53 protein-coding genes (2 of these 53 cut by a window edge) are annotated in these 57671 nt (G+C 47.1%); 35 read left to right on the top strand and 18 right to left on the bottom strand.

Features of this window, described 5'->3' with window-relative positions:
* Positions 1 to 109, bottom strand: the 5' portion of a protein-coding gene (locus FEN17_RS00895; protein WP_205748081.1) for an RNA polymerase sigma factor. Its footprint begins 383 nt before the window's first position; only the first 109 of its 492 coding nucleotides appear in the window; the start codon lies at positions 107 to 109; its stop codon lies off the left edge, out of view.
* Between the two features lie 237 nt (positions 110 to 346).
* Between FEN17_RS00895 and FEN17_RS00900 the strand changes: the two genes are divergently transcribed.
* Together FEN17_RS00900 and FEN17_RS00905 are read left to right on the top strand one after the other, a co-directional pair.
* The gene (locus FEN17_RS00900) at positions 347 to 976 is read left to right on the top strand and encodes a WG repeat-containing protein (protein ID WP_138363438.1); all 630 of its coding nucleotides are present in this window, start codon (positions 347 to 349) and stop codon (positions 974 to 976) included.
* A 30-nt stretch (positions 977 to 1006) separates the two neighbouring features.
* Complete coding sequence (locus FEN17_RS00905) at positions 1007 to 1351, top strand: hypothetical protein (protein ID WP_138363439.1); 345 nt, start codon at positions 1007 to 1009, stop codon at positions 1349 to 1351.
* 33 nt (positions 1352 to 1384) lie between these two features.
* Here the strand turns inward: FEN17_RS00905 and FEN17_RS00910 are convergent, their stop codons facing one another.
* From FEN17_RS00910 to FEN17_RS00925, 4 genes are all read right to left on the bottom strand, one after another.
* On the bottom strand, positions 1385 to 2158 hold the full coding sequence (locus FEN17_RS00910; RefSeq protein WP_138363440.1) for an NYN domain-containing protein: 774 nt from the start codon (positions 2156 to 2158) through the stop codon (positions 1385 to 1387).
* Positions 2159 to 2281: 123 nt separating this feature from the next.
* Positions 2282 to 3613, bottom strand: coding sequence for a vanadium-dependent haloperoxidase (locus FEN17_RS00915; RefSeq protein WP_138363441.1), 1332 nt, complete (start codon positions 3611 to 3613; stop codon positions 2282 to 2284).
* 359 nt (positions 3614 to 3972) lie between these two features.
* Entirely contained in the window at positions 3973 to 4956 is a 984-nt protein-coding gene (locus FEN17_RS00920; RefSeq protein WP_138363442.1) for a ParA family protein, read from the bottom strand.
* A complete protein-coding gene (locus tag FEN17_RS00925; protein WP_138363443.1) occupies positions 4953 to 6137 on the bottom strand; it encodes an ATP-binding protein in 1185 nt (394 codons plus the stop codon). Before FEN17_RS00925 ends, FEN17_RS00920 begins: the two co-directional genes overlap by 4 nt.
* A 381-nt stretch (positions 6138 to 6518) precedes the next feature.
* Between FEN17_RS00925 and FEN17_RS00930 the strand changes: the two genes are divergently transcribed.
* Entirely contained in the window at positions 6519 to 6764 is a 246-nt protein-coding gene (locus tag FEN17_RS00930) for a hypothetical protein (protein ID WP_138363444.1), read from the top strand.
* A gap of 174 nt (positions 6765 to 6938) precedes the next feature.
* Here FEN17_RS00930 and FEN17_RS00935 read toward each other — a convergent pair whose 3' ends face one another.
* Positions 6939 to 7520 (bottom strand): DUF4142 domain-containing protein, encoded by a 582-nt coding sequence (locus tag FEN17_RS00935; RefSeq protein ID WP_138363445.1) that lies wholly within the window; start codon positions 7518 to 7520, stop codon positions 6939 to 6941.
* A 135-nt stretch (positions 7521 to 7655) separates the two neighbouring features.
* On the opposite strand from FEN17_RS00935, the gene FEN17_RS00940 reads away from it, so the two are divergent.
* Positions 7656 to 8288: a hypothetical protein gene (locus tag FEN17_RS00940; protein ID WP_205748082.1), complete on the top strand. Its 633-nt coding sequence runs from the start codon at positions 7656 to 7658 to the stop codon at positions 8286 to 8288.
* 81 nt (positions 8289 to 8369) lie between these two features.
* On the opposite strand, the gene FEN17_RS00945 is transcribed toward FEN17_RS00940, so the two are convergent.
* Positions 8370 to 8966 (bottom strand): alpha-ketoglutarate-dependent dioxygenase AlkB family protein, encoded by a 597-nt coding sequence (locus tag FEN17_RS00945; protein WP_138363447.1) that lies wholly within the window; start codon positions 8964 to 8966, stop codon positions 8370 to 8372.
* A 235-nt stretch (positions 8967 to 9201) separates the two neighbouring features.
* On the opposite strand from FEN17_RS00945, the gene FEN17_RS00950 reads away from it, so the two are divergent.
* Together FEN17_RS00950 and FEN17_RS00955 are read left to right on the top strand one after the other, a co-directional pair.
* Entirely contained in the window at positions 9202 to 10701 is a 1500-nt protein-coding gene (locus tag FEN17_RS00950; RefSeq protein WP_138363448.1) for a Y-family DNA polymerase, read from the top strand.
* 12 nt (positions 10702 to 10713) lie between these two features.
* Positions 10714 to 13971, top strand: coding sequence for an error-prone DNA polymerase (locus FEN17_RS00955; protein ID WP_138363449.1), 3258 nt, complete (start codon positions 10714 to 10716; stop codon positions 13969 to 13971).
* Between the two features lies 1 nt (position 13972).
* Here the strand turns inward: FEN17_RS00955 and FEN17_RS00960 are convergent, their stop codons facing one another.
* Positions 13973 to 14773 carry an MOSC domain-containing protein gene (locus FEN17_RS00960; RefSeq protein ID WP_138363450.1) on the bottom strand — a complete coding sequence of 267 codons (801 nt, stop codon included), beginning with the start codon at positions 14771 to 14773 and terminating at the stop codon, positions 13973 to 13975.
* Between the two features lie 119 nt (positions 14774 to 14892).
* Here FEN17_RS00960 and FEN17_RS00965 point away from each other — a divergent pair, with 119 nt between their 5' ends.
* Genes FEN17_RS00965 through FEN17_RS00990 form a run of 6 tightly spaced genes read left to right on the top strand, consistent with a single transcriptional unit; the run spans position 14893 to position 22602 of the window.
* Positions 14893 to 16167: a YihY/virulence factor BrkB family protein gene (locus tag FEN17_RS00965; protein WP_138363451.1), complete on the top strand. Its 1275-nt coding sequence runs from the start codon at positions 14893 to 14895 to the stop codon at positions 16165 to 16167.
* A gap of 48 nt (positions 16168 to 16215) precedes the next feature.
* Positions 16216 to 17940 (top strand): FAD/NAD(P)-binding protein, encoded by a 1725-nt coding sequence (locus FEN17_RS00970; protein ID WP_138363452.1) that lies wholly within the window; start codon positions 16216 to 16218, stop codon positions 17938 to 17940.
* Positions 17941 to 17966: 26 nt separating this feature from the next.
* On the top strand, positions 17967 to 18740 hold the full coding sequence (xth, locus tag FEN17_RS00975) for an exodeoxyribonuclease III (RefSeq protein ID WP_138363453.1): 774 nt from the start codon (positions 17967 to 17969) through the stop codon (positions 18738 to 18740).
* 49 nt (positions 18741 to 18789) lie between these two features.
* A complete protein-coding gene (locus FEN17_RS00980; protein ID WP_138363454.1) occupies positions 18790 to 19425 on the top strand; it encodes a (2Fe-2S)-binding protein in 636 nt (211 codons plus the stop codon).
* Entirely contained in the window at positions 19422 to 20432 is a 1011-nt protein-coding gene (locus FEN17_RS00985) for an FAD binding domain-containing protein (RefSeq protein WP_138363455.1), read from the top strand. Before FEN17_RS00980 ends, FEN17_RS00985 begins: the two co-directional genes overlap by 4 nt.
* Positions 20425 to 22602 carry a xanthine dehydrogenase family protein molybdopterin-binding subunit gene (locus FEN17_RS00990; RefSeq protein ID WP_138363456.1) on the top strand — a complete coding sequence of 726 codons (2178 nt, stop codon included), beginning with the start codon at positions 20425 to 20427 and terminating at the stop codon, positions 22600 to 22602. Before FEN17_RS00985 ends, FEN17_RS00990 begins: the two co-directional genes overlap by 8 nt.
* Positions 22603 to 22604: 2 nt before the next feature.
* Here FEN17_RS00990 and FEN17_RS00995 read toward each other — a convergent pair whose 3' ends face one another.
* From FEN17_RS00995 to FEN17_RS01005, 3 genes are all read right to left on the bottom strand, one after another.
* The gene (locus FEN17_RS00995) at positions 22605 to 23303 is read right to left on the bottom strand and encodes a hypothetical protein (protein ID WP_138363457.1); all 699 of its coding nucleotides are present in this window, start codon (positions 23301 to 23303) and stop codon (positions 22605 to 22607) included.
* A 60-nt stretch (positions 23304 to 23363) separates the two neighbouring features.
* Complete coding sequence (locus FEN17_RS01000; protein WP_138363458.1) at positions 23364 to 25541, bottom strand: ATP-binding protein; 2178 nt, start codon at positions 25539 to 25541, stop codon at positions 23364 to 23366.
* 106 nt (positions 25542 to 25647) lie between these two features.
* Positions 25648 to 26343: a LytR/AlgR family response regulator transcription factor gene (locus FEN17_RS01005; protein ID WP_138363459.1), complete on the bottom strand. Its 696-nt coding sequence runs from the start codon at positions 26341 to 26343 to the stop codon at positions 25648 to 25650.
* Positions 26344 to 26506: 163 nt separating this feature from the next.
* Here FEN17_RS01005 and FEN17_RS01010 point away from each other — a divergent pair, with 163 nt between their 5' ends.
* The 3 genes from FEN17_RS01010 (at position 26507) to FEN17_RS01020 (ending at position 28702) form a co-directional block, all read left to right on the top strand.
* Positions 26507 to 27058, top strand: coding sequence for a hypothetical protein (locus FEN17_RS01010; protein WP_138363460.1), 552 nt, complete (start codon positions 26507 to 26509; stop codon positions 27056 to 27058).
* Positions 27059 to 27153: 95 nt separating this feature from the next.
* Entirely contained in the window at positions 27154 to 27987 is an 834-nt protein-coding gene (locus FEN17_RS01015) for a sugar phosphate isomerase/epimerase family protein (RefSeq protein ID WP_138363461.1), read from the top strand.
* A 70-nt stretch (positions 27988 to 28057) separates the two neighbouring features.
* Positions 28058 to 28702: a TetR/AcrR family transcriptional regulator gene (locus FEN17_RS01020; RefSeq protein WP_229208634.1), complete on the top strand. Its 645-nt coding sequence runs from the start codon at positions 28058 to 28060 to the stop codon at positions 28700 to 28702.
* Positions 28703 to 28704: 2 nt separating this feature from the next.
* Here FEN17_RS01020 and FEN17_RS01025 read toward each other — a convergent pair whose 3' ends face one another.
* The gene (locus FEN17_RS01025; RefSeq protein ID WP_138363462.1) at positions 28705 to 29769 is read right to left on the bottom strand and encodes an endonuclease/exonuclease/phosphatase family protein; all 1065 of its coding nucleotides are present in this window, start codon (positions 29767 to 29769) and stop codon (positions 28705 to 28707) included.
* 111 nt (positions 29770 to 29880) lie between these two features.
* Between FEN17_RS01025 and FEN17_RS01030 the strand changes: the two genes are divergently transcribed.
* Both FEN17_RS01030 and FEN17_RS01035 read left to right on the top strand, forming a co-directional pair.
* Complete coding sequence (locus FEN17_RS01030) at positions 29881 to 30351, top strand: lipocalin-like domain-containing protein (protein WP_138363463.1); 471 nt, start codon at positions 29881 to 29883, stop codon at positions 30349 to 30351.
* 83 nt (positions 30352 to 30434) lie between these two features.
* A complete protein-coding gene (locus tag FEN17_RS01035; RefSeq protein ID WP_138363464.1) occupies positions 30435 to 31934 on the top strand; it encodes a choice-of-anchor I family protein in 1500 nt (499 codons plus the stop codon).
* A 107-nt stretch (positions 31935 to 32041) separates the two neighbouring features.
* Here the strand turns inward: FEN17_RS01035 and FEN17_RS01040 are convergent, their stop codons facing one another.
* The gene (locus FEN17_RS01040; protein ID WP_138363465.1) at positions 32042 to 32398 is read right to left on the bottom strand and encodes a helix-turn-helix domain-containing protein; all 357 of its coding nucleotides are present in this window, start codon (positions 32396 to 32398) and stop codon (positions 32042 to 32044) included.
* 12 nt (positions 32399 to 32410) lie between these two features.
* Complete coding sequence (locus FEN17_RS01045; RefSeq protein ID WP_138363466.1) at positions 32411 to 32719, bottom strand: type II toxin-antitoxin system HigB family toxin; 309 nt, start codon at positions 32717 to 32719, stop codon at positions 32411 to 32413.
* A gap of 177 nt (positions 32720 to 32896) precedes the next feature.
* On the opposite strand from FEN17_RS01045, the gene FEN17_RS01050 reads away from it, so the two are divergent.
* Entirely contained in the window at positions 32897 to 33652 is a 756-nt protein-coding gene (locus tag FEN17_RS01050; protein ID WP_138363467.1) for an MBL fold metallo-hydrolase, read from the top strand.
* A 22-nt stretch (positions 33653 to 33674) separates the two neighbouring features.
* Here the strand turns inward: FEN17_RS01050 and FEN17_RS01055 are convergent, their stop codons facing one another.
* Together FEN17_RS01055 and FEN17_RS01060 are read right to left on the bottom strand one after the other, a co-directional pair.
* Entirely contained in the window at positions 33675 to 34064 is a 390-nt protein-coding gene (locus FEN17_RS01055) for a type II toxin-antitoxin system VapC family toxin (protein ID WP_138363468.1), read from the bottom strand.
* Positions 34055 to 34282, bottom strand: a complete 228-nt coding sequence (locus tag FEN17_RS01060; RefSeq protein ID WP_138363469.1) for a hypothetical protein — start codon at positions 34280 to 34282, stop codon at positions 34055 to 34057. The genes FEN17_RS01055 and FEN17_RS01060 overlap by 10 nt, the downstream gene beginning before the upstream one ends.
* 137 nt (positions 34283 to 34419) lie before the next feature.
* Between FEN17_RS01060 and FEN17_RS01065 the strand changes: the two genes are divergently transcribed.
* From FEN17_RS01065 to FEN17_RS01090, 6 genes are all read left to right on the top strand, one after another.
* Positions 34420 to 37131, top strand: a complete 2712-nt coding sequence (locus FEN17_RS01065) for a PQQ-dependent sugar dehydrogenase (protein ID WP_229208635.1) — start codon at positions 34420 to 34422, stop codon at positions 37129 to 37131.
* 15 nt (positions 37132 to 37146) lie between these two features.
* Positions 37147 to 38673 (top strand): alkaline phosphatase family protein, encoded by a 1527-nt coding sequence (locus tag FEN17_RS01070; RefSeq protein WP_138363470.1) that lies wholly within the window; start codon positions 37147 to 37149, stop codon positions 38671 to 38673.
* 196 nt (positions 38674 to 38869) lie between these two features.
* Entirely contained in the window at positions 38870 to 39223 is a 354-nt protein-coding gene (locus FEN17_RS01075) for a type II toxin-antitoxin system RelE/ParE family toxin (RefSeq protein WP_138363471.1), read from the top strand.
* Complete coding sequence (locus FEN17_RS01080) at positions 39204 to 39509, top strand: helix-turn-helix domain-containing protein (RefSeq protein WP_138363472.1); 306 nt, start codon at positions 39204 to 39206, stop codon at positions 39507 to 39509. Before FEN17_RS01075 ends, FEN17_RS01080 begins: the two co-directional genes overlap by 20 nt.
* A gap of 77 nt (positions 39510 to 39586) precedes the next feature.
* Positions 39587 to 39997: a Dabb family protein gene (locus FEN17_RS01085; RefSeq protein WP_138363473.1), complete on the top strand. Its 411-nt coding sequence runs from the start codon at positions 39587 to 39589 to the stop codon at positions 39995 to 39997.
* A 103-nt stretch (positions 39998 to 40100) separates the two neighbouring features.
* Positions 40101 to 41855 (top strand): glycoside hydrolase family 9 protein, encoded by a 1755-nt coding sequence (locus FEN17_RS01090; RefSeq protein ID WP_138363474.1) that lies wholly within the window; start codon positions 40101 to 40103, stop codon positions 41853 to 41855.
* On the opposite strand, the gene FEN17_RS01095 is transcribed toward FEN17_RS01090, so the two are convergent.
* Positions 41856 to 42074 (bottom strand): hypothetical protein, encoded by a 219-nt coding sequence (locus FEN17_RS01095; protein WP_138363475.1) that lies wholly within the window; start codon positions 42072 to 42074, stop codon positions 41856 to 41858.
* A gap of 128 nt (positions 42075 to 42202) precedes the next feature.
* Between FEN17_RS01095 and FEN17_RS01100 the strand changes: the two genes are divergently transcribed.
* The gene (locus FEN17_RS01100; protein ID WP_138363476.1) at positions 42203 to 43561 is read left to right on the top strand and encodes an acyl-CoA dehydrogenase family protein; all 1359 of its coding nucleotides are present in this window, start codon (positions 42203 to 42205) and stop codon (positions 43559 to 43561) included.
* Between the two features lie 4 nt (positions 43562 to 43565).
* Here the strand turns inward: FEN17_RS01100 and FEN17_RS01105 are convergent, their stop codons facing one another.
* Entirely contained in the window at positions 43566 to 44936 is a 1371-nt protein-coding gene (locus FEN17_RS01105) for a thioredoxin domain-containing protein (protein WP_138363477.1), read from the bottom strand.
* Positions 44937 to 45381: 445 nt separating this feature from the next.
* On the opposite strand from FEN17_RS01105, the gene FEN17_RS01110 reads away from it, so the two are divergent.
* The 10 genes from FEN17_RS01110 to FEN17_RS01155 form a co-directional block, all read left to right on the top strand.
* Positions 45382 to 45735, top strand: coding sequence for a response regulator (locus FEN17_RS01110; protein WP_138363478.1), 354 nt, complete (start codon positions 45382 to 45384; stop codon positions 45733 to 45735).
* A gap of 223 nt (positions 45736 to 45958) precedes the next feature.
* Positions 45959 to 47602, top strand: a complete 1644-nt coding sequence (locus FEN17_RS01115; protein WP_138363479.1) for a TldD/PmbA family protein — start codon at positions 45959 to 45961, stop codon at positions 47600 to 47602.
* Between the two features lie 21 nt (positions 47603 to 47623).
* Positions 47624 to 48940, top strand: a complete 1317-nt coding sequence (locus FEN17_RS01120) for a TldD/PmbA family protein (RefSeq protein ID WP_138363480.1) — start codon at positions 47624 to 47626, stop codon at positions 48938 to 48940.
* A 41-nt stretch (positions 48941 to 48981) separates the two neighbouring features.
* Positions 48982 to 50619, top strand: coding sequence for a TldD/PmbA family protein (locus FEN17_RS01125; protein WP_138363481.1), 1638 nt, complete (start codon positions 48982 to 48984; stop codon positions 50617 to 50619).
* 12 nt (positions 50620 to 50631) lie between these two features.
* Positions 50632 to 51969, top strand: a complete 1338-nt coding sequence (locus FEN17_RS01130) for a TldD/PmbA family protein (protein ID WP_138363482.1) — start codon at positions 50632 to 50634, stop codon at positions 51967 to 51969.
* A 22-nt stretch (positions 51970 to 51991) separates the two neighbouring features.
* A complete protein-coding gene (locus FEN17_RS01135; protein WP_138363483.1) occupies positions 51992 to 52609 on the top strand; it encodes a DUF4159 domain-containing protein in 618 nt (205 codons plus the stop codon).
* Between the two features lie 196 nt (positions 52610 to 52805).
* On the top strand, positions 52806 to 53789 hold the full coding sequence (locus FEN17_RS01140; RefSeq protein WP_138363484.1) for an AAA family ATPase: 984 nt from the start codon (positions 52806 to 52808) through the stop codon (positions 53787 to 53789).
* Between the two features lie 17 nt (positions 53790 to 53806).
* Positions 53807 to 54706, top strand: a complete 900-nt coding sequence (locus tag FEN17_RS01145) for a DUF58 domain-containing protein (protein ID WP_138363485.1) — start codon at positions 53807 to 53809, stop codon at positions 54704 to 54706.
* Positions 54706 to 55821, top strand: a complete 1116-nt coding sequence (locus tag FEN17_RS28030; RefSeq protein WP_138363486.1) for a BatA domain-containing protein — start codon at positions 54706 to 54708, stop codon at positions 55819 to 55821. The genes FEN17_RS01145 and FEN17_RS28030 overlap by 1 nt, the downstream gene beginning before the upstream one ends.
* Positions 55814 to 57671 carry the 5' portion of a hypothetical protein gene (locus FEN17_RS01155; RefSeq protein ID WP_138363487.1) on the top strand. It continues 320 nt past the right edge of the window, so the window shows 1858 of its 2178 coding nt (coding positions 1-1858); the start codon lies at positions 55814 to 55816; the stop codon falls past the right edge of the window. The genes FEN17_RS28030 and FEN17_RS01155 overlap by 8 nt, the downstream gene beginning before the upstream one ends.

The raw sequence follows: 57671 nt of genomic DNA on the forward strand, positions 1-57671 counted from the left end.
TCTCCTGAAAAAGGTCGCGCCGGTCTTCCGGGTCGGCGCAGTATATTTTACAGATCTTAAAAAGTGCGGCCCTATTTTGATTCAGAACTGCCACAAACTGTTTTTCCATCGACTTTGAAATGTTTTCAATATTAGTCGCAGGAAGAGGTGGAAACTTACATTTTTCACTAAAAGATGTTTTGCGCAATAAAATTTATCTTGCCGTATGACATGGTTGTGCCAGACACGCTTGATATTCTATTAACCTGGCGCCCGTCCAGGCTTTCCGCACGCGGCTCAGGAAGTATAAGAAAGTTTCATATATTCAAAGCTTACTTATGCGTTGTTCTCACCTAAGTTATCGATTATGCTGAAAATTTTTCTGATTGTGCTGTTAGTCCTGATTCACTTTACCGGCTATGCACAAAGTAGTAGTGATTATCTTTTGCCGTTTTCCGACAAAACCTCCGGGGAAGAGCTCTATGGCTTTAAATCCAGAAAGGGCAAAGTGATCATCAAACCGAAATATGAAATTGTTGGAACAGCTAAAATGTATCACATCGCTTTAGTGACTTACAAGTTCAAATGGATTGCTATTAATAGAAAAGATAGCGTTCTTTTGAGCCCCTATATTTATGATAATGGTCCGGATGAATTGAGGGAAGGCCTTTTTAGATTTGAAGAGCATGGCCTGATTGGTTTTGCAAATAACAAAGGGCAGAAGATTATTCCCGCACGTTTCGAGTGTGTTTCTTTTTTTGTAAATGGCCTGGCAGCTTTTAATGTTGGCGGACACGCGGAATACCGAGATCCGGAACACCCAACCTGGGAAGGGGGTTTGTGGGGATTTATTGACAAAACAGGAGTAGAAGTGATCCCACCGCAATTTGCAGGAGTATTGTATTTTGAGCAAAAGTATGCTGAGGCATGGACAAAAGACAAAAAGCACGTTCTGATAGACAAAAAGGGAAAAATTAGAAAAATTCTGAGCCAATAGAATAGTGAAACCGAAACACAATAACACGCTATGTATAAATGCTTAAACAATGTCAATCCGAATGTTGAAGAAGTCCGTCTCTGGGCTTATGATGAAGATGTGCTATTCACGGAGCAAGATGAAGACCTGATATTGTACGACTATCGATATGTGCCGATCTTGATGGAGCTAGCCTCAGACCCCACTTGTCCAAAGGATCACTATTGTCTGACCATTCTTGTGGCCTACGGCCAAAGTCAGTTAGCCGGCAGGGTAACCGGAGCGATTAATGAAATAGAAAAATGCATCCGGCAATTTAACGGGCCAGTCAGTAGTACGGTGAAGCAATGGCAGCAGGATTTTATGGAAATGAGTGGGTTGATCTCACGCCCATAAAGTTATCAGTAAATTTGAGCCTTTTGAAAAATACTATTTCAGCTTAATCAGCGGATGGTTCAGCCCATTTATATGATTATTAACAATCTTATATTTCGACAGACTTTTCAACAGCTGCGTCAAAGTCTTGAATCCGTAGGTGCGGGAGTCAAAACTGGGGTCGATTTTGCGGAGAGAAGAGCCCACTTTTGAAATCAATGCTTCCTCTTCTTCATTCGTAGAAATCTCAAAGGCTTTGTCGATAATGTTCATATCTATTTTGGGGAATTGCGTCTCTGCCTCCGGCTTTTTAGCTGCCTTCTGAATTTTTCCTTGTGGGACAATATCGACCTTTTTAGCCTCGGCTTCTTCAATAACCACGTCCAGTTCCGCGATCAGGTTCTCGCTGAATGTGAAGATCTCGCAGGAATTTACAAAAGCGATCGGTGTGGTTTTTCTGCCGATACCCATCACAAAAAGCCCTTCTTCTCTGATCCTTTTCGCCAGACCCGTATAGTCGCTGTCGCTGGAAACGATGCAAAATCCGTCCACGCTTTTGCTGTGCAGAATGTCCATGGCGTCGATAATAAGCGAGCTGTCCGTTGAGTTTTTGCCGGTGGTGTACGAAAATTTCTGGATCGGGCTGATCGAGTAATTGTTGACTGTTTCCTTCCAGCTATTCATATTTGAACTCGTCCAGTCGCCATAAATCCTTCTGATCGTGGCCTTTCCGTATTTGGAAACCTCTTCAAGCATTTCCTTCATGAACTTCGCCTGTGCATTGTCGCCGTCGATCAATACTGCAATGTTGAATTTGGTTTCGCTCATTTGGCTTATCAATGATTTGTTCTGCCCGTCAAGTTAATGTCTTTTGACAGATTTTAGCTTACACATTATTTGCATTCCCAGGACCTGGCCATGTACGATTGAGATATAAAATCGGCGTGGAAGTTATTTCCGGCCCCGCTTGAATTTCAGCTTTCCGTCAATATTCAGCGCGATTTTCTTGCCCTGTCGCTGGCCCGCATCGCAGGTGGGGCGGTAGTGGATGCCGCCGTACACGCGTGAGTCGCCGGCTTCTTTTGCGGCTTCTTCGAAGGAGGTGTAGCTACGCGGGCCGAGGCCGAGCCAGTTGTAGGAATCGTCCGTGAATTTGAAATGGTCGCCAAAGAGGAAAGTGAGTGTCTGGGCAGCCGAAGCCGAGACCAGGGCGTGGCCCGACGGATATTCGGGATGGGGTGGCGTGGCGATCAGCGGGGCCCATTCCGGCTTTTTCATCACCGAGCGGATGAATGTTACCGGTCGCAGCCCGTTGTATTTATACTTGCCTTTGAAAATACTGATCGTCGCCTCATAGCAACTGATGCCCAGATAAGCATTGGCAACTGCCGCGATACCGAGATTGGATTTTTGTTTGATCAAAATATCATTCAAAATCGAAAACCAATGTGCGCCGCCGAAACTCTTACCGTCCGGATCGTCGGCCCAGAAAAGCGCAATCGCCTTTTGCTCAGGCGTAATGTGCTCGGCAATGTCATACACTTCCCTGACCTGCGCATAATAAGCCGAAGACGGATCGGTGGAATAGGGGATAGGTTTTTCAAGATCGGCATTCTTATCGCTCCCCAGGATCATCTGTCGGTTTTGGCCCCAAAACGGTAAAATCGCCTCCATCAATGCCGGTGGCGTCGGCACCCACAAACCGTTTCCGATGGGTAGTTGATAAGGTTTTTTACTCTCGCTTCCGTCGGTTTTGGACCATTCAAAAATCGCAGCGGCGATGCTTTTTCCAAATTCCCCCGAGCGGGCCAGCTCCTCTTCCTTGTTGCCTTTTTTAAATGAATCCACCGTCACGGCCTCCATAGAGTCGATACACGCTTTGTTCGCGGCCGAAGTCATGGGATACAGGCTGCGGGTGATGGCCGCCAGCGCCGCATTCGCACTTTCAGGCCAGAAATAATCTGCATTTGCTTTGATGGCCGGCAACTTGCCAAGCCCGTTCAACTGCGGTGCGATCGATTGATACCCTGAGAATCCGGGTGCAATCGATTCGTACAATGCAATGCTGGTATAAGCGCAGCGGCGCAATGTTACCGGCGGCGGCGCGGGGGTGGTACGGGCAATTTTTAGTAAAACAGTTGTCCAGGAAGTGACTACGTCGGCAGGATAAGCAGCAGCGTCTTTCGACTTAACCGACCGGAGCGACGCGAATGTCAAAGAATGCAGGCAAAGCAGGCCGATAACAAGCCAGAAGGCGCGGCCAAACAAGAATAAATGCTTCATGTTGAACGGATTATGTTGTGCGATTTTGATAATGAAAATAATATTTTCATCGCACCAGGCCTAGCCGTAAACACAGAAAGGGGATTTAGTTAGTAAGCGTCTTATAATATCATTTGCGGAGTTCTGGGGCTGTGTACCCATGATGAGTGTGGTGAAAGACTTAAAGAATGTTGAGTTCCGCTCGAAGATCGACTCGGTTTAGCACACGACACACTCAGCCACCGGCAGCATTGTTTTAAAGTCCAAATTTTGAAATCAAGATGAAAAAGTTACTTTTTAGCTCGAAAACCCTAGTTTCCGTAGGTAGTAGCATTACACAATTCAACTTCTAATTTTACCAATCCCATACCATCTACCACTCAGTCAATTGAAATTTTATTTATTATTTTTTGAGTAAAAGTGTAAAAATCGTTGTAGCTATTTTTTACAGCCCCCAAATGTGCGCCGATAGCCCCATCAGAAGGTTTTAAAAGAAAAATAGGTTTTCTGGCTTCCATAGCCATGGGTATTAAGCTATGATAGTGTTTTAAAAGAGCCAGGCAATATTCATCATCATTAACAGTAAGATTAGTTTCATCTGTATTCTTCAAAACAAACTCCCTGAAGACGTTAGGAATTCTGTTAGCCCAGTTTAAATATGACTTTACTGGCCTGCTCTCCTTAATGCCGTGCTGCATAACAACATAACCTAATGGACTTATCAAACCACTTGGCAATATCAATGACGGCTCGGGATTCCTGCTCGTTCTGTCTTTCCACTCTTCTTGCCAAGTTCCTAATCTATTTCCAAGATTTTTAAGGCCTTGGAGAGAAAATAAATCTGCTGCCATCGGCACAATAACATAGTCTGCCGCAATCAGTGTAGCCCTATTTATCGCGCCAAAATTAGGTCCGATATCGATTATATTAAAGTCTGCTTGCCATCTTTCACTAGCTTCCTTTATCACTCTAAAGAATGAAGATACTACCCGAAAAGCAGCTTCGTCCCGATTCAAACATTGACCCCACCCACTACTTAATTTATCTTCAAAAAGGGATAACTCTAAATCACCGGCAAGTAGTCCGATATTACCTTTGATTTGCTCGATGTGAGCAGGAGTAATATCACCGATACCCCTGTTCAATGGTTTAATACTTTCTAAAATTGTTGGCCTCGATGACTCTGTGTCATATATTTCTTGCAACCTTTCATCACTAAGGAACATGGATGTTAAATTAGTCTGTGGATCAAGATCAACCGCAAGGCATCTAAATCCTAGCTCAGACAGCATATAAGTAAAATGATATACTAGTGTTGTCTTCCCCACGCCACCTTTGTTATTGAAAAAGGCTATTGTTTTCATGATTTTCTTTTGTAGATAATTACGCCAAAGCTAGTCGATTGATTTAGAATGAAGACCGGCTCCGGAGATCCATTTCTTTTCAGAGATGCTTTCGCTCTTTTTACGCCAACATTAAAAGCATTTATAAAACCCAAGTTTTTTGCTGCCTCCGCTAATGTAGGATTTCTATAATCATTTGTATTTGGGAAATTTTCTGGTCTCGCATCGCCAAATAGCCCACCTGGATTTGTTATTTCTATTCGGTCTGCAAATTCATAGAATTTGATTGGGGCATTCGACTGATAGTCTCTATGAATGATAGCATTATATAGCAGTTCCTGAATAGCAGAAGCTGGATATGCAGATTCATATTGTTCTCCAAGTTTGTTTTGTACTTTTTTTTCGATTTGTGATTTAATAAAGTCATCCAAGACCTTTAATTGTGTTGTTAGATCGCCTTCAAATCTATGCTCATACTCAAAATCACTTACTTCATCATCTCCTGCAAATCTAACATATTGGATATATGCCCCGCTAAGGTAATATCTCGGATTTTTTCCGAACAGTAGAATTCCAGCAAATGTTGGAACATTGTCTCGCAGATCAAAGAATTTCAATGAAGCCAGCTGCTCTTTAATTTCTCTTCCGTTTTCTTCTAATGTCTTGGCATCGATTGCGGTAGGCAAATAAGTTAGTTTGAAGATTTCCAAGCTGACTTCATTTACATCCGACCCATAAGCTGGTTGGGTATCAAATGATCTGTCAAAAGTCGAGCGTTTCTCACTTAATATGCGTTCTTCTGCTTCGTTTGCAACTCCCTTTCTTTGACCAACACGAATGCAGACTTTTCCTTTGTAACGGGTTGGAGGCACTAGCGAGGGCTGTACTTCTACTACCGCTACATCTCCTTCGTCAAATGTGAACTTTGCAACAACCATTGCGGGTGGAGGGACAATCCGGCCATCAGTTCGGTAATTTAGGAGTGTTTGCATCAGTTGTTCGTCCACTATCGTTCCATTCAGGGTGCCGTCATCTTTTGCCCCAATGATAAGGTAACCAGGCAGCTTGTGGTTTGGCATGTCATTACAAAAGGAACAGATGGCTTCGCCAAACTTATCTGCATCGGTTTTTGATATTGTTTTTTCGATTCGATCAGCTTCGAGGGCAGGTAGAATTTTTTTTACTTCTTCCTCAGATATCATAGGAACTCATTTTTTTATTATGTGACAAGATGAAAAATGAGCAATCAATAAGCAAATTTATATTGGCTCGGAAAATTTCAGGTTTGACATCGCGCACTGGTTAATCGACTGGACTGCATAATTATAGTGCCATTTTTCAATTCATGAATCAGCTATTTTATATCTAAGTACACTCCAGATCTCCCCCTCCCGCAATTTGCATTTCTCCAAATTTCTTCTGAACCTTCGAGCTCCTAATCAAATGTAACATATGAAGAATCTTGCAAGAAATGCCCTGTTATGGTGGGGGTCGGCGAAAGCTCCCCGAGCGGTGTTACATCTGCTAGGACACCTAAAACAGGGCGCCCCAGTTTAATTTTTTATCCTAAAAAATGTAACACAATGCAAACACAACTAAATTCCGACGAATCGGAAGATTCGAAGAAGCTCTTGGCTTATGGCCGGGAAGTCGCAGAGCTGCTCAGCCAGAGCCACGCCTCCACCTGGATCAATGACCTTTGGGACATTTACAGCGGCTACATGATGGCCCAGAAGGATCTAGGCCACAACCTCCGCGCCGGTGACATTTTCGCATCATTCAAGGAGCTGCTATTTTTCTTTCAGCGCATTGAGAAGATGAAAAAGTGAGATTTTTGCTAGTAAGTAACAAAGCCAGACATCAATCAAGATCGTCTGGCTTTGTTGTTTTAACGGAACTGAATCAGTTTCGGCGGGCTGCACTGGAATAATATCGACAGTCACACCTTAGTGATGAGAATATGCCAGTGTAGCGCAGCTAGCGACATTAAGACTTAACATCCTTTATTTTATCTCTTTCTGAACCGCTTCGATGTTGCCCAAAAGTTCTTTTATTTTTGGAAGACCTTTCTCTCCTGCCATTTTCAGGTCCGGATCTTCAGGTTTTGCGTTTTCAAGTTTTTTGGCATTGGTTTCATGACGGTCGGCCAATGCCTCCAGCCACGCTTTTTCATAATCCTTGCCGGATTTTTTGGCAAGGTCCTCCCGTTTTTCCTTATCGTCCTTGGATTCTCCTTCTGGCAGCGTCCAGCCTTTTTTCGTAGCAAGTGCTTTCAATTGGTCCGTGAGCTTGGTGTGTTCTTTTACCAGCTTGATAGCCAATGCCTTTACCGCGGGCGAAGTGGCTTTTTCCTCGCCTTGTTTCATTACCGCAATCCCGGCATACATACTTTCAACAAGGTCGTATACCAGTTTGGGGTCGTCACCCTGTGCCTTGGCGCTGTCCTCGGCCATTTCTTGCGTTGCCTCCATGGAACTGTCGGCGCTGAGGCTATCCTGTTCTCCGGCTGATTTGTCAGAACTCGAACAGTAGCTAAGTCCAAAAACAGCAAAAATTGCAAGCCCGATGTGGTTGATCTTTTTCATTATTAGGTTTTTAGTGATGATGAAAATGTAGATTACAATTATTGTTCCAGGTAGGCAGTGACCTTTATTTAAACGCTTTCGTTTCCGGAGATAATTATTCTCATATTACGGTAAATGCTAACTCACCTTACGATCATGAGAAATAAATTGTTACTATTAATTTTAGGAATGCTATCATTCCAAAAATCCTTCTCCCAAAGTCCGCAGCCCCAACCCGGCAGAATGCTTGCCGTGAACATTGGAACAAGCAAAGCTGGCACCGGGGATATGCGGGGTTTGGTTTTAGGAGTTGAGTATGAAAAAAGGTTTCGCCCGAAACTTTCCTGGTCGTCCGAACTCGGCATGACGATCCATGATGGCGAGGATTTGCTGATTGTGACGACGGACGATGGCGGACAGCAGGATTTGTCTTACCGTTACACCACAGCCGGGGCGCAGCTTTCGGGGAAATTGGGCTGGCATTTTGCAAAATCTGAGCACATCGACGTAGGTCTTAAACTAGGTGGGCTCGTCCGTTATCAATCTTCCTCCGTCGCCAGCGAGCGGGCAGTTTTATTTCCACTGGCAACGGGGTATCCTCTTCCACTCACCATAAACCGCAACTTCGATCCCCAACGAACTGTGTCCGTCGGAGGCGTTTTCCAACTTTTCGCACGTTATACCTTCAACAAAACCTGGTCACTTGGTGCCTTGACCGGTTTGCAGGTCGACACCAACGGAGACGCGTTTTTCCCGTCACTGTCGCTGAATATCGGAAGGCGGTTTTGAAACATATAAAGCCAACTCCCATATTTTGATTGTTTTCCTGTCGTGAATAAAATATTTGCCAGCACTTCCAGGTGCACAGCCTTATGGAATCTTCCGAAACGTTAAATTAACCCTCGCCTTCATCGGTTTGGCCGATTTTGCAATCCGGTGCTCCCAAAACTTCTGCAAGTCACCTTTCATCAAAAGCAGCGAACCATTGCCCAGTTCCAGTGAATATTGCTGCTTGTGGTTTTGCTTGTTCCTGAAATCAAAATTTCTCGCCTGCCCGAAACTGACGGAAGCAATCTCGGTTTTCAGGCCGGGAATGGTGTCCTTATCACTATGCCAGGCCACGGAATCATTGCCATCACGGTAATAATTTAGCAGTACACCATTGAATGTTGTTCCGGTGTTGGCTTCCACCTTTTCCTTTATTTCCAATAATTCCGGCGTCCACCTAATCGGAGGTCGCTGGTCACCATCCCGAATCGGCCGGTCGCCAAACCAGGCCGATAATCTCGGCGTCAGCACTTCTTTCTCGTACATCATTACCTTGCTTTGTTGAAAAGGGACGGTTTTCAAAAATGTTTTCAGATAGCGCTCGCTATCCTCTGCACTGAAAAATCCCGGTTCATAGGTCATCAAATGTTCAGGCAACAACAAGTGCGCCCGAACATCAAATAGCATTAGTTGCTGCATTGTTGGTTTTCCTTTTTAGTTGTTGAGTAGTAGTGATGGTATTGGCAAATCACTTGTTAGGTTTAGTGGCTTTTTAAGTGTGTAAACAAAAAATTTTATCTGTCACAAAATTCAAAAAAGTCTTGCAGTTAAACAAGTGTTTTGATATTATTGTGATCAAAATATAGATACTTAAAATATCATTATTTACTTAATACATTGAAAATGAATTGTTTAATGTAAGAATAAGTTAAAAATGCCCATACGCTACGCCCATCTATGGTTTCCTCGTTTAACAACCGATTACCTGGTTGCTGAGCGGCCTGAATTAGCTGATACAGGCTTTGTATTGGCGGTTCCCAGCCATGGGCGGATGGTTGTGAGCGCTGCTAGTCCGGAGGCGGTACGCAATGGGGTTGGGATGGGTATGGTGATAGCAGATGCCCGGGCGATTTATCCTACTTTGGAAGTTATGGATGACCAGCCTGAAAAATGGGCAGCATTGCTGAAATCGCTGGCGGAATGGTGTATACGTTATACGCCGGTAGTGGCTGTGATCGCAGGCGATGGGCTTATTCTGGATATTTCCGGCTGTGCTTATTTGTGGGGAGGAGAGGCCAGCTACCTGCAAGACATGGTATGCCGGCTCAATAAAAAAGGGTATCAGGTTCGTGCTGCTATTGCGGATACCATCGGCGCCGCCTGGGCAATGGCACATTATGGCGGGGAATTTTGCCTGATCGGGCCGGGAAGACATGAAAAAGCACTTTTGTCACTCCCACCTGCCGCACTCAGGCTGGAACCGGAGTTTGTGGAAAGGATGAACAAGCTGGGCCTGTATCAGATCCGGAATTTCATCAAAATGCCGCGTTCTGTGCTGCGGAGGCGGTTTGGACAATCGCTTTTGGATAGGGTTGATCAGGCTTTGGGGAAAGCGATTGAGATCATTCAGCCAGTGATACCGCAGGTGCCCTATCAGGAAAGGTTGCCGTGTATGGAGCCGATTGTTACTGCCGTGGGCATTCAGATTGCGTTGCGGAAACTGCTTGAAATGCTTTGTTGCCGGTTAGTAAAAGAGAGTAAAGGTATTCGGACTGCGGTTTTCAAAGGGCTGCGCGTGGATGGTAAAATAGAGCAGATCGACATTGTTACCAACAAAGGTTCCTGCCACATTGAGCATTTATTCAGGCTTTTTGAATTGAAAATTGCTACGATCGAACCAGATCTGGGTATTGAACTTTTCATGCTGGAAGCGCCTGTGGTGGAAGATGTGGACGTATTTCAGGAAACGCTCTGGAATATGGACGGTCATGTGGATGACGTCGGCTTAATGGAATTGCTCGACAGGCTAGCTGGTAGGGCAGGGCTTAATATTGTACATCGCTATGTGCCCGATGAACATTATTGGCCGGAGAGATCTGTGAAAATGGCTGAATCGGTAAGAGACAAACCGGAAATACACTGGCGGACCGACAAGCCCAGGCCGATGCGGCTGCTGAATGAGCCCCAGCCGATTTATGCGATGTCGCCGGTGCCCGATTATCCTCCTATGAGTTTTGGGTACAATGGTCACCAGCACAACATTAAAAGAGCCGACGGGCCGGAGCGGATTGAGCGGGAATGGTGGCTGGAAGACGGGCTTCACCGGGATTACTATTATGTAGAGGACGAAAACGGCGCCAGATATTGGGTTTTCAGGCTGGGACATTACGATGAGCATCAATCGAGATGGTACATCCACGGTTTTTTTGTTTAACCTGCGAGAAATATGCAATACACCGAGCTTCAGGTAACCACCAATTTCAGTTTTCTCCGCGGCGGCTCGCATCCGGAAGAACTGGTGGAGCAGGCTTTGGAGTACGGGTATAAAAAAATAGCAGTTACCGACCGGAATACGCTGGCAGGCATTGTACGCGCACATGCGGCAGCGAAAAATAAAGACATTCAGATTATCCCGGCGTGCAGGCTGGATCTGCTCGATGGGCCAAGTTTACTGGCTTATCCAACTACGCAACAGGCTTATAAACAGCTCTCTGCATTGTTGACGGAGGGGAATCTCAGGACGGAAAAAGGTAAATGTGATTTGTATAAAAGCGATGTGTACCGGCAGGCGAAAGGCATGAAGCTGATCGTCATTCCACCCGCGGCATTGAATACACAATTTGATTTTGACAAAGATTTTAAGAATTCATTAATCGAATACAAATGGGCATTTGGGGCAGACCTTTACATGGCGGCCGCACATTCTTACCAGGGTGATGATACCAAAAGGTTGTACCGGATTTCGCAGCTGGCGGAACAGCACAACATTCCGATGGTGGCTACCAATGATGTGTACTACCACCATCCCAAGCGCAGGGAGTTGCAGGATGTTTTGACCTGTATCCGTGAAAAATGCACCATTTATAATGCAGGTTTCCGGCTGCATCAGAATGGGGAAAGATATTTGAAAAAGAATGAGGAAATGCTCAGGCTTTTCCGGCATTATCCCGATGCAGTGCACAGGACCAAGGAAATTGCAGATGCCTGCCAGTTTTCGTTGAATGAATTGAAATACATTTATCCAAAGGAAATTACCACCGAAGGACGTACGCCTTTTCAGGAATTGCGCATGCTGGCCTGGAAAGGCGCCTGGGAAATGTTTGGTGAATGTATCCCGCAAAAAGTCATCAATGCGATTGAGTATGAGCTCAAATTTGTGCGGAAAATGAATTATGCGCCGTATTTTCTTACTGTTTATGATATTGTCCGCTTTGCCAGAAAGCAAAAAATTCTTTGTCAGGGCAGAGGGTCCGCCGCTAATTCCACGATATGTTATTGCCTGGGCATTACCTCAGTTGATCCTACGCAAATTGACCTGCTCTTCGAGCGTTTTATTTCTTCCGCCCGAAATGAGCCGCCGGACATTGATGTCGATTTTGAGCATGAGCGCAGGGAGGAGGTTATTCAATATATTTATCAAAAATATGGCCGCGACCGGGCAGGTATAGTTGCAACCGTTACCCAGGTACACCAGCGTGGCGCGATCCGGGACGTGGCGAAAGTAATGGGCATGTCGCTCGATGCGATAAACAGGCTAGCCAATTCAATCTGGGAGTTTACTGATGAGTGGTTTGAGGGTAAGCGAATCGCAGAGCAGGGTTTTAATCCCAATGATCCGCATTTGATTAAAATCCTCGATCTGACAGGTCAGTACGTAGGTTTCCCTCGACAATTAGGGCAGCATACCGGCGGTTTTGTGATCACGCAAGGAAAACTTTCGGACCTGTGCCCGATACTGAATGCCCGCATGGAGGACCGTACCAACATTGAGTGGAACAAAGATGATATCGACACATTAGGATTTTTAAAAATCGATGTGCTCGCCCTGGGAATGCTCACTTGTATCCGGAAGGCATTTGATCTGGCAAAAAAACATTACAATAAAGATTACACCCTTGCCAATATTCCGCAGGACAGGACAGATGTGTATGATATGATCTGCGAAGCGGATACCATTGGTGTCTTCCAGATTGAAAGCCGGGCGCAGCAGTCGATGTTGCCCAGATTGAAGCCAAGGGTGTTTTATGATCTGGTTATAGAAGTGGCCATTGTGCGCCCGGGGCCGATTCAGGGGGATATGGTGCATCCCTATCTACGCCGTAGAAATGGGGAAGAGGAAATCAATTATCCTTCGCCGGCCCTAGAAGAAATCCTTGGTAGAACATTGGGCGTGCCGCTATTTCAGGAGCAGGCCATGAAAATTGCCATCGTGGCTGCGGGTTTTACTCCCACCGAAGCGGATGAGCTGCGCCGGAGTATGGCCACATTTAAAGTGAAAGGTATGGTGGAGCGATTTCAGAAAAAACTGACCTCGGGCATGACTGCGAACGGTTACACAGAGGAATTTGCGCAGCGCATTTTCAAGCAGCTCGAAGGTTTCGGGAGCTATGGCTTCCCCGAAAGTCACGCCGCCAGTTTTGCCCTGCTTGTGTATGTATCCTGCTATCTCAAATGTATCTATCCCGATGTTTTTGCCACAGCATTGCTGAACAGTATGCCAATGGGTTTTTATCATCCCGCGCAAATCATTATAGATGCCCGAAATCACGGCGTGGAGGTGCTACCGATAGATATCAACTATTCTACCTGGGATAACCTGCTTGAAGAAAATAATATAAAGATCAGGGAGAAGGAAAGTGATAAGGATTACTGCCCGATACGGCTGGGTTTCAGGCAGGTGAAAGGCTTGCGGGAAGATGAAATGCAACTGTTGGTGGCGGGCCGGAAGAAACATTATACCAACATTCACACGCTGCTAGATCTGGGTATTTCGCTTTCTGCATTAGAAAAACTGGCGGATGCCGATGCGTTCAGGTCGATTGGAATGGACCGGCGGCAAGCTTTGTGGGAGGTATCTGCATTGAGCGACAGGCCGATGGGTTTGTTCGAAGGGCATCCTTCCCAGAGTGCCAGTGAGCCGGTGGTGCAGCTGCCGCTGATGACCGCCTCCGAGCATGTGGTGCAGGATTATGCTTCCACATCACTGTCTTTGAAGGCGCATCCCGTCAGTTTTGTCAGGGAAAAACTCACTGCTGCGAATGTGTACTCGGCGAAATACCTGGACCAAATCGGCAATATGATGCCCGTAAAAGTGGCCGGGCTGGTGTTGGTGCGGCAGCGTCCGGGTACTGCGGGCGGTATATGTTTTATCACCATTGAAGATGAAACCGGATGCGCCAACCTGGTGGTTTTTAAAAAAATATTTGCGCAATACCGAAAAGAAATACTGTATTCCAGGCTGTTAATGGTAGAAGGGAAGTTGCAGCGGGAAGGTGATGTGACGCACGTGATCGTCCGGAAATGTTTTGATATGTCTGTTTTACTGCGCAAACTGACCGCTACCGAGGAGGAAGATCCCGACATGCGGACCCTTGCACGGGCAGATGAAAAAGACGAATATGCCTCCCAGGCTGTTGCCAGAGGAGGGCAGCGCAAGAGAGAGGTGCAGACCGAAATTTTTCCATCCGGAAGAAATTTCAGGTAAGTTACATTGGGTGAGAAATGACCGGATCTCCCTCACGCACAGCTCCGTAAGTTGTGCCTATAAGGTTACGCCCAAAGAAGATTTTCTTTCCTTCGCGTCGGTAGGAGGCCAGCGTTTTCAGGGGTTCCGAATCTTTCCGGCTGGTTTCAGGGTCAATGTTGATCATGATGCAGCGCTCGCAAAGTGTCATAGCCTCGAAACACGTATTACCAATCCTAATCGAATTCCAGGTGTCTTCATCGAAAGGTTCGGCGCCCGCGATGACAAAATTTGGACGAAAGCGTTTCATTTCAACTTGTTCCGAAAGTTTACTATTTAAGTCTAAGAGTGAAGATTGGGAAGTGAGCAAATAGGGAAAATCGTCCGCAAAACTGACGGATTCGTCGTTTACGGCCTTTTCTTCCGGCATTTTTCGCTCACTGGCCGCAGTCATTTCTACAAGTCTAACATGCTTTTTAAGATGCTTCGTCAACCAAACATCCACCTTTTCACAAACCGTATAAGCGGTCAAAGTATCCTTCCAGACTTGCACTTTCACCGGCTCACGAAAATCCGGATGAAAAGGTACTTCAATCCTATCTTCCGGATGACTGGAATGTTTGAGGGTCAGGTTGTTCGCTTCAATTCCAACCTGGATCAGCGCCATGTTTGCATTGACCCGCTGCGTCAAAAATTTACCGTTTTCGTCGACCACCATCCAGCGGCGGTCGTACTGCAGGCCACGCTCTTCCACCTGCGCCTCTTTTACGCGAATTCCCCCCAGCGATTTTACAGGATAGATCCAGATTTGGGAAAGGAACATAGGCGGTATCTGAGTTGTGAGTACCCTTTGTGCAATAAAATCATTCCTGCCGGTAACATTGGTACAATTGTTTCAGGCAAACAGGCAGCCTTTTTTATGGTCTCCTATTTTACTATCTCATGAACCGGATCAAATTTGTAATCTCTCTGCTAAAAGAAAGCTTTTCGGAATTCACGGAGGATAATGCCCTCAAACTGAGCGCCGCGCTGTCTTATTACACCATATTTTCACTTGCGCCGATGTTGCTGCTGATCATTTCGATTGTCAGCATTTTTTATGGCCGTGAAGCATTTCAGGGAGAGCTTTTTGGTCAGATAAGTGGCCTGGTAGGCAAGCAGGCAGCCGCGCAGGTGCAGGAACTGATCAAGAATGCGGCGATAACCAATAAGTCTAATGTGGCTGCGGCAATCGGCGGGATAACATTGCTTATCGGTGCCACCGGGGTTTTTGCGGAGATCCAGGATTCCATTAATTACATCTGGTCTATCAAATCGAAACCGCAAAAAAGCTGGCTGCAATACCTGAAAAACAGGCTCTTATCATTTTCTCTCATACTTACACTGGGCTTTTTGCTGATTGTATCATTGGGTGTCAATGCCATGGTAGATGCGTTGAGCAACCGGCTTGAACGTTATTTTTCCGAAGTATCCGTCATTTTATTTTCCGTGCTGAATGTAGGCCTGGTGCTGGTCATCATTGCAGCACTCTTTGCCGTGATTTTCAAGGTATTACCTGATGGGCACGTCCGCTGGAAAGAATGTATCGTAGGCGCTTCCTTTACTTCTGTTTTGTTCGCAATCGGCAAATTCGCCATCAGCTTTTACCTTGGTCAGTCCGACCTGGGAGCGGCTTACGGCACCTCTGCGTCCATCGTCATTTTGCTTACCTGGATCTATTATTCGTCCATCATCCTCTATTTCGGGGCCGAGTTTACCAAAGTTTATGCTAAATCCGACGGGGAAGCCATTTCGCCAAATGAACATGCAGTACTGATGATCAGGCGGGAAGCGGAAACCACTGCACCTGCGTCGGCGGCAAAAGAAAAAGTAAAAGAAGCAAAGGACGTGAAAAACAAGGTGATCGACTTTTTCATGGAACCTGTCGAAGAGAAGATCAGGGCGGTGAGGGCGGAATTCAAAGCCATCGTTTTAAAAGTGGTTTCTCCGGCAGTTTATTATGGTGTCATCTTGCTGCTGGCACTTACGATCCTGATTACGGTGATTTTGGTACTTGGAGACCTGCTCAACCGTGCCTTGCACAGCGACTTTCTCGGCTACATCATTTTGCTTGGATTAAGTCTTATTTTGCTGGTTCTCAGTGTCTTTTATGCAGGCGGTATTATCAGCGGCATCCGCAAATTGCTTATGCGTTTCGGAAATGCCGGCAATAAGTAAATTTTTATATTCAACACATTTAAAATTAAGAGCATAATTAACGCCTCAATGACCATTAATAAAAAAGAGCGACATATTGCCATCCTCGGAGGAGGCCCCAGTGCATTATTCATGTTAAAAAAACTGATAGAAAGCGGCAGAAAGGATTTCAGGATCGACATTTTTGAGGCTAAAAAACAACTCGGTGCAGGTATGCCGTATAGCCCGGAGGGTGCTAATCGTGAGCATATTACCAATGTTTCAGACAACGAAATCCCGGAGTTGGTAACCTCCATCTCGGAGTGGGTACAGACGGTGCCCGACAATGTGCTCGCCGACTTTAATCTTCAAAGGGAAAAACTGACGGAATACCACGTCTTGCCAAGGTTGCTTTTTGGCCGGTATCTCTCCGATCAGTTTGAGTTGTTGCTGGAAAAAGCAAAAGTTAAGGGTTTTACGGTGAATGTACACTTCGAAAGCCGCATTGTGGATATTTCCGACCAGCCTTCTTTGGGGAAAGTTCAGGTAGAAGTCGAGGGGAAACAGAAACACCAGTTTGACCAGGTAGTGGTTTGCACGGGGCATAACTGGCCGCGTAAGCATGAAGGAGCGGTACCAGGATTTTTCGATTCGCCTTATCCACCTTCGAAACTAAGGTTAAAGCTGAACCACGCCATCGCCATCAAAGGTTCATCGCTCACGGCGATTGATGCGATCAGGACCATGGCGCGGAGTAACGGGACTTTTGAGCAGGTAAAAGATCATAAAATGGTATTTCATCCCGCCAAAGATTCGCCTGATTTCAAGATCGTGATGCATTCCCGCAGCGGTATGTTGCCCGCGATTCGGTTCCATTTGGAGGAGCCATTATTGTCGGAGGATTCCATGCTGACAAAGGAGGAACTTCATAAGAATATGGATGAAAATGGTGGTTATCTGTCACTGGATTATGTTTTTGATAAAAATTTTAAAAAACAATTTCATAAAAAGGACCCCAGGTTTTATGAGAAAATCAAGGACCTGAGCCTGGAAGATTTTGTAAGCGCGATGATGGATTATCGCGATCATAAAGAGCCTTTCCAGCTTTTCAGGCAGGAATATAAAGAGGCCGAAAAATCGATTACGGAGCGGGAATCCATTTACTGGAAAGAGGTGCTGGCGGTGTTGAGTTTTACGATGAATTATCCTGCGAAATACCTTTCGGCGGAGGATATGATACGGCTACAAAAGGTACTGATGCCGCTGATTTCAATTGTAATTGCGTTTGTGCCGCAAAGTTCGTGTGAAGAATTGTTTGCGTTGCACGACGCCGGCCGGCTCGAAATTGTGTCGGTGGGAGAGGATAGCCGCGTGGAAGCTGAAAGCAAGGGCGGGGTTACTTATCACTACATTGATGATGAGGAAAAAGGCCAGGCAGTTTACTACAAAACGTATGTGGATTGCGTCGGTCAGCCGCATTTGTCTTATGAAGATTTTCCTTATAAAGGCTTGTTAGTCAATGAATCGGTTAGTCCGGCGCGGATTATGTTCCGTGATCCTGAAAGCGGCGCGGCGGAGTTGGCCAAGGACAATAAGATGGTGGAGCAGCTTCCCGACGGCAGTTACTGCCTGAAAGTTTCCGGCATCACCATCAATGATAACTTCCAAATTGTTAACAGTAAAAAGGAGGCTAATTCCCGGATTTACATGATGGCAGTGCCATATATCGGCGGCTATAATCCCGATTATTCCGGTCTGGATTTCTGCGACGAAGCTTCCGGGGCAATTTTGACAGGGATTCTGGCGGAAGGGTGAGGGATTAAAGTGCAATTATAACATCCATGAAAATAGCAACGTACAACATTAATGGGGTGAATGGCCGGTTGCCGGTGCTTTTGCGGTGGCTGGGGGAGGCGCGGCCGGATGTGGTGTGTTTGCAGGAGTTGAAGGCGCCGCAGGAAAAATTTCCGGAGCAGGCTTTTACAGATGCGGGTTATAATGCGATCTGGCATGGTCAGAAGAGCTGGAATGGTGTAGCGATTTTGACCCGCGGGCTGGAAATGCAGGAAGTGAGAAATACACTGCCGGGCGACGAGGAGGATCTGCACAGCCGCTACATCGAGGCGATCGTGAACAATGTCCTGATCGGCTGCCTCTACTTGCCGAATGGTAACCCGGCCCCCGGACCGAAATTTGACTATAAACTACGCTGGTTTGAGCGTTTGAAAGCGCATGCCGCCTACCTGCTTTCCGAGGAAGTACCCGTCATTCTCGCTGGCGATTACAATGTGATACCGACCGATCAGGACGTGTACAAGCCTTCGAGCTGGGTAGATAATGCATTGTTTTTTCCGGAATCGAAGCAGGCATACAAGGAACTTGTCGACCAGGGTTGGACGGATGCGCTTCGTAAATTATACCCCGATGACCGCATCTACACTTTTTGGGATTATTTCAGAAATGCCTACCCTCGAAATGCCGGTCTCCGCATTGACCATTTTCTGCTAAGTCCACAAATTGCCGACCGCCTTGTTTCTGGTGGAGTGGATAAAGATGTGAGAGGCTGGGAAAAAACGAGCGACCACGCGCCGACGTGGATCGAACTGGCCGATTGAAGTAAAAGAGGCAGGATTCTTTCTTTTATTTTTTCAAAACAATAGAAAAATGGCCGAAGAATTTCCTGCGGAAAACGAACCTGCCTTGCTGCACGAAAACCGGCGGTTGTTCCTGAAACAATCCGTCACGCTCGCAGGGCTCGCATTGGCGCCGACGCCTTTTTTCGGTCCCGCTGCATTGAATGTGGAGGAAATACCGGGAGGCGATGCTGAAAATGTCAAGCTTAGCATTTCCGTCAATGGCGTCAAAAAAAGCCTTTCCATTGATCCAAGGGTAACATTACTGGATTTATTGAGGGAGAGACTTGCGCTGACAGGCACCAAAAAAGGTTGCGACTTTGGTCAGTGCGGGGCTTGCACGGTGCATGTGGACGGACAGCGTGTACTTTCCTGCCTGAGCCTGGCCGTAATGCAGCAGGATAAAAAAGTTGTAACCATCGAAGGTTTGGGAAAACTCGATCAGCTCCATCCTTTGCAGGAAGCATTTATCAAGCACGACGGATTTCAATGTGGCTACTGCACACCCGGCCAGCTTATGTCGGCCGCCTGTTGCATTCGCGAGGGTAAAGCAGGTTCAGAAGCTGAAATTCAGGAATATATGAGCGGGAACCTTTGTCGCTGCGGCGCTTATCCGAACATTGTCAACGCAATTTTGGAGGTAAAAAACAGCGGGCAGAAGGTATGAGACCATTCCAATACATTCGTCCGAAAAATGTGAAGGAGGCAGTGGACATGGTGTCGTTGGAAGAAAATGCGCGCTTTATTGCCGGTGGCACCAATCTGGTCGATTTGATGAAAAGAAACATCGAAACGCCTGACAAACTGGTTGATATCACACATTTGCCGCTCAAAAAAATAGAATATCACTCCGGTACATTGCGGATTGGAGCTTTGGCGCTGAACAGCGACGTCGCCGAGCATGCGATCGTCAATTCGCGGTTTCCTTTGCTGGCAAAAGCCATCGATGCTGGCGCCTCGGGCCAGCTGCGCAACATGGCGACGGTGGGCGGAAATCTTTTGCAGAGAACCCGCTGCGCCTATTTTTACGACACGGCATTTCCATGCAACAAGCGCCAGCTAGAAACGGGATGTGCGGCCGTCGGCGGTATCAACCGCATGCACGCCATTTTTGGTTTGGAAAAAAATGATCTTGAAAAATCCTGCATAGCCGTACATCCCAGCGATATGTGCGTGGCACTAGCAGCGCTGGATGCCATAATTATCACATTCGGACCGAAAGGTGAGCGGAAAATACCGATTCAGGATTTTCACAGACTGCCCGGTAACCGGCCAGACCTGGATAGCATTCTTGAAAAAGGTGAACTGATCCTCGCAGTCGAATTGAAAAGCAATACATTCCAGCAACATACACATTACCTGAAAATCCGTGATCGGGCTGCCTATGCTTTCGCGATCGTTTCGGCGGCAGTGGCTTTGGATGTTCAGCAGGATCAGATACGCGCAGCCAGGGTAGCGCTGGGAGGCGTCGCCCACAAACCGTGGCGATTGTTTGATGTGGAAAAGGCGCTGGCGGGCAAGCCCATTTCGCAAAACACATTCAGAAATGCAGCGGCTGTTTCCGTAGCGGATGCCAAAACATTTGAGCATAATGCCTTTAAAATAAAGCTCTTGCCCAATGTAATTCTCGAAGCCTTGATGAACGCCGCAGGATTAGAACCCAGTTATGATTAATCCAAAAAACATCCATGCTTCCGAACCCGACGCGTCTCTCGACCGGGTTGATGGTCCTGTAAAAGTGACTGGTACGGCGAAGTATTCTGCTGAATATCAGTTCGGTCAACTGACTTATGCCGTGTTGGTGACAAGTAGCATCGCGAAAGGGAAAATTAAAAGCATTAACGCCTCGAAAGCTGAAAAAGCGCCTGGCGTTTTGACGATCATCCATCATTTAAACAGCCCCGGCATCCCGGGTTACCCAGTCGTGAAGCAGCCTGCCGAGCGGGCGCCGCTCGGGACAGCATTCCGGGTATTTTATGACGAGCTGATTTATTTCAATGGTCAGCCGGTTGCAATGGTGGTCGCGGAAACATTCGAGCAGGCGGTGCATGCGGCATCTCTGGTTCAGGTGGTGTATGAAGTGGAGGAGCATCAAACTGATTTTGAGGCTAATATATCCAAGGCTGAAATGGCGCCGAGTGTCCGGCGAAGCAAAAATTCACCTTTTCAGGACTATGATCGTGGCACGACGGATGCCTGGAAAAATGCGGAAGTTAAAATCTCGGCGACCTACACCATTCCCACGCAGCACCACCAGCCTTTGGAGCCGCACGCCATCATTGCGGTTTGGGAAGCGGCGGATAAGCTGACGGTTTACGATAAAAATCAGGGTGTAAAATCGGCGCAGGGCAATCTGGCGCAAACTTTCAAATTGCCGCGCGAAAATGTGAAAGTGATTTCCAAGTTCATCGGCGGTGCATTTGGCTCAGGAATCCGCGTGTGGCCACATACGGTGGCGGCAGTGCTGGCAGCCAAAAAATTGAACCGGCCGGTGAAGCTGGTTTTGGGCCGTGAGCTGATGTTCACTTCGGTGGGTTACCGGCCTTATACGGTGCAAAAAATAGAAATGGGTGCGACGAAAGCGGGTATGCTGATAGCGATCACGCATGAAGGTATCGGGCAAACGTCTCAGTATGAGGAGCATTTGGAGCGGACCATCCTTGCGAGCCGCGCGATGTACGCCTGCCCGAATGTTTCAACCCGCTACCGGCTGCTCAGCCTCGATGTGAACACGCCCACCTGGATGCGCGGGCCGGGCGACGCTACCGGGATGTTTGCGCTGGAATCGGCGGTAGACGAAATGGCTTTCGCGCTGAACATGGATCCGCTCGAAATGCGTTTGAAAAACCATGCGGACAGTGACCCGGAGCGCAACTTGCCCTGGTCGGCCAAGTCGCTGAAAGCATGTTATTTGCTTGGTGCCGAGAAGTTTGGCTGGAAAAATCGTGCGCTGGCGCCGCGTTCCATGAAGTCGAATGGCTGGCTGGTGGGGTACGGCATGGCTTCCAGTTTATACGGATTTCACCGGCATCCTTCCAAGGCGAAGGCGATCATGCTGGCTGATGGCTCGGTGGTGGTGCAAAGCGCTACGATGGATATCGGGCCGGGGACAGGTACCGCCATGAGCCGCATTGCTGCAAAAGTTTTGGGCGTGAATCCCCGGAAGGTGCGGTTCGAAATGGGCGATTCCAGTTTGCCCGATGCGCCTGGACAAAATGGTTCTTCCACAATCCCCAGCGTTGGTTCTGCCGTCCATGTTGTGTGTGAATCGCTTCGTAATAAGCTGGTTACGCTTGCAGAGGGTATGCCCGGCACTTCGCCATCTTATGCGAATATTTTAAAATACCACAATCTTTCGCAGCTGGAAGCGACGGAAGAATCCAAATCCGGCCCGGAGCGTGACCAGTATTCCATGTACTCATTTGGCTGCCATTTTGTGGAGGTGCATGTGAAGCCGCTGACCGGCGAAGTGCATGTAAAAAAGGTGGTTACCTGCGCCGATGTTGGCAAAATCATCAATGAAAAAACTGCGAGGAGCCAGTCAATCGGCGGGGTGGTGGGCGGCATCGGCATGGCGCTGATGGAGGCATCGGTGATGGATCACCGCTATGGCCGCTACATTACCAGTGATCTCGCGAGCTACCACATTCCAGTCCACGCCGACATTCCGCAAATCGAAGTACATTATATTGACAAGCCGGACATGCTCGTCAACCCCATCGGCTCCAAAGGTTTAGGCGAAATCGCTATTGTGGGCGTAGCTGCTGCAGTGGCCAATGCTGTTTTTCATGCGACCGGAAAGCGGGTGAGGGAGCTGCCGATCACTTTGGAGAAGTTGATATAACCCTACTCCCGCCGTTTCGCATAGTAATTCCTGACATCCCGGTAAATGTTGCCCGGGTACAATGTGATTCCATAACTGTAATACACACCGGAAAAATGTTTGCGGAAGGCGCCGTTGGAAAAGGCGTTGCGATAGCCAAGCTGGGCGTCGAGGCCGGCCCAGTTGGTGACGCGGTACTCGGCATAGACGCCAATTTGTGCGGGCACGAAGTGGAAATTTTTAGCGCGGATCGAGCTGTCATTGGAAAGTTGGCGGTACCGGGCGGTTTCCTGGCCGATCCCCAGCTCCGCAGGCACCGAAAGGATCCATTTGTTGGTCCGGATGACCGGGTGCCAGTACGCAAAGCTTACAAACTGCACGTCGGTTTTGGTATAATAAGAAAGATTAATGCTCTGCGATAATTTCCGGTGCCAGTTGATCAGCTTCCGCGAGGCATCGTACCCCAGCCAGTAATAGCCTACCGTAATTTTATAATGTTTTTGACCAAAACTCAAACCCGTCAGCACGCCATTGATCCTTACCGGACGCCCGGCAATGATGGTACTCCGGGAATCGAGACTGAGTACAAAACGCGGATTGGAGGTGACCGCCAAAGAATCTTTTTCTCCGGCAAACGCCCTGACTGAGAACAAAAGCACGCAAACGCAGGCGGTGAAGCTGCGGCATGTTTTTGTCAGGAGCGGGGTAAACAGGGTCGTCATAATTTCAAAACAAACGCAATTTTTCGCTGCCTATTATGGCTTGCTCTCTGTCATTTCGCGTCAGGGTGTGAACTGGCTGTGAAATGACCGTGCTTCTGCCAACGCCTCCTCGCAAACGAGCGCCACTTTTCTGATCAATATTTCCTGCCGATCTTCGTCCAGTTCCTCATTTTCAAGGCTATCCAGTTCTGTAAACAACTTTTCATCCAACCCCATAATCGAAATGGTGGTTTTCAGGTTGTGCGCAATGTGCCTGATTTCCGGATTGTTTCTGTGATAAAATGCTGCTGAGAGTGCCTCCAACTGCGCCGGTACCAGATCCAAAAACTGACTGGTTACCAGTTTTTCATATTCCTCGTCGCCTCCACTGATTTCCCGCATATAACCGAGATCGATTATTGTAAAATCGGTAGGGTTACTGTGGCTGGCATGGGCATGACTGGCTGATTTGATGTGCAGGTATTCCGAGAAAATTCTTTGCAAATCTGCCTCTCTGATCGGTTTTGGAAGATGATCATTCATTCCATAGCCGATACATTTTTCCCGCTCGCCAGGCATGGCATTCGCGGTCATGGCGATGATGGGAATACCCAGTTTTAATGTTTGCCTGATCTGCGTTGTTAATGTATAACCGTCCATTTCCGGCATTTGAATGTCAGTCAGGATGATGTCAAATGTTTCATTTTGAAGGATTTGCAGCGCCTCTTTTCCGTTTTCAGCGATCGCATATTTTATGCTGAACTCCTGCATAAACTTGGCCATCAACCCTTGGTTGATCGGGTTGTCTTCCACGATCAATGCTTTCTGATCATTGAGCACAAGTGGTTTTGCCGGTAAATGTTCGCTGTTTTTCGAAACCGGAACCTGGCCGATTTGATAAGGTATAATCACGGTAACAGATGTGCCTGAACCCAATTTGCTATGCACGTCAATATCGCCGTTTTGAAGCAAAACGAGGTCCCGCACGATCGAAAGTCCCAGGCCGGTGCCGCCAAACTGCCGGGTCGTTGAATCTTCCGCCTGCCTGAACCGCTCGAAAATTGTTTCAAGCTTGCCAGGTTCAATGCCGATGCCGGTGTCAATAATTTCAAAAACTGCTTCAATTTTATCTAAATCAATATTTTGCGCCCGGACAGCTACTGTGATTTGTCCCTTTAAAGTGAATTTCACCGCGTTGCCGATCAGATTGATCAGGATTTGGGTAAGTCTTGTAGCGTCGCCTATTAATGTTTCCGGAATGTCGGGAGATATGTCCAAATGCAGCGCAACGCCCTTTTCATCGGATTTGTGGCGGAACATGGCTACGGAAGATTTGACCAGATTCCGCACATCAAAGGGTACCTGCTCGATACGCAGCATCCCGGATTCGATTTTGGACAAATCCAGAATATCATTGACGATCGCCAGCAGAGTTTCGCCGGACTGGTGGACGGTCGTGAGGTGGAGCCGGGCTTCGTCTTCGAGTTTTTCTTTTTTTAACAGATCGGTATAACCCAGGATTGCATTGAGCGGCGTGCGGATTTCGTGGCTCATGTTGGCAAGAAAATTTTCCTTCACCAAAACCGCTTCTTTAAGTTTTTTCTCGCTGGTGTTCAGCTGATTGATCAGCTCTGCCTGCTTTTTCATGCGCTGGATAATGATGACGAAAACGCCGCTCAGCAGGACCAGCACCAGCACAATGATATATACATTCCAGTTCATCACTTTCTGCCCGCTGCGGTCTACCGATTTCAGTTTTTCGGCCAGCGCAATCCTTCCCGTCGTATCGATCTGGTGGGTCAATGTTGTAATCTGCTCCGACAGCCGCAAGGCGCGGTGGCGGGCGACGAATTGCTCTGGCAAAGGTTTGCCAGCTGTGTAAAAACTATCAACCAGCTGCCTGCTGAGCATAATTTTTTCGCCGATCAGCAGGTCAAGATTTTGCGTGTAGCGAGCTGCAACCTGGCTTTTTTTTAAAGTTTCGGCGTCTTCGCGGATCTTGGCAATGTCTTTTTCAAAATCAGTGATTTTGCCTGAATCGCCCGTCGTGGCTGCGGTTTTTATGGTGTTGTCAAGCAGCAATAAATCTTTTTGAAGACCGATGAGTTCTTTGCTCAGGCGGTATTCTTTCAGCAAACTTTCATTCCCGCTGATCAGCTCCTCCACATTCGTCCGCGTCACATATTGCGCAAGGACCAAAGCAATGATCCCGACAATAAAACCGGCGGTAATGTATATGACGAGGTTCCTGATTTTCATATTATAAATGTAACAAGTCGCCAGTCTTGCCGCAATGCCGGGGAGCCGGATAGGAATTTTTGGTCGTTAAAAAAGGGAAAACTGTCGGTAAAACCGGGCAGTTCGTCTATAAAATATTCAGTCGCTGGTTGAGCGTGGCGCGGTAGGTATCCGCCACCGGCACCATCTTCCGGTTGATGATCAGTGTGCCTCCTTCGATGGTATCGATTTTACTTACCTGGATGATAAATGACCGGTGAACCCGCAGGAAATGCGTTTCGGGCAGCTTGTTTTCCACTTCTTTCAGGGAAGAATGCACGGAGTAGAATTTATCCGTCGTGTAGAGTTTTACATAGTCACCCATCGCTTCTGCGTAAAGAATGTCGTCGATTTTCAGCCTGCGGACAATGTTGGAATCCCGGATGAAAATGAAAGAATCGTCGCTGGTTTTGACTTCCTGTTTCCGGCTTTTATAAATTTCCCTGGCTTTTTCGATGGCCTGTAAAAAGCGCGCGGTGGTGACCGGCTTTGTAATGTAATCGGCTACATTTAATTCGAAGGCTTCTGCGGCGTATTCTTTTTTCGAAGTGGTAAAAATGATGATCGGATGCTTCGCGCCCAGACTTTTCACGAGCTCAATACCTGTCATTCCTTCCATTTCAATGTCCAGCAGCAGCAGGTCCACCGGCTCGTTTATGATCATCTGGTACGCCTCCACCGCATTCTCGCATTCACCAAGGAGGATTAGCCCCGCGTCTTTTTTAACAAGCTGTTTAAGCGTGGTGCGGGCAATCAGGTTGTCGTCAATGATGAGGCAATTCATGATGGGGGCGGGGTTTCAAATGCATGTAAAGAAAAGCAATTATAAAGATACTTCGGGGTAGTTCACCGACAGCTTTTGCCTTTCTGCCGATCCGGTATTTCCCGGTGTACGCCCCTGAACTAGTTTTGACACAGTTATTTACAAGAACTTAAAACAAATCACAATGAAAAAGCTAACCGCATCCGCCATCCTGATAGTACTCGCATTCGTTACCGTGAACGCGCAAACCGTAGCCCGTGCCTCCAAAAAAGAATTAAAAGCTGATAAAGTAGCCACTGAGAAAAGCCATATTAAAAGTAGCGACGGTGTCGGCACCCTCACGAAAGATAATTTTTACTCGGATTTCGGAAATGTAGCTAACGTGAAATGGATCAAAGGAGCTCCGTTTGACGAGGCGGTCTTCATCAAGGACGGCCAGAAAACGACTGCTTTTTACGATTATTCGTCGAAACTCGTAGGCACTACCAACATTAAAAAATTTACCGACCTGCCAGCTAACGCACAAAAAGAAATACAGAAAAGATACAAGGGTTTTGTAACCGGCGCTGTGGTGCTTTTTGAAGACAACCAGGCCAACACGACCAGTATGACCCTTTACGGCCACGAATTTGACGGAAACGACCACTTTTTTGTAACCGTAACAAAAGGTGATAAAGAAGAAGTGCTTATGGTCAATATGAGCGGAAATGTCTCTTATTTCAAAAAAATGTCGTAGTCAAAGAAACACTTCATCAATAAAAAGGTCCCGCGACAGTATATCGCGGGACTTTTTTGTATTTTAAATTCGATACGAAACTCACTTTTAAAGAAATGCGAAAAAATCAAATACTTGGCCTCGCTGCGATACTGCTGGTTGCAGGAATTTTCTGTGGTTTTATAAAAAAACAAAAAGCTGCAAAATGGAAAACCGGCGTAGCATTGTATTCTTTCAACAAGTTTTCTTTCGAGGAATCTTTGAATAAAGCCGACAGCGCGGGCGCCAAATATGTGGAGTCGTTTTTCTTTCACAATCTTGGAAAGGACTTCAACGGGCACAGCATTCCTAATCTAACGGACGAAGAAATTGCCAAAATGAAGTCCATGATCAGTGCCAAGGGTTTGCAAATGAAGTCGTTATATGCAGCAAATGGTAAAACGCCGAAAGAGTGGGAGGCAAATTTTATTTTTGCAAAAAAGATGGGGCTCGAATTTCTGAACTGCGAACCGGAGCGGAAAGACTGGGACCTGATTGATAGTCTGGCCGGCAAATACCAGTTGAAAATCGCGATCCACGAGCATGGCAAAGGATTAAGTTATTACTGGCACCCCGATTCTGTGATCGCTGCCATGAAGGGTCACCCCAACATTAAGGCTTGCGCGGATCTGGGACACTGGGTGCGCAGCGGACTCGATCCGGTAAAATGTCTGCAAATGCTGAAAGGTAATGTGATTGCGGTGCATGTAAAAGATCTGGATGTCGCTAATAATTTGAAAGCCAATGATGTAGTGGTTGGTACCGGCGTGCTGGATTATCCTGCGATCATTAAAGAACTCAATCGTCAAAACTTTTCCGGTATCGCTTATGTCGAGCGCGAGGCGAACTGGGAGCATAACATGGGGGATGTGAAGGCGGCGCTGGGGTATTTAGAGAAGGTAAATAAATAGTGTTGGTTGTAGGTAAAAGTTGAAGAGGTAAAAGCGAAATGTTGGGGCTTAAAGCTGTCAGCTAAAAAAAATGAAAGATACCGGCAGGCGGATTTTGGATAAGAGTGTGGCGCTTTTCAACGAGAAAGGTATTGAGTATGTGGGTATGCGTGAGCTTGCGGCCGCGCTGGATATGCGCATCGGCAACCTTACTTACTATTTTCCGACCAAGGATGATCTGGTTTTGAAGCTGCTGGAAACATTCTCAGCCGCCGACGTAGCGATCCACGAAGCCAATAAAGTCAAAAGTCTTTATGATTTTCTGTTAAAGAATGCACTGCTCTTTGATAATAGTTTGAAATACAAAGCATTGTCGCTGAGCATGGTGCATCTGATCGAACAAAACCCGAAGATTGGCGCGAATAATTCGCTGGTCGGAAATGCTTATGAAACCAGGCTGAATGAAGAAATCGCGTTGCTCGCGAAGAATAACTACCTGAAATTCAAATCGTCTATCGAACAACTCCTGCTTGTTTCGACCAATAGTTTGCAAAACCGGTTCTGGATGTCGGAGGCGCTTCTGGATGGTAACCGGAAAACCCTGGAAGGCCAGAAAAACCATTATCTCAGCATGAAGGCATTTTTGTTTACGCCCTACGCCACACAGGCCGGGCTGAAAGATATCGAGCGGTTTTTGAAAAAATTATCCAACCCAGCCAGCCAGCAAACAGCTTAAAATCACGATTCAGGCACTTCTTTGTTGATTTTTTCTTCCGCAAGTTCCAGATCGTCCTGATCCGGCACGGGCTCTTCCTGCTGCTCGGACGCCCGGGCTTCATATTGCAGGAAAATCAAGATTGGGAAGTGGTCCGAATTAAAATTCGGAAGGCGTTTAAGGTCGATTAATTTGAAATCTGTCGAGCAAAAGACGTGGTCGAGGGGGAAGCGGAGGAAGGGAAATTTGGCGTGAAATGTGTTGTAAAAACCCCTCCCAACGCGCGGATCCAGCATTCCGCTGATTTTGGTAAACAGTTCGGTGGTATACGACCACGCCACGTCATTCAAATCACCTACCACGATGCAGGGCAGCTGGTTTTCCTTCACTTCCTTCGCCACGAGCAAAAGTTCTTTATCCCGCTCCGTCGAATGCGAATTTTCACCCGGCACGGGCGGCGTAGGGTGCACACAATACAGCACAATTTCCTGCCCCGATTCCAACCTGACATTCGTGAGAATAGAGGGTATTTCTTCATCCACCAGGTACCTCACCTGCGGCTCAATCAGCTCCAAACGTGAATAGAGCAACATTCCGTAGGTATTTTCCAGCGGTACCAGTACCTGATGCGGATATTTTTCGGCCAGTTCTTTTGTGCCCTCATACCAAAACTTGTCGGTTTCCAGCAGCAGGATAATGTCGGGATCGTATTTCCGGAGTATCTGCAGACAACCCTTGGTATTTTTATTATCCTGAAAAACATTGGAAGAAATAATCCTGAGCCGGTTTTTGGGTTCGTGCTTTTGCGCAGCCAGCAGGACCTTTTTGGCGAAAAACGTGAACGGAAAGACTTTCGAAAAAATGTAAATAGCATTGGCCGAAAGCATCGCCAGAAAAAGTCCGTCGAAAAAAGTTTCCAGGCCGAGGTAAATAAAGACGATGGCAATCAGGATGTTAAGAAACAGTTTTTGTAATCTCGGATATTCGAAAACCCGGAATGTCCAGTAGTCATTTTTGATAATCGGGATGAGTGTAAATAAAATAATAAGCCCTCCGGCGATTTCAAGTCCAAGTTTGGCAGGATGCATCTAATGTTACGAACGTTCGAGTTTGCGGACAATATAGGCGATGAACGTTTAAAAATTGCGCTTATATTCGCAAAAACTCATTTCCCTGAACATCTTTTCCGAACTATTTTGATGAAGCATTTCTCCCTGATCCTGCTCGTAATTTCGTTTTTGACTTCCTGTGATTCGAAAAAGGAAGAAAGTTCGCAATCCGCCGACAAACTGCCCATTACCGGAACCTGGCAACTTTTGCAAGGTACATTGATTGAAAAAGGCGATACGACCGTCACCAGGTATGCCGGGAACATTTCGTTTATCAAAATTTTGAATGACACGCATTTCTCTTTTTTACAGCACGACCTGACCAAAGGCAAGGACTCTTCGGCTGTTTTTGTAGCTGGCGGGGGTGCTTATACGCTGAAAGACAGCACTTACACGGAACATCTGGAATACTGCAGCGCGCGGGACTGGGAGGGGAATGATTTTACTTTCACAATTGAGATCAAAGGTGACACATTGGTTCAGCGGGGCGTGGAAAAAGTAGCGAAACTAGGGATTGAGCGGGTGAATGTTGAGAAATATGTGCGTTTGAGGAAATTATGAAATTGTTAACATTCAAAATCCCGTAAACCCCACATTTTGACGGAGAGTACATTTGGAGATTCTAACTTACTCACCAACTCAAAATGAAAAAACGGTACTTTTTGGTCATTGCCCTGGCGGCGTTGCTAAACGGATGTTCGGACCATGACATTCCTGATAATCCGACCGCAGAAAATCCATCATCATTTAAGGAAGTAGCCGGAGTGGATCTGGGCGGTGCGGCTGCTTCCGAAATTTCGGCCTACGACCCGCAGGCAAAGCGTCTTTTCACCGTCAACAACGAATCGAAAGCGTTGGTCGACGTGCTGGATCTTTCTGCATTTCCTACGATCACTAGGTTGCAACCGATTGACATTTCGGCGCTCGGCGGTGTGGCGAACAGTGTTGCCGTGCACAACGGAATGCTGGCGATTGCTTTGGAAGGTACCAACAAACAAGCAAATGGCAATGTGATCGTGGTGAACACCAGCACATTAGCAACAATCAAGCAGGTACCTGTGGGCGCGTTGCCGGATATGGCAACATTCAGCCCGGACGGAAAGTACATTGTGACGGCCGACGAAGGCGAGCCGAATGCAGACTACACCGTTGATCCGAAAGGCTCGATTTCGATTATCAATGTCGCGGACAATTTCAGTGTGAAAACATTGACATTTGATGCCCTTGAAAGTTCTTTTGCGATGTTGGCGCAAAAGGATTTCCGGATTTTCGGACCAAAAGCAAGTTTTGCACAGGACATTGAGCCTGAATATGTTGCGGTTTCCAGCGACTCCAAAAAGGCGTTTGTAACATTGCAGGAAAACAATGGTATCGCAGAGGTGGATCTTATCGGTGGCAACATCTTGAAAATCCATCCGCTGGGGAGCAAGGATATCAGCCAGCTCATAAACGCGATGGACCCGAGCGACAAAGATGGTAAGGTGGCTTTCACGACCGGACCGGTAAAATCACTTTATCTGCCTGACGCGATTTCTTACTTTTCGGTAAACGGAACAGATTATCTGATCACTGCCAATGAAGGTGACGCCCGCGAATATGCGTCTTTCGACGAGCAGGCCCGCATTTCTTCCCTGAAACTCGAACCAACTCTTTTTCCCAATGCTGCTAACTTCCAGTTGCCTGAAAAATTCGGTCGTCTGCGCGTGACCAAAACGCTGGGTGATACGGATAAGGACGGGGATTACGATGTGCTATACGGTTTTGGCGGACGTGGTTTCAGCATTTTCAATGCGTCCAGCATGCAAACGGTGCATCAGTCGGATTCACGCTTTGAACAAAAAGTAGTGGAAGCCGGAATTTATGATGATGATCGTTCTGATGATAAAGGCGTTGAGCCAGAGGGTGTTACTGTGGGTTGGATGGGCGGCAAGCCTATCGCATTTATCGCGATGGAACGAGTAGACGCGATTGCAATTTATGATTTAAGCAATCCGGCCGATCCGCAGTTCCTGCAAATCGTTAAAACCGGGGAAGCGCCTGAGGGTGTGCTGTTTATCCCGGCTGATAAAAGCCCTAATGGAAAAAGTCTTCTCGTAACAAGCAACGAGGACGACGGCACTGTGAAATTCTTTCAGACCAACTAAAAACCAACTCTGAAATAGGGTAATCAGAAAGACTGTCCTGCTGATCGGGGCAGTCTTTTTTTTGCAACTAACTCCCTTTTTAAACATTATAACGAAACTACATTCGATCAGCTGAGCAAAACTTGCGCAGGGATGCCAAGCTTCTCATGAAATATTTTTGCCAGTTTCAATGTAAGTGGCTTTTTTCTGTTTAGTAGTGCAGAAACGTAGCTTTTGCTTCCAACCCAATCTACCAAATCTTTGCTTCTCAGGCCTTTTTCGTCCATTTTCAGCTTGATTGCTTCAATCGGATCAGGTGACGGGACCACGTAATGTACATCTTCGTACGCCTTGATCAGCAGTAGCGCAATTTGAAGCTGGTTGCCTTCGTGGCTTTCAGGATCTGGCATTTTGTCAAATTGCTCGTCCACCCAGGCCAGCATGGTGTCGTACGCTTCTTCTGTTTTTATCGGTTTTAATTCCATCGGTTTTTTAGGTTAACTTTTATATTTCACTGTCTTAACATCCACTTTATCATACTCTGCATGTGTGCCAAACCATTTGATCTGGATTGATTTATATTCAAAAACCATCCTGACCACCAGCCGGTAATGGTTACCCATAATATTGAAAACCACCCGATTATCTCCAACAAGACTGGCATTTGGATACACTGATTTTAAATCGTGAAAACTGCCAAATTCAGCATCCGTCATTTCTTTATACCATTCTCTGAGTGCGTTTGAAGCTTGCGGATACAACATGCAATAGGCGAGCAGGGTTTTGCGGGCGATAATATTAAACATAACAAAGTTTACTATTAGTGAACAAATGTATTTCTTTTTTTTGATTCTACAATCTTCTTTTAGACGATACACTTATTCAGAAGTAACAGAAATTAAACGTTTAATTTTTAAATGGCCGAAACTGCCCGGGAACCGCTTAGAAACTTAACTTTGAGAAAAACAAAATCATCAAAAAATATGAAAACGTTATTTGCTCTGTTACTAGCTTTTATTGTTACAGCTTCCCAGGCGCAGCTTCCGTCGCCGGATGCGATAAAAACTTCAAAAGGGGATTTGAAAGTGCAGCCGCTCAACCACGCGACGATGGCACTAACCTGGAACGGAAAAACCATTTATGCTGACCCTTACGGCGGCGCAAAAACCTTTACTGGCATCGCTACGCCTGATTTGATTATCATCACAGACATTCACGGCGACCATTTCGACGTCGCTACGTTGGACGCGATCGATCTGGGCAAAGCCGTTATTGTGGCTCCCAAGGCAGTTGTGGATATGATGTCTGAAAAATTGAAAGCAAAAACGACGGTTTTGAACAACGGTCAAACTATTGAAAAGCTGGGCGTAAGCATTACCGCTATACCGATGTACAATCTGCCGGAAGCGGCGGATGCCAAACATACCAAAGGCCGCGGCAACGGGTATGTGTTGAAATTTGGTGATAAGTCGGTCTATATCAGCGGCGATACTTCGGGTATCCCTGAAATGCGTGCTTTGAAAAACATTGATGTAGCATTCGTTTGCATGAACCTGCCTTACACGATGGATATCAAGGAAGCGGCCTCAGCGGTGCTGGATTTCAAACCAAAAATCGTATATCCCTACCACTACCGAGGCCAAAACGGCTTCAGCGATACGGCGGCTTTCAAAAAATTGGTGAACGAGGGCGATTCGAAGATTGACGTGCGGTTGAAGGATTGGTATACGATCAAGTAAAGGTATTTATCAAGAAAGAAGCCTAGATAAGCAGCCGAAGGCCCGGGATACTTTTAAAGTGCCCGTCTCTTGTAAAAAGTGGCATATCGTAGACGACACAAATTGCGGCAATCCATATATCATTTTCAGGTATGGGGTTGCCGCTTTCCTTTAAATGTTTCTTGATAGTTGAATACTCAGACGCAACTGTTTCGACGGTATTTAAAATTTCGCAATCAGCGATAAATGCTTCGTATCTGGGTAAATTGTATAAAACACGGCTTGAATTTCTTGCTCCGAAAAGTAATTCTCCACATACAGTCACTGGAAGAAAAATGAGGTCGAATTGATTAAGGGACGCGATAGTAGCGGCATTGTTATTCAGGACTTCAATGGCAATGTTTGTGTCCATCGCAATTTTTCTTAATGCCATTCGCCATCAATTTTGCCAAATTCATCATTGATAATCTGAGTGATCTCCCTCGCAGCATCATTGTCGATAGTCCCGGCATGAGACAAAACCTGGTCAACATTGCTTCTAACGGGCATATTGGCTTTGAGCAGTTTTAGAAAATCGAAAAGTTGTGTTTGTAGGCTGCTGTTTTCTGAAATCAGCTCCACATCATTCTGAATTTGTTCTTGTATGGTCATCAGGATGTTTTTGTAGGTTACAGCAAGATAACAAATTTTGATTTTACTTAGCTCTTTCCCTCATTTTTAGGAAATTGCACATGGTCGAATTCATATTAGTTTTCTGCCATTAATTCCTAAACGCATCTCCTAATCTTGTGAAAAAATACCGATCCTTTGCCAGTTTGTTGATTGCGGGGTTATTTTGTCTGGCGTCTGTTTCCAGGAAACAACTTCTCACCTTTGACAAACTGAATCCTTCCAAAACCTCCCATATTCAATCCCAATCCCTAACCGGGCCGGATTCGAGCCGGTTTACCTACACGACGCTGGTGTCCGGGCTTGATGAGCCGATGGAGATCGCTTTGCTGCCGAATTATGACATTGTGATTGTGCAGCGGAAGGGGGGCGTCAGGTATTTTGACAACACGACCAAAGAGCTTTCGACCATCGCGCAGTTCAATGTTTTCAGCGGGATTGAAGATGGTTTGCTGGGCGTTGCTGCTGATCCTGATTTCAGGAATAATCATTGGCTATACTTTTATTACGGCGTCGCGGGCGACAAAAGCGTAAGCCATCTCGCGAGGTTTGAGCTGAAAGGAAAAGAATTGGTACAGTCTTCAAAAAAGGTTTTGCTGGAAGTGCCTACCCAGCGAAAATATTGCTGCCACTCAGCGGGTTACCTGACGTTTGATGCTGACGGACTTCTATATTTATCCATCGGTGATAATACCAATGCCGAAGAAATAGAAGGACATAACCCTACGGACGAGCGACCGGGACATGAACTGGCCGACGATCAGGGAGCGACCGCAAACAGCAACGATTTTCGGGGTAAGATCCTGCGTATCAAGCCCGAAGCAAATGGTGGATACAGCATTCCTGATGGCAATCTTTTTCCAAAAGATGGCTCGAAAGGCAAGCCGGAAATTTACGTGATGGGCGTCCGGAATCCTTTCCGCATTTCAGTGGATCCCAAAACCAAATTTGTTTACTGGGGCGATGTGGGGCCGGATACGGAAATTCCAGCCAGCGAAGGAAAGTTGAGTTATGACGAAATCAACCAGGCGCGGAAGCCCGGATTTTTCGGTTATCCGTACTTTCTGGGCGACAATGAGGTTTTTCCGGATTATGATTTTGAAACAAAAAAAGAAGGTCCGGGGAAAGATCCGCTCCGTCCGATCAACGATTCCCGAAACAATACCGGCTTAAAAGAGTTGCCGCCTGCCCAGCCAGCCTTTATTTGGTACGGAAAAGGCCCGTCCAAAAAGTGGCCGATGGTGGGAAAAGGTGCAGCGAGCGCGATGGCGGGGCCGGTTTATTACAGCGATCGCTACCCGAATGCTCCCTACAAACTGCCTGATTATTACAACGGAAAGCTCTTCATTTACGAGTGGATCAGGAAGTGGATCATGGCCGTGACGATGGATGCGCAGGGAAATTATGTGAGCATGGAGCCATTTTTGCCGCAGTTGAAGGTGGTCGCGCCGATGGATATGCGCATAGCACCAGACGGGGCGATTTACCTGCTGGCTTATGGTACCAACTGGTTTGCCCGAAATACCGATTCCGGCATTATCCGGGTCGAATATTCCGAGGGAAACCGCAATCCTGTGGCCAAAATGCATGTGGAAGGTAGTACAGTCGGGCCAGCGCCGCTTACATTGAAGGTTTCGGCAGCGGGTTCCAAGGATTTTGACGAGGGGGATAAACTGCGCTATCAGTGGAAAAGTAAGGCGGGCGAATCGCAGGGTGAGCAGGCGACATTGACTTTTAAAAATCCCGGTAACTACCAGATTGTGCTGACTGTGAGCGATCAAAACGGTGGTAAGTCGACGGCGACGACGGAGGTGAAAGTGGGGAACGCGCCGCCGGTTGTGAAAATTGAAACAACGGGCAATCGCAGCTTTTACTGGGATAATGCATCATTGACCTATAAAATCCAGGTCACCGATCGCGAGGATGGTAAAATTGATCCTGCAAAAGTGAAGACCAGCTTCAACTATTTATCGTTTGGAAAAGACCTGGCGAGCGCGCTGGCTTCGGATGGTCAGGATATGCAGTTTGCTTCTGCCGCAAAACTTTTTGCCTCGCTCGATTGTAAGTCGTGCCACACGATGGCGACCAAATCCATCGGTCCGGCTTTGAATGCAGTTTCGAAGAAGTATGAAAATCAGGCAGATGCGCAGGATTTTCTGGCTAAAAAAATCATTTTGGGAGGCAGCGGAAGCTGGGGTTCGTACCCGATGCCGCCTCACGCCGATTTAGCACAAAAAGACGCAAATGAGCTGGCAGGCTACATTTTGTCATTGACCAAAAATAAAAAAACGACTCCGCTGGCTGGTACCGTTGCTTTAAATGAACATACCGGAAAAGGGAATGAAGGTGCATACGTTTTGCTGGCGTCTTACACCGACAAAGGCGCAAATGGCATCGAACCGCTGAAAACTTCGGGCTACCTGGTTCTGAAAAATCCGCTCATCCAGTTTGAAGATTACCAGGAGGGTAATGTGGGCGTGACGATCGCGACGCAGAATACGGGTTTTGTGTCCTACATTTCGAACATTACCGATGGCAAGTATGCGCGTTTCAATGAAATTGATTTGAAAAATGTGAAATCGGTGCGGCTGCGCGTTCAGGAGCATGGGGCGGGCGGAACAATTGAAATACGGCAACATAGTAAGTCTGGAACATTGGTCGGCAAAGTGGATTTGCCGGCGGGGAATATTGTGGATTTAAAGCAAGGTTGGAAGGAAGTTGTTGTGCCTGTGAGCGGCGCGGCGGGTATACACGACCTGTATTTTGTTTTTAAAAATGAAAAGACGAAGGCCCAACTCTTTCACCTCGACTGGATGTATTTTGAAAATTAACCAAACTTTCAGGTAATGAAATTCAGGATCTTAGCCACCATTCTCATTCTTTCGTGCACATTTACTGCATTTGGACAAAGCAAAAAAGCCGCTGCAAAAGCTAAAAACAAAACACTCATTTTCTTCTTCGACGGTCTGCGGCCCGACTACATTACCGCAGAGCAAATGCCGAATTTGTTTGCTTTTAAAGAAAAAGCATCATTCAGCAAAAATCACCACAGCGTTTTTCCCACAGTAACCCGCGTCAATTCAGCATCTTACGCGACAGGCTCCTATCCCGGCACGCACGGTATTTTGGGCAATGCAGTCTATTTTCCAAAAGTTGATCCGGCCAAAAACATTGGGACGGGTTTCAACGATCTGAGCCGGGTTTCTGCCAGTTATGACTCACTACTTACCGCAGTTTCTTTGGGGGAAGCTTTGCAGGCGGCTGGCGAGAAAATGATGGTTTTCAGCTCCGGAACTACCGGGCAGGCCTTTTTGCAAAATCATAAAGTGAATGGTGCGATCATCAATCCCGACCTGATCCTCCCGGAAACTTTCAAGCCGCAGGTTATGGCTGATTTGGGCGAAATGCCTACCAGCACGTCGGGAGAATCCAACCGGCATAAGTGGGTGACCGATGCATTGTTGAAATATGGCTTGACTGAGACCGGCCCGCTGGTGAGTGCGATCTGGCTGTCGGACCCTGATGGCGCGGCGCACGAAAATGGCATCGGTTCGCCAGAGGCGATTGAGGCGCTGAAATTTGTAGACGAGCAGTTTGGAAGGGTTGTCAATGCGCTGAATGAACGGAAGTTGACCGATCGCTACAACATTATTATCTCAACGGATCATGGTTTCGTGACGCAGGTCGGCAGTATTAGTCTCAGCGATTTTTTGATTCAGGAAGGTTTGAAAAAAGATAAAGATTCGGACGATGTAATCCTGGCAGAAGGTAGCATTTATGTCAAAGACCGCGATCCTGAGAAGATTAAGCGGATCGTTGCAGCCTTGCAGAAGGAAGAGATTTTCGGTGCCATTTTCACAAAAGCGAAAACGCCGGGCGATAACCAGGGCTGGGTAGAAGGCACATTGTCCCTGGACGCGGTCCACCTCAACCACCCTCAGCGCAGCGGCGACATTCTGGTAGCGATGGATTGGAATGATCATAAAAACGACAAAGGTTACGATGGCTCGGATTATGTAAAAGGAAAAGCCGGGCATGGCGGTTCAAGTCCTTATGAAATCCACATCGCGCTTTTCGCGAAAGGCCCGGATTTTAAGGACGGCGCGACGACGGAATTGCCTACTTCCAACATTGACATTGTACCGACTATTTTGAGCATTTACAACCTGCCCGTTCCCGCCAAAATGGACGGTCGGCCGATTTTCGAACTTTTGAGAAAGCCGGGCAAATCTCCGGGAAATGCGACCAGGGAAATCGTTAAAACCGAAGTCAAATATCCTTGGGGTACTTACAATCTGTCGCTTGAAATGACGGTTCTGGGAAAATACCGGTACTTTGATTTCAGCCGGACGGAGCGTGTATTTACAAAGTAGCGATGCGATGTTCTTCTACTTCAAGGTTCTTGCAAAAAACTCCGACCGCATCTACTCTTAAATTCTGAGAACTTAGTCCACCAAAAAATTTCTGAATTTTTTCCGTTACCTCTCGTGCAGCCTAACGTCTAAACATAGAGACCGAAAATCTCTTATCTAAAAAGTTTCACTTTCGGACAACTTGGACTACCTTTGTATGAGGACAGAAAAACAGCAAGAGCGCACTATCATTTTTTACAAAAATTATTTTCGCGACTTTTTTCGAGAGCGAAAAGAGGCGGTTAGGAGCAAGATTATCTTAGCGCTGAAAGTAGTAGAGTCGACGCCTAGATTACCAGAATCAGTTTTTAAGCACATGGAAGGTACAAAAGGATTGTATGAAATCCGGCTTCGAACTGGTAGTGACATTTTTCGAATTTTCTGTTTTTTTGACAAAGGGAATCTGGTTGTTCTGGCAAATGGTTTTCAGAAAAAAGACCAGAAAACACCTCGAAGAGAGATTAAGAAAGCACTTAAAATTAAATCAGAATATGAAAGCGAAAGATCCTGATATTACCACTCTCGACGAATTTGTAGAAGAGTATTACGGCGCTGTTGGTACTCCCAAACGCGACGCGCTTGAAGCAAGGTTTGAATATTTTAAAGCAGGCTTTCTTTTACAAGAAGCCCGCCGCGCCAAGGGTTTGACTCAGGAAGAACTGGCTGCGAAGGTTGGCACAACCAAATCCTATATTTCGAAAATTGAAAATAACATTAAAGAAGCCAGGCTTTCGACATTGCAGCGGATTGTAGAAGTGGGTTTAGGCGGGCATCTGGAATTGTCGATCAGGCTTTAATTTTCGTTTCCTTAGTATCCTTGGCCAAATGATCTACCTAAAATCTTAAATATTTCCTGACCTCCGCGAATCATCTTATGACCAAGAAATCAAGACGCCAGTTTTTACAAAATGCCGGTATAGCCACTCTCGCCGCAGTTTCGCCTTTGGCTGCTGAATCAGAGCGGGTTAAAGAGCTTTTTATACACCACGTTCTGTTTTATCTAAAAGATCCCAACAACGCGCAGGATGAGGCTAAGCTGTTGGAAGGCCTCCATAAACTGGCCAAAGTGCCCAACATTGCGTATGTCCACATTGGTAAGCCCGCCGAGACGAGCCGGCCGGTGATTGTCAGGGATTATACGTTTTCGTGGATGTGTTTTTTTAAGAATATCATTGAAGAAGAGATTTACCAGACCCACCCAATCCATCTCGATTTTATCAAAGATTACTCCGGCTTATGGGAAAAAGTGGTCGTATATGATTCCGTAGGGCCAAAAAAGGTTTAGTGATTGCCGCCAACACTTTCATTATTACAGCTTGCAATCGGATAAAAAGGTAAAGAGCTGCCCGAAATGTCTTTCCTTTTTATCATCGAAAAACCCTGAAAACATGAAGCGCTTCTCCCAAACTCTTATTCTGATATTTGTAATGCTGGTGTGTGCGCAAATACTTAACGCACAGGATTTTGCTGCGGATATCAGACTGAACCAGATCGGTTTTTATCCCAAAGCTGAGAAAATTGCGGTGGTTGTCGGGGAAAAGAATACCGCTTTCGAAGTAAAAGATTTTAAAACTGGTAAATCGGTCTTTAAAGGAAAGCTGAGCGAACCAAGAACTAGTCAGCATTCAGGAAAAATAAGTCGGATTGCCGATTTTTCGAAGTTTCAACAGTCCGGAAAATATCAGATTGAGGTGGCTGGTCTGGGAAAATCGGCGCCTTTTGAAGTGAAGGAGCACATTCACCGCCAGGTTGCGGAAGCTGCTTTGAAAGGCTTTTATTACCAGCGCGTTTCGATTGATTTACCAGAAAAACTTGCCGGGAAATGGGCGCGGCCGGCCGGGCATCCCGACGACAAAGTATTGGTTCATGCTTCCGCAGTTTCTGAAAAACGTCCGGAAAATTCAGTAATCGGCTCTCCAAGAGGCTGGTATGATGCCGGTGATTATAACAAGTACATTGTTAATTCCGGGATCACGATGGGTACGTTGCTCTCGCTGTACGAGGATTATCCAACGTTTTTTGACGATTTCAATACCAACATTCCTGAAAGCAACAACGGTGTGCCTGACCTGCTCGACGAGGCGCTCTGGAACCTGCGCTGGATGCTGACCATGCAGGATGCGGCCGACGGTGGTGTTTACCACAAACTAACCAACACGCGTTTTGATGGAATGGTGATGCCGGATGCTGCTAAAAATCCGCGATATGTAGTCCAGAAAAACACAGGGGCAACATTGGATTTCGCAGCCGTGACAGCGCAGGCGGGGCGCATTTTGAAAAATTTTGAAGACAAATTTCCTGGACTTTCCGATTCCTGCATTGTCGCAGCGGTGAAAGCGTGGGAGTGGGCTAAAAAGAATCCGGACATTTATTACAACCAGGATGAGCTGAATAAGAAGTTCGATCCCGACATTGTTACCGGCGCTTACGGCGACCGCAGCGCTGCCGACGAATGGATCTGGGCAGCTGCTGAAATGTATGCGACTACCGGGAAGCCGGATTATTTGAAAGGAATTGCACTGCAAACCGACAAACCGATGCCGCTGCCTACGTGGAGTCAGGTGCAGGCGCTTGGTTATTATACTTTGCTAAGATTCAGTGACAAAATAAAGGTCGAAAGTGCGCTTTCTAAACAACTTAAAACGGTTGTCACCCAGTTCTCCGATCAGCTGCTGATCGATCTTGAAAAACAGCCTTATCACACTGTGATGGGGAAAAATGCAAAAGATTATTCCTGGGGAAGCAGCTCCGTCGCCGCCAACCAGGGTGTTGCCTTGCTCTATACATTCAACCTTACCAAAAACCCGAAATACAGGCAGGCGGCCCTGGGTAACCTGGATTATCTGCTGGGAAGAAATGCGACAGGATATTGTTTTCTGACGGGTTTTGGCTCGAAACGGGTGATGCACCCGCACCACCGGCCATCGATTGCGGACGGAATTGTGGACCCGGTTCCTGGCTTACTTTCCGGCGGACCTAACCCGGGTCAGCAGGACAAATGCACAACTTATACCAGCAAATTTGCCGATGAATCGTTCACCGACAATGATTGCTCGTACGCATCCAACGAGATCGCGATCAACTGGAATGCACCGATGGTGTACCTTGCAGCCGCCATCGAAGCATTGATGGATGCAAAATAATCAGGGCTTCCCTTTTTTTACGGAAACCGTCGGCGGTGTTTCGTTATAACCTTTATTATCGGTCATATTTTCCGATTCCGACTCATTGATCGCCTCTTTTTTGAGGGTTTTTGCAGGTTTCCGGCTGTCGTCGTCATGCCTGCTTTCGTCGTGTGGCCCTGATGGTGACGGAGTTGATCCTTCAATTTCTTCCTCTTCGTTTTTGGTTTGCTTGCTCATGGTAATGGTGTTTTTGTGAAAATTGACAAAATCTGTTCCCGTGCTTCGCGTTTCCCTACCGGGCAGCGGAATAGATTTGGCGTCGCGCGGTCTTATATGTGTATTAAGTCAGATAAAAAATCTCCGCCATGAGCATATTCCAATCATTTTCTCACCTCCGAACACTTCTTAAAACAGTCGATATCAACGCCGTAGCAAAACTTTCCCAGAAGGTTGATCTTGGTAAAATGATGGGTATCGTCTCCAAAATGAGTGAGGAAGATCTGGGGAAAATGTTGAAGTTTATGTCTGCCGGATCGGGGAAAAAACATGCGCCGCCCGCGGTCAACGGGGATTTTTATGAACTGGGCGAAACGCTTCTGCCCCAGGAAAAAGAGACGGTAGCCAAGGTGCGCGCATTTATGGAAACCGAAATCCGGCCGATCGCCAATCATTACTGGAATAATGCCCATTTTCCGATGCACATTATTCCGCTGATGGCGAAGCTCAACATTTGCGGGCTTACCTACAAAGGCTACGGATGCGCCGGTCGCTCGGCTTTGCTGGAAGGATTTATTGCGATGGAAATGGCCCGGGTGGATTCTTCGATTTCTACGTTTTTTGGCGTGCACAGCGGCCTGGCGATGGGCTCGATTTACCTCTGCGGCTCCGAGGAGCAGAAGCAATACTGGCTGCCCATTATGCAAAGAATGGATATTATCGGTGCATTTGGCTTGACCGAACCGGAAGTCGGCTCTGGTGCCGCCGGCGGACTTACTACTATCTGCAAACGTGAGGGCGAAGAGTGGGTGATCAACGGACAAAAGAAGTGGATCGGCAACGCAACATTCTCCGACATTACCATCATTTGGGCACGAGATCTGGCTGATAATCAGGTCAAAGGGTTTATTGTCAGAAAAGAGAATCCTGGTTTTAAGGCGGAGAAGATGGAGGATAAAATGGCACTTCGGACGGTCCAGAATGCGTTGATTACCTTGACAGACTGCCGGGTAGCGGAGGCTGACCGCCTTCAAAATGCCAACTCATTTAAAGATACAGCTAATGTTTTGAGGATGACACGCGCCGGAGTAGCCTGGCAGGCAGTGGGTTGTGGCCGCGGCGCCTATGAATTAGCATTGAAGTACACTTTGGAAAGAAAGCAATTCGGCCGTCCCATCGCCGGTTTTCAATTGGTACAAGACCTGCTCGTAACCATGCTCGGTGACCTGACTGCAATGCAAACGATGGTTTTCCGCCTGTCGCAATTACAGGATAGCGGCGTGCTCACCGACGAACATGCCTCGCTCGCGAAGGTTTTTTGTACATTAAGAATGCGCTCCATCGTAGACCACGCCCGTGAGTTGTTCGGCGGAAACGGTATTCTGCTCGAATACGACATTGCGCGGTTTGTGGCCGATGCGGAAGCCATTTATTCTTATGAAGGCACGAAAGAAATCAATTCCCTGATTGTCGGCCGGGCGATTACCGGGGAAAGCGCTTTTGTTTGAAAAACTACAAGGTCCCTGACTTCATTTTATTGAGCGTACTTTCAAAAGAATTGGAAGTCATACCCGTGGCTCTTTGCGCTTCCAAAGCTTTGGTTTGCCACTCTACTGCCTCAGTCCGGCGGTCGAGCTTGTATAAAATGTGGGCGTAAGTGTCCAGATAGCCCGGATTTCCGGTAGACGGCTTCTGCGTTTTGTGCGCCATCACCGCATCAAAAAGCTCCATCGACTTTTGCGACCACGTCAGTGCACGTTCTAGCATTTCTTTGGAATTTGCCCACTCATACACCCGCCAGGCCTGATTGTTCAATTCCAAATGAAAATATTGTGACGGAGGGGCTATGCCAAAACTTTGTGTAACGTTCCCCTCTTTGAAGTTGGGCCGCTGCGCCATCATTTTTTTGACTTCCAGATCGTCCATCGCAATCAGGGAGTCAATTTTAACATTGAGATAGTACCGGTTGATGAACATGATCACTTCCGACATATAATTGACCGTGTCCTTCACCGCATGATAATAATTGAGCATCGTGTTATGGAAAGCCCTGGTACCCAGATTGTCGTCGGGCATGTAAGACGTTCTCGTAAACTGCGCGACCTGATGCGCCAACTGAACGTCCTTTTTTACCACGGCATTTCTGAAAGTGCTGCCAATAATGCTGTTATTCATCGCGATGGCGTCGTTTTTGCTTGAAAGCCTGTAAATGCTGTCCAGTAAAGTCGGCCTGGTGTTCGTCCTTATTTTTTTATAGGTTTCGCTATCCAGTGACGGCCCTTGCAGGTATATAAACTTGATTGTCTGAAAGTTATTCAGCGAATCGACGGGTAGGCTGGTGACATATTCATCCAGCAACTGATTCGCCGGTAATTTTGCCTCGCGTCTTTTCAGTATATATTCTTTTAAAAACTGGCCGCCCCGCTCGCCGCTGCTGTATTCTTTGTCGTAATCCAGGAGCTTTTTCGCGCCCCGCCGGCCCAATGCGGCATCTGCATGCTCGGCATAGATCATAGCGGAGTTGGTCGAACCGTTGTATCGGTTGAGGATATTGCCGTCGCCGTCCACAAAAAGCGATAAAAGTGCACCCCGGATCTGAAATTTTTCGGCCAGTTTCCGTCCGTTTTCAGTCTCCACATTGCTTCTGATCGACACGAAATTGTTCTCAAATTTCTCTTTCAGAAGTGAATTGGAAAAACCCTGCGTAGCGACTTCGTTGCACTGTTCGCATTTGCTGTCTTCCAGGTGAATAAATATCAGTTTTTTCTCCGCTTTGGCTCTTTTGGAAAGCTGTTCCCAGCTGGTTTCAGGGGCTACGAAATTGATCTGTGCCTGGCAGATGTTGGCTAAAATCAGCGTGATGGAGAGTAGTAGTAGTTTCATGAATGAGCGGTTGATGTTCGACATCCAAATATAAAATTTTATATGTAACCGCTCGTGTTGTTAATGTTAAAAGTGAGATGATGCAAGCAAAAGGGCAAATAAATACGGAACAAAAAAATTAACCCTATGAAGTATATCTACTAACTGCTTCGCTATCAGGCGGAGAACATTTGGCCGACTACCGGTTAGATCAGCGTCACAAAAAATTAAATCCGTTTTCGGGATGAAAGTGAAGAAAAAGATTGAAATTTGGTTTGAAATTTGACCGTTGACTAAGATTAATCAAAATCATTCCATTGATTACTAATGATATAGGTTTTCGCTAAAAGCCTGTGGCGAATTTCATTGAATATTGAATAAAAAAATGCTTATGGCAACATAAGCCCACGTTCCCGTTACTTGACTTAATTACTACGCGTTCCGTAAACCCCGGCAGAAAATGGCTATGAGTATACTCTACGTTGATCATGAGATCAATAACCTCAATTCTTTTAAAGCAACTTTCAGACGAGATGCGGAAGTGCATGTTGCTAGTTCGACAGCCGAGGGGATCAGAATATTGGGAGAGAGAAAGATCGACGTCATTTTTGCCGACCACCAGATGCCCGAAATGACCGGCCTGGAATTTCTGAAACTTGCCTCCACACAGTATCCTGCCGCAGTTCGTGTACTACTGACCGGTACGGCTTATACAGACGAGTTCAGGTTTGCGGCCGGAAAAGGTTATTTTCATAAATACGTCAACAAGCCCTGGGATGAGCAGCAACTGCGTCATCTCATGCTATCGCACCTGCGGTAAGCTATTTTCAAATCTACTTCTGAATTTTTTTCTGCAACGCCGCAGCGCGTGCACCGAACTTGCTGTCTTTCCGTGGAATACCTCTGTATTCTTCGTATAATGCGCTATTCGGGTCAGAAAAAAATTGCTTTACGAATATTTGTTGAAATTATATTCGCTACATTGTGATTTCAATGTTTGACTATATCCTTCATCTTTTGCCGAAAGGCCAAATCATTCGAAAATGAAAAGAAGAGATTTCATGCAAATGTCCGGGATGGGTATAGGTGCGCTGATGATGCCTTCCGTACCGGTCATCGGCCAGGCGGTCTCCGCAGAACATCTCCTGGAACCGGGTATCGACGCCGCTGCCAAGAAGAAGCTATCCGAAATTGCGCTGAATGCGGCAAAAAGCAAAGGTGCAACTTATACCGACGTACGGATTGGCCGGTATCTGCAGCAATTTCTTTTTACCCGCGAGCGGCAGGTGCAGAACATTGTCAATGCAGAATCTTACGGCATCGGGATCCGCGTGATTGCAAATGGTACCTGGGGTTTTTCGGCCACCAGCGACGTCACGCCCGACGGTATTGCCAAATGCGCCGCGACTGCCGTAGAGATTGCAAAAGCCAACTCAAAATTCCAGAAAGAACCGGTACAACTCGCTGAGCAAAAGGGGGTAGGGGACAAAACCTGGAAAACGCCGATCGTTAAAAATGCCTTCGAAATCCCGATCCGGGAAAAGGTCGATCTTCTCATGAATGTCAATGGTAAAGCATTAGACGGCGGGGCCAGTTTTGTAACTTCCAATCTCTTTTTTGTAAACGAACAAAAATATTTCGCTTCGTCCGACGGATCATTTATCGACCAGGACGTGCACCGCATCTGGCCAACATTCACGGTGACGGTGACGGATAAAGCTTCCGGAAAATTTAAAACCCGCGACGCAATCAGCTCGCCGATGGGCATGGGCTACGAATATCTCGATGGCGTTGCCTCCGAAAAAATCGCCGGGCCGAATGGTCTGGTCGGTTACCGGAATTCTTATGATATGGTCGAAGATGCGATCACCGCGGCCAAACAAGCGAAAGAAAAAATCACGGCTAAAACCGTCCAGGCGGGGAAATACGACCTGGTCCTTGATCCGAATCACTTAGGACTTACTATCCACGAATCCGTCGGCCACCCGACGGAGCTCGACCGCGTACTAGGCTACGAGGCCAATTATGCCGGTACCAGCTTTGCTACTTTGGATAAATGGCAATCGAAAACATTCGCTTACGGCAGCAAGCTCGTCAACATTGTGGCTGATAAAACCCAGCCGCACACATTGGGCGCTGTGGGTTATGACGACGAGGGCGTGCCCTGCAAAGAGTGGGACATTATCAAAGACGGGATTTTGGTCAACTACCAGGCTATCCGCGATCAGGTAAAGATTATCGGTGAAAAAGAATCGCATGGCTGCTGCTATGCCGATAACTGGAATTCGGTGCAGTTTCAGCGTATGCCCAATATTTCGCTAAAACCGGGTACAGAGAAGCGGAGCGTGATGGATATGATCAAAGGTGTTGAAAAAGGCATTTACATCATCGGTAGAGGCTCGTATTCGATTGACCAGCAGCGCTATAATTTCCAGTTTGGCGGGCAGGTTTTTTACGAAATCAAAAATGGTGAAATCACCGGCATGCTCGACGATGTGGCCTATCAATCTAACACCCAGGAATTCTGGAACTCCTGCGCCCAGCTCTGCGACAAAGACGACTACCGCACCTTCGGCTCCTTCTTCGACGGCAAAGGCCAGCCAGGGCAGGTCAGCGCAGTATCGCACGGAAGCAGCACGACGCGGTTTAATGGGGTGAATGTGATTAATACAGGGAGGAAGATATAGTTCTGCAAATGACATTTACTTATGGCTATCCTATCAAAAGAAGAAGCAAAAAAAATCATAGATAAAGTTCTGGCGTTTTCTAAGGCTGATGAGATCAGTGTTGGGCTAAACGGGGACCGGAGCGGGAATATCCGTTATGCACGTAACTCGGTTTCTACCAGCGGGGAGACGACGGATCTATCGCTTTCGGTGACTTCGGTTTTTGGCAAAAAATCGGGGACGGCGACAATTAACGAATTTGATGATGCCTCGCTGGAAAAGACGGTGCGGCGGGCCGAGGAGATAGCAAAACTCGCGCCGGATAATCCGGAGTATATGCCGATGCTGGGCGCGCAGCAATTTCAGGAAACGCAATCTTTTGCCGAAAGTACCGCCGCCATCAATCCTGGTTTTCGTGCGCAAGCTGCATTTAACAGCATTGATCCCTGCATTAAAAAAGACCTGACTGCTGCCGGATTTTTGCAGGACAGCGCTGGCTTTTCGGCCATAGGGAACAATAAGGGCCTTTTTGCCTACAATAAATCTACCTCTGTCGATTTTTCTATCACTGTTAGAACCGCCGATGGGAAAGGGTCGGGTTATGCAACGCGCGATTACAATGATGCGTCGAAATTAGATACCAAAGCTGCGACTGAAATTGCAATGCAAAAGGCGCTGGCTTCGGTGAACACCAAAGCGTTGGAACCAGGAAAATATACGGTGATCCTCGAACCGACGGCTGCGGTGGATTTACTCCAGAATATGATGCGGAGCATGGATGCGCGGAATGCCGACGAAGGTCGCAGCTTCCTGGGCAAAAAAGGAGGTGGGACCCGGCTGGGCGAAAAGCTTTTTGATGAGCGCATTACCATTTATTCCGATCCTGCAAATCCTGAAATCCCCACTTCGCCTTTTGCCGGAGACGGCCGTGCGCAGGAAAAAGTGACCTGGATTGACAAAGGCGTCGTAAAAAATATGTACTACTCACGTTTCTGGGCGCAGAAGCAGGGTGTAAAAGCAGTGCCGGCTCCTTCCGGATTCATTCTCGCGGGAGGCACGGAATCTCTCGCCGACCTTATCAAAGGGACTGAAAAAGGCATTTTGGTCACCCGGTTCTGGTACATTCGCGCCGTCGATCCGCAGACATTGTTATACACTGGCCTGACCCGTGACGGGACTTTTTACATTGAAAACGGGCAGATCAAATACCCAGTGAAAAACTTCCGGTTTAACGAAAGTCCGGTGATCATGCTCAACAATGTGGAGGCGATCGGCAAGCCTGTTCGGGCGGCTGGAAACCTTGTTCCGCCACTGAAAATCAGGGACTTCACTTTCACCAGTTTATCCGACGCAGTCTAGGCATTTTACTTTGTATCACTATTAGCTAAAACTTATACACTTTGAAAAGAAGAGATTTTGTACAACTGGCTGGATTAGGAACCGGAGCGTTCCTGCTGCCTGGCCTGGCGATGGGCAGGAATGTTTCTCCCGAAGCTTTTCTGGACTCCGGCGTCGACGTTGCTGTCAAGAAAAGGCTGGCCGACGCTGCATTGAATGCGGCCAAATCCAAAGGCGCGTCCTATGCCGATGTGCGGATCGGTCGCTATCTCAACCAATATGTGGTTACGCGGGAAGATAAAGTCCAGAACATTGTCAATACCGAATCTTATGGTGTCGGGGTGCGCGTGATCGCCAACGGTTGCTGGGGTTTTGCGGCGGTGGTGGATGTAAATAATGAGGGGCAGATGGCGAAAGCCGCAGAAGATGCTGTGGCGATTGCGAAAGCCAATGCAAAATTAATGAAAGAGCCGGTGCAACTGGCGCCGCAAAAAGGTTTTGGAGAGGTAAGCTGGAAGGCGCCGATCAAGAAAAATGCTTTTGAAGTTCCTGTAAAAGAAAAGGCGGACCTGCTGCTGGGCGTGAATGCTGCGGCAATGGCCAATGGGGCTAACTATGTGAATTCCATTTTGTTTCTGGTAAACGAACAAAAATATTTCGCCTCTACCGACGGTTCCTACATTGACCAGGACATTCACCGAATCTGGCCAATTTTCAACATTACGGCAATCGATCCTAAATCCGGGAAATTCGAGACGCGGAATGCATTGAGTGCACCGATGGGGATGGGCTATGATTATCTCCAAACAAATCCTGCGGACAAAGTAGCCGGCGTGACCACCCGCTATAAAATGGGTTACGATATGCTGGAAGATGCCACTGCCGGCGCCAAACAGGCAAAGGAAAAACTGACTGCGAAGTCGGTAGAAGCTGGAAAATATGATTTGATCCTGGATCCGTCGCACTTGTGGCTGACCATTCACGAATCGGTCGGCCACCCGCTGGAACTGGACCGCGTGCTGGGATATGAAGCGAATTTCGCCGGTACTTCTTTCGCAACATTGGATAAATGGCAGTCCAAAACATTCCAGTATGGCAGCAAGCAGGTAAACCTGGTTGCGGATAAATTACAGGTTGGTTCGCTGGGAGCAGTGGGCTGGGACGACGAAGGGGTGAATACCAAAAAGTGGGATCTGGTGCGGGACGGCGTGCTGGTGAACTATCAGGCAATCCGTGACCAGGTGCACATTATCGGAGGAAAAGAATCGCAGGGTTGCTGCTATGCCGATAGTTGGAGTTCGGTACAATTCCAGCGGATGCCGAATGTTTCGCTCGAAGCCGGCAAAGCTGCACTGAGTGTGGAGGATATGATTAAGGATGTGAAAAAAGGCATTTACATCATCGGGGACGGTTCTTTCTCGATCGATCAGCAGCGTTATAACTTCCAGTTTGGCGGCCAGCTTTTTTATGAGATCAAAGACGGAAAAATTGTCGGCATGTTGAAAGACGTGGCGTATCAGTCTAACACCCAGGAGTTCTGGAATTCCTGCGTGCAGGTTTGCGATGAAAAAGATTATCGTTTGGGTGGCTCTTTCTTCGACGGAAAAGGCCAGCCTTCCCAGTCGAGCGCAGTTTCGCACGGAAGTTCGACAGCCCGGTTTAATGGGGTGAATGTGATTAATACCGCCAGAAAAATTTAAATCTCACCAGCCATGTCAATCATATTAACAGAAGCAGAAGCAAAAGCACTTTTGCAAAAAGTGCTGAAATATTCCAAAGCCGATGAATGTGAGATCAACATTCTGGGAGAGGAGCGGGGTAATTTGCGTTATGCCCGAAACGAAGTGTCGACCTCAGGATCATTGGTCAACCAGAATTTGCAGGTCCAATCCGCTTTTGGCAAAAAAGTGGGCGTCGCGACCGTCGATGAATTCAGCGATGAGGCCATAGAAAAATGTGTTCGTCGCTCGGAAGAACTGGCCCAGCTGGCGCCTGAAAATCCTGAATATGTGAGCGTTTTGGAACCTCAGACTTATGGTAAATCCAACGGTTTCTTCGAATCGACGGCAGCCGTGACGCCGGATGTTCGCGCCGATGCAGTGGCGAAAAGTTTGGAACTGTCGCGTGCGCAAAACCTTACCGCAGCTGGCTTTCTGGAAAACCGGAAAGGTTACAGCGCGATGATGAATTCAAAAGGGCTTTTTGCATATTATCCGAGCACAAATGTCAACTTTTCGCTAACGGTGAGAACGCCGGATGGGAAAGGATCGGGTTATGTAGCGCGCGGGTATAGCGACATTAAAAAACTGGATACGGCAGCAGCAACCAACATTGCGATCCAGAAATCCAAAGGTTCTGTGGATGCCAAATCTTTGGAACCCGGAAAATATACCGTCATTTTGGAGCCCACGGCTGCGGTGGTACTTTTGGAAAATATCTTTTTCAGCATGGACGCGCGGAGTGCCGACGAAGGAAGATCATTCCTCAGCAAACCCGGCGGCAAAACAAAATTAGGCGAAAAGATCGTCGATGAGCGCGTCAATATTTATACGGATCCGGCCAATCCCGAGTTACCGTCTTCTCCGTGGTCGGGCGATGGACAGCCGATCAATAAAATGAGCCTGATTGAAAAAGGGGTGGTTAAAAACATGTTCTACTCGCGTTATTGGGCACAAAAGAACAATGTGAAGCCGGTACCATTTCCGAGTAATGTGATCATGGATGGTGGAACTGCGTCGCTTGCGGATATGATTAAATCTACGAAACAAGGAATTTTGGTCACAAAACTCTGGTACATCCGTGAGGTAGATCCGCAAACATTATTGCAAACCGGCCTCACCCGCGACGGTACTTTTTACATTGAAAATGGCGTGATCAAATATCCGATCAAAAATTTCCGGTTCAACGAAAGTCCGGTGATTATGCTCAACAACATCGAAACGCTGGGTAAGCCAGAGCGGGTTGTAAGTACAGAATCGGACCGGAATTATCTGATTCCGCCTATGAAAATCAGGGAGTTTACATTTTCATCACTTTCCGATGCGGTTTAGGTTGATGGGTTGACGAGGAAGCATGAAACCTTTTTTCTTTACAAGATTACAATACACTTCGGGTAACTGGGATACTGACCAGCGGATGCCGTCGAATCTGCTGCATTCGCTGGTTGAGTACACCACGATACCCATCGATGAAAAGGAAAAAGTGGTCCAGCTAAACAGCAACGAAATTTTCAAGAGTCCGTTCTGCTACCTCAGCGGGCATAAGCTCGTCGAATTTTCGGCCCAGGAGCGTGACCATTTCCGGCGGTATGTCCAAAATGGCGGCTTTGTTTTTGTGGACGACTGCAACCACGACATCGACGGACTTTTTGCCAAATCCTTTGAACAGGAAATGGACCGGACATTTGGCCCAAAAGCATTACAAAAAATCCCTAACAACCACCCGATTTACAATTGCTTCTTCAAATTCGAAGACGGCCCACCCACCACCTCCTTCGAGCTTAATGGCTGGGGCGACGACCTCGTGCACGATTACCTCAAAGCGATCACCATCAACGGCCGCATCGGGGTTTTGTATAGCAACAAGGATTACGGCTGTGAATGGGACTATGATTTTCGGAATAAAAGGTTTCTGGCAGTAGATAATACGCGGTTCGGAGTAAATATTGTGATGTATGCGCTGACGGCTTGATTTTGGATCGGGGTTGTTCGAAATAGGTTCGGAGTTGTTATTTGTTGTCGGGTATTGTTAAATATAGCTTTATTAACATCGTCATGCTGAGCGGAGTCGAAGCACGCTACTGGCTGGGCACAATGCACGTTTGCGTTTCGTCTAGCCAGTAACGCCCTTCGACTCCGCTCAGGGTGACAAGTAAAAGTCACTCAATTTGAATACTTCATTAGAACATTACAAATACCTGGTCACCAAGCTCCCTTTGCTAAAAAAGGAAATCGCTAAAGTCATCATTGGGCAGCAGGAAGCTATTGATGAGATATTGATTTCGCTGCTGGCTGGGGGGCATTGTTTGCTGGAAGGGGTGCCAGGACTGGCTAAGACGTTGATGGTGAAGACCATGTCGGAGGCTTTGCACATGAGCCTTAAGCGGATCCAATTTACGCCCGACCTGATGCCCGGGGATATTGTGGGTACCGAGATTTTGGAAGAGGACCACGAAACCGGCAGGAAGTTTTTCAAATTCAACAAAGGGCCGCTTTTTGCCAACGTGGTTCTGGCCGATGAGATCAACCGGACGCCACCAAAAACGCAGGCGGCGTTGCTCGAAGCGATGCAGGAAAAGAGCGTGACTTACGGCGGTACCAACTACGAGTTGCCGAGCCCGTTTTTGATCATCGCAACCCAAAATCCGATTGAGCAGGCGGGTACATATCCGCTGCCGGAGGCCCAGCTCGACCGGTTTTTGTTGTATATCAAACTCAGCTACCCCGACGAGCAGGAAGAATTGAATGTACTAAAAGGCACCACGGGATCATTCAAAGCCCAGATTGATCGCATTTTGACAGACATTGAAATCGGGCAACTGCAAAATCTGACGCGTGAAGTGCATATCAGCGAAGAACTGATTATTTGGATCAACAAACTCGTACGAGCATCCCGGCCGGAAGGTAGTCCGTCGGATTTTGTGAAAGAATGGTGCGACTGGGGTGCAGGCCCGCGCGCCGGGCAGGCGCTGGTACTTTGTGCCAAAGCCCGGGCGGTGATGAACGAGCGGTTTTCAGTCATTCCCGAGGACATTCAAAAGCTGGCTTATCCGGTTTTGCGGCATCGTATCGCGATGAATTTCAGGGCGGAAGCGGAGAACATTACGGCTGACCAGGTAATTCAGGAGCTCTTGAAAGGGGTCAAACTTTAAACAAAATCCTGCCGGAAATGCAAAAAGCCACCTTGCTCGCTTCCAATCTGATCAAGCTCAAAAACCTGCAACTGACCGGCAAGCTGGTGAGCGAGGAACTGATGCTGGGTATTCATGGGAGCAAACGGTCGGGGATTGGGATTGAATTTGAGCAGTACCGGCATTACGAACCGGGCGATGATCCGAAACGCATTGACTGGAAACTCTTTGCGCGGACGGACAAACATTTGATCCGCGAATCTTCGACGGAAAGCGACCGGCAAATCAGGTTTGTGCTGGATCTTAGCGGCTCGATGAACTATACCGAAAATGGCGTGAGCCGGTTGCAATATGCCCAGATCTTACTGGCTTCGCTGGCTTATTTGTGTTACATACAGAATGATCAGATGAGTTTGTACACATTGAAAAATGGTATGGTGCAAACTTTAAGTGCCACGGGATCAGCCACTTCGGGGCGGCAGGCTTTTCAGAAGATTTTGGTGGGTTTGGAGAAAACCGTAGCAGAAGGTGCCTGGGTAAATGATGCTGCGGGCCTTTTGAAATTTCCCGAACTGCAAACAAAAACAAAGGAGCAGCTCATTTTCGTGAGTGACCTGCTGCAAGTCGACGATGAATGGTTGAAATTGGTTCGCTCGCTGGCAAATCCGAATCGTGAAGTGGTGATTTTCCAGATTCTGGGCGATCGGGAGGCAAATTTTAATTTAAAAGGCTTCTACCGATTTACCGATCTGGAAACCGGGAAGGAAATTGAGCTGGATGCGGAATCCGTGCGGGAGAGTTTCCAGCATTCGATGGATGATTATCTTGCAGGATTAAAAGAACAGCTGCAAATCCCACACGTTCAATTAGTTAAAGTAAGATTGAGCGATCCGATCGGGATGGTTCTGAAAACATTTTTGACCAAAAGAAAAGGCTGATGGAGCTGCTGCAACCTTACTGGCTTTGGGGAATGCTGGCGGTGGCGATACCTGTCGCGATACATTTCTGGAACCAGAAAAAGGGCCAAACGATTGAGTGGGCGGCGACGAGGTGGCTTGTAGACAAAACTTCACTAAACCACCGCGGCATCCGGCTGCACGAAATCCCTTTAATGTTGCTCCGTTGCCTGCTGGTCGCGCTGCTGGCGCTGATTTTGGGACAGCCGGTCATAAATTGGCTGAATGAAACAGCTGATAGTCAGACTGTTCATTTGGTTCAACCAGATCGGCGGCTGGTTGAGAATTTTCGGTTTGAGTTGGAGGCGGCTTTGAAAAAGGGCGAAAAGTTGTTTTGGATTGGGGAGAATGTCACGCCTGTCAGCAACTTAACAGACATTTCCAACTCACAAAATGCCGGGGAAAATTTACAGCAAAACATCAATAAAACGGCCTCAGCACACAGTATCCTGCGTTTTTACCTGCTCGCTGAACAAAAATTGGCAGAACTTTCTAAAATATATGTCCCCGGTTCTTTCCAGCTTTTTACACTGCCGGATTCTTCCAAAAATTCGAAAGATCAGCTCCTTTTTGATCAAAATAAAAAATGGAATGTGTTGGTGGCTTACCAAAATCCGGATGAGCAAACAACTGCATCTGCTGCGCTGAATGCGCTTAAAGATGTTTACGGATTCACATTTAACATGGATTTAAAGTTAGAAGCTGGGAAAAATTATGATTTGGTTTTGGCTGATCATGTAACAAAACCAATTGATCCGAAAGCATTATATGTCATTTCCGGAAAACCGGCGGGGGTTGATATGCCAGTTAATGTGAAGCAAGTTCCTGATTCTCTGCTGCTGGCGTCCTCGGAATTCGTAGAAAGCGGCAGGTTGCCGGAGTGGCTGGGAGAGGTTTTTGCGAAACATCATTGTCTTGTGAAAAGTAATGTTCCTTTAAGCAATCAGCAACTCGGTGCATTATTTGTGCGGACGAAACCGGCTTTGGAAACCGAAGCTCGTGAAATGCGAAAATGGCTTCTGCTGTTTTTTGTGCTGACAGCTTTTTTGGAAAGGGTAATTTCACTGCGTAAAAACCGGGTTAACAGCTATGCTTAAACTCGAAAAGCTGATTAAAGCAGTCACCGGACAACTTTATTTTACCGATGCATTGCGGTGCATATCTCTGGCTATTGCTGCATTTCTGCTGGTTTTTGTTTTTTCTCAAAATGCTCTCCTGAGCTTTCTTGGGGCTATTCTGGCACTTTTTCTTGGGGTTGGTATCACCAAAATTTACCAAAACAAAAAACCGGCGGCGGTCAGGTTGATCCATCAATATTCCGGCGATACCGAGTACAGCCTTCATTTGCTGGAAAAGGATAACCTCAACATGGCCGAACAGTTGCAGCTTGAACGCATCGCGGATCGGCAGGCTGATTTCCCTTTTCAAAAGTTGTATAGCGGGCTTGGCTGGTATGCTGCTGCGGTTTTAGTCTCGCTGATTTTTTATTTTGTTTATCCAAAAATTAAGACTTATGCTGCTCAAAATGAGCAAGTTTCAAAAGTCGCTACCCCGCGCGTTAAAGTCAACAAAGCGTCGCCGCCGACATTTCAATCCTCCGAAGTTTTGGTGCAGCCGCCAGGCTATACCTTGTTGCCAAAGAGGCAGTCAGCGGATTTGAATGTATCGGCGATTTATGGGTCGATGATCAGCTGGCAAATCCGGTTTGATCATTCGGATCAGTTGGCGGTGCGGCTCGCGAACAGTCGGGGAGAGGAAGCGGCATTCAAATCCAGTGAACAAAGTTTTTCGTACAGCGACCGGCTGACGGGCTCCGGTTTGTACTCAATCAAGGCTTACTGGAAAGATTCACTGGTCTATCAGTCAGACTTTTACAAGCTGGAAGCATTGCCGGATCTCGCACCAAAAATTGAGCCGGCTTCGAAGGAATTGTACCAATATCATACTATAAAAGACAGCAAGCAGCTCAAAATTTCAGCAAAGATATCCGACGATTTTCGGGTAAAGCAGGCATTTATTGTGGCCACGGTGGCGCGAGGTGCCGGGGAAAATGTGAAGTTCAGAGAAGTGAAATTTCCTTTGTCGGCTGATTTCAGGGAAGCTAATCTGCAAAAAACCATCAACCTCGACGAGCTCAATTTTTCGCCTGGTGACGAGCTTTACTATTACTGGGCGGCGATGGATAACAAGCAGCCGGAGCCCAATTTTAGTAAGTCGGACACCTATTTCTTGGTTTTTAAAGACACTACGCAAATCGAGGAAGCGGAGCTGGCAACGATGGCAGTGAACATCATGCCGGAATATTTCAGGAGCCAGCGGCAGATTATCATTGATACCGAAAAGCTGATTGCAAAGCGTAAAAAATTGAAAAAAGAGGAGTTTAATGCCACTTCCAACGAAATCGGTTTTGACCAAAAAGTGCTCCGGCTGCGCTACGGACAATATTTGGGTGAAGAATTTGAAACCAACATTGGCGGGCAAGCGGAGGAGGGAAACATCGTCGACGCATTCACGCACCATTCTGATGGGACCGGGGAAGGCGCCGAGCAGCGGGCCGCTGAACCGACCGAGCATCACGATCACGAAAGTTCGAAAGCGGCGGAAACTAAGGACCCGCTGGCGGCGCTGATGGAGCAGTACACGCATGCACACGACAATGCGGAAACCAATACCTTTTACGAGCAGTCGACGCGGGCTTTGCTGAAAATGGCTTTGGAACAAATGTGGCAATCGGAGCTGCATTTGCGAATGTATGAGCCGGAAAAGGCACTTCCGTTTGAGAACAAAGCTTTGGAATACCTGAAATCGGCGCAGCAAAAAGCACGGACTTATGTGAAAAAAAGCGGCTACGACCCGCCGCCGATCAAGGAGCAGGAAAAAAGGCTGACAGGCGAAATGAAGGACCTCGCTACGGATTTGACTTCTAAAAAAATATATACGGACAAGC

This window comes from Dyadobacter luticola (genome assembly GCF_005860805.1).
GTDB lineage: Bacteria > Bacteroidota > Bacteroidia > Cytophagales > Spirosomataceae > Dyadobacter > Dyadobacter luticola.

What these genes read in the sequence shown, in the direction of transcription:
- FEN17_RS00900 (WP_138363438.1), top strand. Translation starts at nt 347, where the DNA reads ATGCTGAAAATTTTTCTGATTGTGCTGTTAGTCCTGATTCACTTTACC.
- FEN17_RS00905 (WP_138363439.1), top strand. Translation starts at nt 1,007, where the DNA reads ATGTATAAATGCTTAAACAATGTCAATCCGAATGTTGAAGAAGTCCGT.
- FEN17_RS00910 (WP_138363440.1), bottom strand. Translation starts at nt 2,158, where the DNA reads ATGAGCGAAACCAAATTCAACATTGCAGTATTGATCGACGGCGACAAT.
- FEN17_RS00915 (WP_138363441.1), bottom strand. Translation starts at nt 3,613, where the DNA reads ATGAAGCATTTATTCTTGTTTGGCCGCGCCTTCTGGCTTGTTATCGGC.
- FEN17_RS00920 (WP_138363442.1), bottom strand. Translation starts at nt 4,956, where the DNA reads ATGAAAACAATAGCCTTTTTCAATAACAAAGGTGGCGTGGGGAAGACA.
- FEN17_RS00925 (WP_138363443.1), bottom strand. Translation starts at nt 6,137, where the DNA reads ATGATATCTGAGGAAGAAGTAAAAAAAATTCTACCTGCCCTCGAAGCT.
- FEN17_RS00930 (WP_138363444.1), top strand. Translation starts at nt 6,519, where the DNA reads ATGCAAACACAACTAAATTCCGACGAATCGGAAGATTCGAAGAAGCTC.
- FEN17_RS00935 (WP_138363445.1), bottom strand. Translation starts at nt 7,520, where the DNA reads ATGAAAAAGATCAACCACATCGGGCTTGCAATTTTTGCTGTTTTTGGA.
- FEN17_RS00940 (WP_205748082.1), top strand. Translation starts at nt 7,656, where the DNA reads ATGAGAAATAAATTGTTACTATTAATTTTAGGAATGCTATCATTCCAA.
- FEN17_RS00945 (WP_138363447.1), bottom strand. Translation starts at nt 8,966, where the DNA reads ATGCAGCAACTAATGCTATTTGATGTTCGGGCGCACTTGTTGTTGCCT.
- FEN17_RS00950 (WP_138363448.1), top strand. Translation starts at nt 9,202, where the DNA reads ATGCCCATACGCTACGCCCATCTATGGTTTCCTCGTTTAACAACCGAT.
- FEN17_RS00955 (WP_138363449.1), top strand. Translation starts at nt 10,714, where the DNA reads ATGCAATACACCGAGCTTCAGGTAACCACCAATTTCAGTTTTCTCCGC.
- FEN17_RS00960 (WP_138363450.1), bottom strand. Translation starts at nt 14,773, where the DNA reads ATGTTCCTTTCCCAAATCTGGATCTATCCTGTAAAATCGCTGGGGGGA.
- FEN17_RS00965 (WP_138363451.1), top strand. Translation starts at nt 14,893, where the DNA reads ATGAACCGGATCAAATTTGTAATCTCTCTGCTAAAAGAAAGCTTTTCG.
- FEN17_RS00970 (WP_138363452.1), top strand. Translation starts at nt 16,216, where the DNA reads ATGACCATTAATAAAAAAGAGCGACATATTGCCATCCTCGGAGGAGGC.
- xth (WP_138363453.1), top strand. Translation starts at nt 17,967, where the DNA reads ATGAAAATAGCAACGTACAACATTAATGGGGTGAATGGCCGGTTGCCG.
- FEN17_RS00980 (WP_138363454.1), top strand. Translation starts at nt 18,790, where the DNA reads ATGGCCGAAGAATTTCCTGCGGAAAACGAACCTGCCTTGCTGCACGAA.
- FEN17_RS00985 (WP_138363455.1), top strand. Translation starts at nt 19,422, where the DNA reads ATGAGACCATTCCAATACATTCGTCCGAAAAATGTGAAGGAGGCAGTG.
- FEN17_RS00990 (WP_138363456.1), top strand. Translation starts at nt 20,425, where the DNA reads ATGATTAATCCAAAAAACATCCATGCTTCCGAACCCGACGCGTCTCTC.
- FEN17_RS00995 (WP_138363457.1), bottom strand. Translation starts at nt 23,303, where the DNA reads ATGACGACCCTGTTTACCCCGCTCCTGACAAAAACATGCCGCAGCTTC.
- FEN17_RS01000 (WP_138363458.1), bottom strand. Translation starts at nt 25,541, where the DNA reads ATGAAAATCAGGAACCTCGTCATATACATTACCGCCGGTTTTATTGTC.
- FEN17_RS01005 (WP_138363459.1), bottom strand. Translation starts at nt 26,343, where the DNA reads ATGAATTGCCTCATCATTGACGACAACCTGATTGCCCGCACCACGCTT.
- FEN17_RS01010 (WP_138363460.1), top strand. Translation starts at nt 26,507, where the DNA reads ATGAAAAAGCTAACCGCATCCGCCATCCTGATAGTACTCGCATTCGTT.
- FEN17_RS01015 (WP_138363461.1), top strand. Translation starts at nt 27,154, where the DNA reads ATGCGAAAAAATCAAATACTTGGCCTCGCTGCGATACTGCTGGTTGCA.
- FEN17_RS01020 (WP_229208634.1), top strand. Translation starts at nt 28,058, where the DNA reads ATGAAAGATACCGGCAGGCGGATTTTGGATAAGAGTGTGGCGCTTTTC.
- FEN17_RS01025 (WP_138363462.1), bottom strand. Translation starts at nt 29,769, where the DNA reads ATGCATCCTGCCAAACTTGGACTTGAAATCGCCGGAGGGCTTATTATT.
- FEN17_RS01030 (WP_138363463.1), top strand. Translation starts at nt 29,881, where the DNA reads ATGAAGCATTTCTCCCTGATCCTGCTCGTAATTTCGTTTTTGACTTCC.
- FEN17_RS01035 (WP_138363464.1), top strand. Translation starts at nt 30,435, where the DNA reads ATGAAAAAACGGTACTTTTTGGTCATTGCCCTGGCGGCGTTGCTAAAC.
- FEN17_RS01040 (WP_138363465.1), bottom strand. Translation starts at nt 32,398, where the DNA reads ATGGAATTAAAACCGATAAAAACAGAAGAAGCGTACGACACCATGCTG.
- FEN17_RS01045 (WP_138363466.1), bottom strand. Translation starts at nt 32,719, where the DNA reads ATGTTTAATATTATCGCCCGCAAAACCCTGCTCGCCTATTGCATGTTG.
- FEN17_RS01050 (WP_138363467.1), top strand. Translation starts at nt 32,897, where the DNA reads ATGAAAACGTTATTTGCTCTGTTACTAGCTTTTATTGTTACAGCTTCC.
- FEN17_RS01055 (WP_138363468.1), bottom strand. Translation starts at nt 34,064, where the DNA reads ATGGCATTAAGAAAAATTGCGATGGACACAAACATTGCCATTGAAGTC.
- FEN17_RS01060 (WP_138363469.1), bottom strand. Translation starts at nt 34,282, where the DNA reads ATGACCATACAAGAACAAATTCAGAATGATGTGGAGCTGATTTCAGAA.
- FEN17_RS01070 (WP_138363470.1), top strand. Translation starts at nt 37,147, where the DNA reads ATGAAATTCAGGATCTTAGCCACCATTCTCATTCTTTCGTGCACATTT.
- FEN17_RS01075 (WP_138363471.1), top strand. Translation starts at nt 38,870, where the DNA reads ATGAGGACAGAAAAACAGCAAGAGCGCACTATCATTTTTTACAAAAAT.
- FEN17_RS01080 (WP_138363472.1), top strand. Translation starts at nt 39,204, where the DNA reads ATGAAAGCGAAAGATCCTGATATTACCACTCTCGACGAATTTGTAGAA.
- FEN17_RS01085 (WP_138363473.1), top strand. Translation starts at nt 39,587, where the DNA reads ATGACCAAGAAATCAAGACGCCAGTTTTTACAAAATGCCGGTATAGCC.
- FEN17_RS01090 (WP_138363474.1), top strand. Translation starts at nt 40,101, where the DNA reads ATGAAGCGCTTCTCCCAAACTCTTATTCTGATATTTGTAATGCTGGTG.
- FEN17_RS01095 (WP_138363475.1), bottom strand. Translation starts at nt 42,074, where the DNA reads ATGAGCAAGCAAACCAAAAACGAAGAGGAAGAAATTGAAGGATCAACT.
- FEN17_RS01100 (WP_138363476.1), top strand. Translation starts at nt 42,203, where the DNA reads ATGAGCATATTCCAATCATTTTCTCACCTCCGAACACTTCTTAAAACA.
- FEN17_RS01105 (WP_138363477.1), bottom strand. Translation starts at nt 44,936, where the DNA reads ATGAAACTACTACTACTCTCCATCACGCTGATTTTAGCCAACATCTGC.
- FEN17_RS01110 (WP_138363478.1), top strand. Translation starts at nt 45,382, where the DNA reads ATGAGTATACTCTACGTTGATCATGAGATCAATAACCTCAATTCTTTT.
- FEN17_RS01115 (WP_138363479.1), top strand. Translation starts at nt 45,959, where the DNA reads ATGAAAAGAAGAGATTTCATGCAAATGTCCGGGATGGGTATAGGTGCG.
- FEN17_RS01120 (WP_138363480.1), top strand. Translation starts at nt 47,624, where the DNA reads ATGGCTATCCTATCAAAAGAAGAAGCAAAAAAAATCATAGATAAAGTT.
- FEN17_RS01130 (WP_138363482.1), top strand. Translation starts at nt 50,632, where the DNA reads ATGTCAATCATATTAACAGAAGCAGAAGCAAAAGCACTTTTGCAAAAA.
- FEN17_RS01135 (WP_138363483.1), top strand. Translation starts at nt 51,992, where the DNA reads ATGAAACCTTTTTTCTTTACAAGATTACAATACACTTCGGGTAACTGG.
- FEN17_RS01145 (WP_138363485.1), top strand. Translation starts at nt 53,807, where the DNA reads ATGCAAAAAGCCACCTTGCTCGCTTCCAATCTGATCAAGCTCAAAAAC.
- FEN17_RS28030 (WP_138363486.1), top strand. Translation starts at nt 54,706, where the DNA reads ATGGAGCTGCTGCAACCTTACTGGCTTTGGGGAATGCTGGCGGTGGCG.